Origin of the sequence: Methylotenera oryzisoli (genome assembly GCF_004661485.1) — a bacterium.
Taxonomy (GTDB): Bacteria; Pseudomonadota; Gammaproteobacteria; order Burkholderiales; family Methylophilaceae; genus Methylotenera; species Methylotenera oryzisoli.
Window position 1 is genome coordinate 57,407 of the sequence record NZ_PQVH01000010.1, and the last position, 57,671, is coordinate 115,077.

Consider the following 57,671-nt stretch of genomic DNA (forward strand, 5'->3'; position numbering starts at 1 on the left):
CACCCGCATTTAAGCCGACAATATGATGCCAGCGCGCCCAGCCACGGTAGGGCGTAACCCGGTCATGGCTATAGCGTCGATTAAAACGTATACGCTGTATGCCCAGCCATAACCCCAAGCTTGTCAGTACTACCCCGGCAAAGGCTAACCACAACACAATCTGCCGCCAAATCTCTCGCTCCATGCGTAAGGGAGTAAAGTAAATCCAGTGAATCACTGAACCTAGCCAACTCCACGCTCGCTCAGTGCCCTTTGTATCCAGCACCACCTCACCGGTATGGCTAGCAACATAAAGCTCACTCGCCTCAGCATCATCCAGCGCAACACGGTATAAGGGTCGGTGCTCATTCAAGCTAGAAGAAATAGACCATTGGTCATGATTAATCAATGTAACTGCCATTGCTTTTGCATTGCCTTGGAATTGCTCTGCAATTCTCGTAGCCTCTGCTTTTGCAGTTTCATTGGATTTATCTTTAATAGGTTTGTCTTGAACAGACTTAACCTGTATGTGCTCATTTGGACTAGCATCCGCCCACACCGAGAGCCACAGCCCATTTTGCAAGAAATAGTAAGCAGGCCTATGCTCCCGCATGGCTAACCTGACGCGTTCCGGCTCACCTTGCTTGCCCGTTAACGCCCATGCCTGCGCCACATCAAGCTTTACCTGTTGCAGTGCTAAATCATCCAAATGGCTTAACCGCTCGGCCGAGGTAAGCTGCGGATAAGCTACAAACAACATCACGAGGCCAGATAAGAACCAAAGCAATATAAACAGCCCCAGCCCAATACCTAGCCAACGATGCGTCAGATGTAAGTAACGCAGCTTCACATCACAACTTTATGGTTAATCATCATAAACCTAGTACTTAAAAAGCCAACTCAGCAGTAAGCTCAATACGTCTAGATTCGCCTAAAATAAATTGCTGCGTATCGTATGAGACCGGCGCATAGAGTTTATTTGTCAGGTTACGTAAATTGCCTCTCAGCGTAGCCTTTGGGTGAACGCGCCATGCAATACTCGCATCATAGACCGTATAGCCTTGCATGGTAGAAGTGTTGGCATTATTTGCATAACGTTTACCCACCATGCGTGCACCTACACCAGCCTCCCAGCTTGCTTGTTGGTAATAAACCCAGGCGTTGGCTATTTTTTCAGGCACGTCGGTTGGTGTTTTACCCGCACGAGAAACACTAACAGCAGGGTCACCCACAGATTCAACCAGCTCATCGTAACGCGCATCAAGCAAAGCCATATTCAAATCAGTACGCCAATGATTCACTGGGAACAAGGTTGCAGACAGCTCAACCCCGCGTGATGACTGCTTGCCGCCCTGCACTCTGAGCGTTGGGTTACTTGGGTCACGCGTGATAATGTCATCTTTTGCAATATGGTAAACCGCAAAAGTCAGTTCACCCTTACCCTCAGGTAGCGCGTGTTTAACACCAAACTCAGTTTGCTGTGCTGACGTTAGTTTAAATGCGCTGTTTCTTGGCCTTAACGTCACAATAGACGATACCGGGTCAGAACCCTGACTATACTGGCCATAGAATGCGGTGTTTGGCGTAGTTTGGTAAACCGCACCTAACCTGTAAGAAAACGGTGAGTAATCTTTATCTGTACTCGCCGTAGTCAGGCGGCTCTCATGGTCTACATTAATCCAATCCTGACGCAAACCAGCACTTAATTTGAGCTGATTGGTAACATCAAAGGCATCCTCTACAAATAAAGACTGCTGTACGGTTTTAGACACAAAGTCCAGCGCAGTAGGGTCTATGGTCTGGAAGTAACCAGGGGTAAAGTTCTTGATGGCAACGTTACTGCTAGGGTCGTTGTCATGATAGAAATTGTCAAAATATTTAAAATCTACACGCGCGACTTCATAGCCTGCAGACCAACGGTTTTTATGGCCAAAAGCATCTGCAATTGAAGTCAACGCAAAGCGGTTACCAATTTGTTTCTGCTGATGCTTAATCTCAGTGTAGCCAGAGCGGTCAACCGTATTGCTGGCGTTATCAATTGAGAAGTACTCAACATTGCGCCAATGGCGATGCGCATTAAACCAGTAGCTCACATTACTTAATTTAAGCGCGTCAGATAATTCCCACTCAACTTTTGCACGTAAACGGTCTTCAGTGAAGCTTTGTTTATCATCGCTAATGTTGTAGTTTTCCTTACGTAATGATGAGTCTATGCGCCCATTACGTAATGGAATACCGGTATAGCGGGTCGGTGATTCATCTGAGTGATCAAAGGTAACGTTAATGCGCAGCTTATCTGTGGGGCTAAGTAGCAAGTTGGTCATGATTTTCTGACTATCATGTTCACCACGGTCTACATAGCCATTGCCTCCGGTAATCGAGGCATCTGCCCTAAATGCACCAATTTCACCCACAGCCCCGGTGCCACCCACTGCGGCCCTATATTCACCGCGTGAGCCAGTGCCAACCAGTGCCTGCAGTGAGCTGTCGCGACTAGGCGCTTTACGTATGCTGTTAACAATACCTCCCACCGTGCCATCGCCAAACATAACAGAAGCCGGCCCGCGTAGTACTTCAACACGTTGGTAGCCCCAAGTATCAGATGGGTAAGTAAGGGTGCCTGCAGCGGTAAGCAAACGGATACCATCTTCAGCCTGCCCTACAGAATCGTTACCAGTAAAGCCACGTGCAGAGTAAGCCACGCCAGAGCCAAGGTTGCTGATATCAGAAATACCTGTGGTACGAGAAACCGCCTCATGGATATTAATATCTCCACGCATGCGGATGGTTTCTATCTCTAGTGTTTCCACGCTGGCTGGCACTTCAATCGCTTTCAGGCCTAACCTGCTCGCCGTGCTATTGGGCTGTTTAAGGTTAAGTGCATTTCCACGATCCAAAGTAGACTCAACGCTCACCTCCATGAGCTCTACTGCCGCTTCATCAGCCAGAGCCAGATGCGGCAACGCAGCCATAACAGCCGCAGTGATTAATTGATTGCTTTTAAGCATTATTTTTATACTCCCTGATACGCATTCAAATCAACATGACCAACCGTCATGTACGTTTTGCAGTAGTATTTGAATAGGAGCAGGACAGTAACTATAGACAGACTAAGCGATATCTAAGCCGACGATCATATGCACATGCATGCTGATTCATGCATAAGCGCATAGCCACATTTGCTGGTGAGGCAAATCAACCAAGGACTCTTTGATAACCACTGGGATACTCTGTGAATATATTAATGTGTAAGCGAAATAATTATTTCGCCATTTTACTCAGGACGCCCCGCCCTAATTCAAACATTACGACTACATCAAGGCAGGTCTCCTGACTCTCGGGTTGCGGCCTGATTCGCTGCCTTCCCAAATCTAACGACTCAGTGGCTAAGGGTGCGAACAAACTATCCGATTACAGTTGCGGGGGCAGTACTGGAATAAGCACAAAGACTTTCACGTCAAATGCGCCGCACCAGATTCCCTATTAATCAACCAGAGTGAAACTCTAGCTAAACCTTAATCGCCGCAGTTTAGATTTTTAGGGGGTTAAAGTCAAGTTTTGATAAAAATATCAATAAGATGCAAGTTGCCTGATGCCATCTGTTTGCAGAGATAGCGGAGATATTAAGATAAGCGACAAAAAAAGTACTCAGTAAGTACTTTCTCTATAGCCACATTCTGCTTACAGTCACAAAGGCCGTTGTAAAGCCTCACAATGACATTAAAAGGCTAAGCTGGCAGGCTTGGAAATTGTTAATCCTATCGCATTCCAATCCAAATGCTGCTCTACACAATCAGCTAAGCGATTCAGCTCGTCGTTTTTAAATTGCTCATAATCAAAGTGCAGGTCTGCATGCAGGCCTGCCCATGCCAGCCAAGCTGCGCATGCTTCTTTGTGGTCAAATAAGCCGTGCAAATAGGTACCGGCAATTTGCTGGTCAGGCGACATTGCTCCCTCTGGACGGTTTTCAAGATAAAGTGCTGGCGTGTTAAGTGCTGCGCCAGTTGTCACGCCCATATGAATTTCGTAGCCAGCGACCTGCGCATCCGTAAACGCCAAATGTCCGGATATTTGTTTTAATTGCTTGGTTCGCTCCAAAGTAGTTTCCATGTCTAGCCAGCCCAAGCCAAGGCTAGAACCAGCATTTCCTTCTATGGCATAAGGGTCATGGATATCTCTTCCCAGCATCTGGAAACCGCCACAAATGCCTAAGACCTTGCCGCCATAGCGCAAATGGCGAGTGAGCGCTTGCTCCCAACCGTTGGCACGTAAAAACTCAAGGTCTCCTCGTACGTTCTTGCTACCGGGCAATATCATCAGGTCAGCAGATGGAATCTCTTCGTTAATTTTAACAAACTGGAAATCTACCTGAGGGTGCAAACGCAGTGCATCAAAATCGGTGTGATTACTGATGTGGGGAATCACTGGCACCACTACTTTGAGGCGTCCACGCTTAGCTCCTGCCGTTACCTGCTGGCTAACAGGCACAGAATCTTCTGCCTCGATATGCAAGCCATGCAAATACGGCAATACGCCTAATACCGGTTTACCAGTTTCCTGAGTCAGCCAATCCAGCCCAGGTTGCAATAAGGCAATATCGCCACGAAAGCGGTTAATTACAAAGCCAATCACACGTGCCCGCTCGCTATTTGACAGCAAAGCCATAGTACCTACAATGTGGGCAAATACACCACCGCGGTCAATATCTGCAATTAAAATCACAGGACAATCGACTGCCTCAGCAAAGCCCATGTTGGCAATATCACGGTCTCGCAGATTAATCTCAGCCGGACTACCTGCGCCCTCTACCACCACACACTCGTATTGCGACTTTAATCGCTCCCAAGATTCCAGCACGGCACGCATGGCCGTTGGCTTATAAGCGTGGTAGCTCATGGCCTCCAAGTTGCACGCGACCTTGCCATGCACGATCACCTGACAGCCAGTATCCGAGTTGGGCTTAAGCAGTACCGGGTTCATATCGGTATGCGGTGCTAACCCACAAGCTTGCGCCTGCACGGCCTGCGCACGCCCTATCTCGCCACCATCCACCGTCACCGCTGAGTTTAACGCCATATTTTGCGGCTTGAATGGGGCTACTTTAACGCCTCTGCGATACAATACACGGCATATCGCTGCAACCAGCGTACTTTTGCCGGCATCTGATGTCGTTCCCTGAACCATAAGTGATTTAAATGTCATTTGATTATTATCCCATTATCAGCATCTATAGCACAGCCCTAGCGGTGATTACTGCGGTTTTGTTAGATGCGCTACTAGGCGAGCCTAAGCGCTGGCACCCGCTCGTCGGTTTTGGCTGGATGGCAAACAAAATAGAACATGCGCTCAATCGCAACATGTGGCCATGCCTTGCCCGTTTGGCAGGGCTGAGCGCATGGCTTTTATTATTACTGCCGTTTACCGCGGTCAGCTACCTTGCTCAACATACCCCGTTTGCATGGCTGGCCGATGTTACTTTGCTTTATTTGGCCATCGGTGCACAAAGCCTCAGCCAGCATGCACTACAAGTACACGCCCCGCTGTCAGAGGGCGACCTGCCGCAGGCTAGGCATGCCATTAGCATGATTGTGAGCCGTGACACTTCGCAATTAAACGAAACTGAAATTGCCACCGCCACGGTAGAATCAGTACTGGAAAATGGTAATGACGCCATATTTGGCGCGATTCTCTGGTTTGTATTATTTGGCGGCGCGGGCGCTGTGCTGTTCAGGTTAGCCAACACATTAGACGCCATGTGGGGCTACAGAACCCCGCGTTTTTTATATTTTGGCTGGGCTGCCGCGCGTTTAGATGATATTTTAAACTTAATCCCAGCGCGCCTCACCGCGCTAAGTTACGCCTTATGCGGCCATACCCAAAGTGCATTAAAATGCTGGATGGCACAATCCAGCACTTGGTACAGCCCCAATGCAGGGCCGGTCATGTCGGCAGGCGCAGGCGCGCTACAGGTGCAGCTCGGTGGTAATGCCGTGTATCATGGCACAACCAAGCAGCGGCCTACGCTAGGCATGGGCGCATCAGCCAATACGCAACATATTTTAAGCGCGACCAAGCTAGTCAAACGCAGTATCGCGCTATGGTGTTTAGTGATTATTGCGGTATCTATCTTGATGCATATTAAAGGAAGCCTGACCCTTGCTTGAACATGGTGGCAACTTAAGCGCCGCTGTGGCGCAGTATAAAATCCCGCTGGAGAACTGGCTGGATTTATCAACAGGCATCAACCCCTGCCATTATCCTATCCCCGAGATTCCAGCACATTTATGGCACAACCTGCCGAATGATGACGATGGGTTGATTTTAGCCGCTGTGCAATATTATGGTTGCCAAGCGCTGCTCCCGACCAGCGGCTCTCAAGCAGCACTGCAAACCTTGCCAAAACTGAGGTCTGCTTGCAAAGTTGCCATGCTTAACCCCATGTACCAAGAGCACGCACACGCTTGGCAGCGCTATGGTCATCAAGTAGTACGCTTCAGTGATTTAAATGATGCAGATGTAATCAATAGCGCCGACGTAGTATTGGTTTGCAACCCCAACAATCCCACGGGGAAACAATTTGCACCACAAAACTTACTGCAGCTACATGCAACACTAGCCAAACGCGGTGGATGGCTGATTGTGGATGAGGCATTTATGGATGCAACACCAGAATACAGCATTGCCAAGCACACTCATGTAGACGGCTTATTTGTACTGCGCTCCTTAGGCAAGTTTTTTGGGTTAGCCGGCGCCAGAGTTGGCTTTCTGCTTGCAGCGCCCGCACAGCTACAACAGATAAAAGAGGAACTAGGCCCATGGACAATTGCAGGCGCCAGCCGCCACATTGCCATGCGAGCACTACAAGACTGCACATGGCAGCAAAATACCAGAGTAACGTTAGCAAACAATAGTCAGCGCTTGGCAAGCCTGCTAACGCAATATGGCTTAAAGCCAGCCGGCGGGACTGCACTATTTCAATATATTGCGACTGAGGCTGCCAACCACATACACAGCCAACTGGCACAACAAGGGGTTTGGGTTAGAAAATTTACTGAGCAGCCAGCATTAAGATTTGGCTTACCAGACGACAATCGTTGGCAACAACTGGAACAGGCTCTACAGAATCTCTAATCATTAAAGTCTTGCAGACAGCGGTTAGCTACTGAACTTACTTGCCAAAACTACGATTGTACTCACTACGAGTTGCTTATATTCACAGCCTTAGCGATTAACAAACTGTATCCTCGGCACGCTGTCACTGAGGGTGATTTGTGTCACGCTAGCGTGGTCAATCACCAAACGGAATAAGCCTTTTAACGGTATATTCAGGGCGTCTGCCAACATTGCACGTATCACCCCGCCATGCGTCACAACCGCGACGTTCTTTCCATGTAAGCGACTACTCACTTCTTCTGTAAACGTTTTAGTACGGTGATACAGCTGGGTGAAACTCTCGCCATTAGGTGGCGACAGATGTGCATAATCGTGCGCCCAAACATCAAATATATCACGCGGTATGCTATCCCATGGTTGCATTTCCCAGTCACCAAAATGCAATTCTTTTAACCGCGCATCCTCTTGTACTTGCCCCAAATTAAGCGCTTGCGCTAACTTGGTACAACGCTGCAACGGGCTAGCATAGACCGCATCAAACTGTATGCCATCTAACTTTGCGCTTAACGCACTGCACTCTACTGCAAAATTAGCGGAAACATCCACATCACTCTGTCCATAACAAACACCAGATGGAATATCCAAGGAAGTATGTCGAATCAAATGTAAATTCATCATTGCTGCGCCCACACAAGCAAGCCCAAGTAAAAAGCTAACTCAGTCATTTGTTGCATCGCGCCCAAACAATCGCCAGTATAGCCACCAAGCCAGCGTTTGATTTTGTTGCGCCACCAAACCCAAACAAACACCACCGGCGTTAAGCAACAAGCTGCTAGCCACAACCAATCGGTAGCACTCAACAACACAGGTGAAAAGTTCAAATACAATAGCGGAATCGGCGCCAAGCCAAAAAACACAGCAACCAGCAAGCCCGGCGCTTTAATTTTAGTTGCCAGCGGCTTTGACTTACCGCTCTCACGCACATAATCTAAATCGGTCATGATCAATAACGCACATAAGCGGCTAAACGCATGGCCAATCACTAACACAAATGGTAAAAAGTAAGCGGGCAATGCATTAAGTAGCTGATATTTCGTCAATAGCGCAAAAAACAGAGCAATGGCTCCATAAGTCCCCAGCCTAGAGTCTTGCATAATGGCCAATATGCGCTCGGTGTCCCAACCACCACCTAAACCATCTGCACTGTCGGCAAGCCCATCCTCATGAAATGCACCGGTGATATAAATCGTCATCGCCATGCTCACCAGCACAGCAAGGCTCTGTGGCAAGACCTTGCTTGCAAAGGCAAATGCGCCTGCGCCAATCAAGCCGACAAGAATCCCCACCAATGGGAAATATTTGGCTGCTCGATTCAGATCATCAGGATGAAAGTCGCCAAACACCGGAACAGGAATCCGCGTAAAGAAACCAACCGCTAACAACATATAGCGTCGCTCGTTACGCAGAAAATTGATCACGCAACGTCCCCAACAGCCGCCTCAGCAGTGCTCACACCAGCACTTTCAAATGAGGCCATCTCGTTCATAAAGTTAACCGCAGCCTGCACCAAAGGATAAGCCAAGGCCGCACCTGTACCTTCACCAAGACGCAATCCAATATCTAGCAGCGGCTTGGCATCTAAGTATGCTAACAAGCGACGATGTCCAGCCTCTCCCGAGCAATGCGTAAATACACAATACTGCAAAATATTGGGCTGCAACTGCGCAGCCACCAACAAGGCCGCGGTTGCAATAAAGCCATCAATTAACAATACTGCGTTCTGCTCAGCAGCACCTAGCATTGCACCAGCCATCATTGCAATTTCATAGCCACCGAAAGTCGCCAGCACATCCAGCGCACTATCAGCGCTCAGGTCATGAAAATCTACTGCCTGCTTCAGAATAGATCGTTTCTGCGCCAATCCGGCGTCATCTAAACCTGTGCCGCGCCCCACGCATTCCTCAATCGGGATACCGCATAACACACTCATCAAACAGCTGGCTGAAGACGTATTGCCTATACCCATCTCGCCAAAACCAAATACATTACAGCCGGCGGCAGTTTCTTGTTTTGCCAGCGACGCCCCAGTTGCCAGCGCTTGCTGACATTGTGCTGCAGTCATAGCAGCCTCTTGCAAGAAGTTGGCTGTACCCGCCGCCACTTTGGCATGAATCAAATCTGTGTTCGCGTCAAAATCATGATTAACACCAGCATCAATCACCCGCAAACGCATATTATGCTGACGCGCAAACACGTTAATTGCCGCGCCCCCCTGCAGGAAATTCATCACCATCTGCGCAGTAACGGCTTGCGGATAAGGGCTAACCCCGGAATTCACCACCCCGTGATCACCTGCAAATACCATCAATGTGGGGTTAGATAGCTGAGGCGTCAGGGTTTGTTGTATCAAACCCAACTGCAAAGCCACCGCCTCCAGTTGCCCCAAAGCACCTAACGGTTTAGTTTTATGATTAATTTTATCAACAAGCGCCGCCTGTAACGACTGACTCAATGACCCGATTTTTGGTAAATTTGTGTTTAAATTCATAGGGAAAGATTTTACATGAGAGCCACCTAGATATCACGCAAAGCAGATACAAACTTCAGTATTAAAAATAAATATACGAAAATCTTAAAATATCTTTGTCAGATTACAATTTAGTTTGCTATAATGCGCGCCTTGCAGCGATTAAACCGAACGCTGTAGCAGTAAAGAAAGGCCGGGTAGCTCAGTCGGTAGAGCAGCGGATTGAAAATCCGCGTGTCGCCAGTTCGATTCTGGCCCCGGCCACCAGAATTTAAAAGGGTTTAGCTTTTGCTAAGCCCTTTTTTCTTACTGGCCAGCAACAAGCTCATGAATGTGATCAAGCACATTCCAAGTGCCAATTTTCTCGACAAGGCCAGCTCGTTTTAACTTTTCCAACACGTTAGGTCTTGCCTCGCATAGCACCAGTCTGGTCTTATGTCGGCTACATGTACCCATCAAATCCCACAAAGACTGAAGCCCAGTTGCATCAATAAATGGCACTCTGCCTAAACGCATGACAAGAATATCTGCGTGACCATGAACGGATTCCAATGCACTCTCCAGCCTTTCAGCAGCGCCAAAGAAAAACGGCCCATCCATTGCAACCACCACAGTTTGGGGGGGCAATATGAAGTTCCTATCTTCTATCTCCTCCTTTAAAACTTCATTGCTCTGTAATTCAATACTGACAGTTTCTGACATGCGCTTCATAAATAACAATGCAGCCAGCATAACGCCTATGTTGACGGCAATGACCAAATCAGCAAAAACAGTAAGCAGAAATGTAATAAGCAATACTGCCACATCTGGCTTGGGTGCCGTTCTTACCATATGCGTGAAGCGGTGGAGTTCGCTCATATTGTAGGCCACAACAAACAAAATGGCAGAGAGTGCGCTTAACGGGATATGTGAGGCCAGTGGGGCAAATAAAAGCACAATGCCCAAAAGCGTTAATACATGCACAATACCCGCTAAAGGACTTGTAGCACCATTACGAATATTAGTAGCAGTGCGGGCAATGGCTCCTGTGGAAGCGAACCCACCAAACAGCGGTGAAAAAATGTTGGCGATGCCTTGACCTACCAGCTCTTGATTGGAATCGTGCTTGGTACCAGCCATGCTGTCAGCAACAACTGCGGATAGCAAAGACTCAATCGCCCCTAATAAAGCAATTGTAAAGGCTGGTCCAATAAGTTGTAGCACTTCAGAAAATGTTAATGAGGGCACTTCAAACTGCGGTAGACTTTGTGGAACTCCCCCAAAAGTGCTTCCGATAGTGGCTACATTCTCGAACTGAAATAACCATTGCACAATGCTTGCTGCCACCATTGCCACTAATGGTGATGGTATACGTTTAATTACAGATGGAGAAACGAGCAAAACTACCAGAGTCAACAGCCCAAGCGCTGTAGTTGCCAAGTGAATACTAGGAAATGCCTGAATCAGGTGCCAGAACTTTTCGTGGAAATGTATTGCTCCCGTTTCTGGAGATAATCCAAAAAAGTCTTTCCATTGACCAACCCATATAATCACGCCGATACCACTGGTAAAACCGACAATGACTGGATCGGGAATGTATTTAATAACCCCACCTAGCCGCGCCAACCCCATCAGCATGAGCATCACTCCTGCCATTAAAGTTGCTACCTGCAAACCTTCAATGCCGTACTTTGCGGTGATTCCCGATAGAATAACGATAAAGGCGCCTGTCGGCCCTGCAATCTGCAAACGACTACCACCAAATAGAGAAGTAAGACCACCTGCCACAATTGCTGTATAAATGCCTTGCTCCGGTTTTGCGCCAGATGCAATTGCAAAAGCCATGGCTAATGGTAACGCTACTATCCCGACAATCACTCCAGCTAAGATATTGTTAAGCCAATACTCTTTGGATAACAAACCTGCACGTTTTGCTTCGAGTATTGCAATCATGTTAGGTGGTTCAAACTGAGATGAAGTGAGAATTATATTAACATGACCTAAACTTTTATCGGAATATGCTTAAATAAAGCGTTTTGACTAGATGTTTCAACTTGACCTAATTCATACAGAATTATAAACGTGAAAACTTCGACAATTCTTGGCGAGCGTAGACGAGTGAGGGCGAGCATAAAACACTATATAAATAATGATTTTTACAGTTGAAGATCCGCGTGTCGCCAGTTCGATTCTGGCTCCGGCCATCAGAATTTAGAAAGCTCACAGAAATGTGGGCTTTTTTTATGTCTATATCAGTCACTCATGAGACTAGCGTTTGCGCTTAGCATCAAGCCCCGTCGCATCTTCCATCACGTAATAAATATAACTTTGCTCTTGTATGCCATGAAACAATTGCGCGTTAGGGCCACCAGCAAAGATTGCCACATCTTCCCCCGCATGTGTTTCAGACGCTAGCGGCACCATCACCTCCTGATGAAAATCCGGGTCTTCGGTATCCACGGCACTCATATCCTCAATACGACCTGCTCGCGGCGTTTGGGTATGCACATTTTCACCTGCAGAATAGCCTGCGCCATTGGCGAAACTGATGGTTGTATAGGGGCGACCATCCAATGCCTGCTCTGGCGCACTACTCCCGGGGAATACAACCTTACCTAATATGGGATTACCGCGTTTAGCATAACCGCCGATAGTCAGCGTGTGGCTATGGTCTGCCGTCACAATGATGAGCGTGTCTTTCATATCAACTTTGCGCATAGCCAATCTAACCGCATCCGACAATGCCACGGTTTCACTTAACGTGCGGTAAGCGTTATTCGCATGGGATGCGTGGTCGATGCGCCCAGCCTCTACCATTAAGAAGTAGCCATTTTTATTTTGCTTTAATATATCAATCGCTTTATCAGTCATTTCGGCAAGGGATGGCTCACCCGCAGCATCCGCTGGGCGGTCATGATCGTATTGCATATGTGATGGCTCGAACAAACCCAATAGCCGCTGCCCGCTGGCCGGATTAAAAGCATCAAACTGTGCTTTGTTCCATACATAGTGCGCATTGAATTTAGTTTGAAACTCCTGCGTTAGATCACGTCCATCATTACGCTTACCTTTGATGCTAGGGTATTCAGGGTCCGCCTGTGTTTTAGGTAATAAATATACCCGGCCACCACCTAACACCACCTCTATACCATCGCCAATCTGACGCTCCCCGAAACGATCAATCAATTGTGCGGCGATATCTTTTACATCAGACCCTGCTGGAGTATTGCTGTCAGCCTCCCAATCTCGATTGCTTGTGTGTGCATAAGTGGCCGCAGGTGTCGCGTGGGTAATGCGAGCGGTTGATACAATGCCGGTTGAGCGGCCGCTCAACTCTGCTTTTTCTAAAATGGTGGTTAATTTATTCGCTTGTATCACGGCATTACTGGGCTCTGACCGCGCAACAGATTGATTCACCGACAAACCGCCATCATTCGTTTTTACGCCGGTCACCATCGCGGTCATGGTTGGTGCAGAATCTGAGGTTTGCTGATTGGCAGAATAGGTTTTAGAAAGCGCTAAATAGGGTAAAGACTCAAATGCCAGCTGATTGCGCTCGCCATCCAAGCCTTTACGCTGCCCTTCAAAAATACGTGAGGCAGTGATGGTTGCTATACCCATACCATCTCCTACAAATAATATTACGTTTTTAGCTCGACCCAGCTCGGGTTGTAGCCGCTTTGCCGCCGCTAAAGCCGCCTCGCCGTCTTTAATCCAAGTTTCTGCATTTTCAGCCATAGCCGGCACGGTGCCGATTGTACATGTCACTATAAGCATAATTAAACTTAATCTATTCATCGTTGCCATTCTCAACCTACACTTAACAAAATAATTTCAATAATATCTGTGTTTAAACACAAGGACTAAAGCATAGGCTCAACGCCTATAGCCATCATATGGGTAAATTATGACAACCATATGGACTGCCAGCTAGTGATGGCTGCTGATCACAGATCAACCGACCACTCTGCACTGAGGCACATCCACAATTTATGTGGATAACTTTGTGGGTGCGATGGGGATAGCGTTGCTAAGTTACTGCCGCATATAGTAAACGGCTAATCGTAGAGATTTTGAACACAAAAATACCAAGATTGTTAAGTGATGTCATATGGTACGCAGTGCTTGCCAGTGATTGCGGACGACGAGCACAGCACCGATACCATCAACACTACATTAAGTCCGACTGCGCCGTAGAGGAATTTCTTTAAGATTTATATTAGGAATATTAACGCTTTATATTCAAGAAGCTATATTTTGTATTACCATATGGGAATCATCATCCATCATCTGCAAGCCGCGTATTGGCGATGCTGCTTGCGAGTCAACCTAAACAAATTACTCCGTAGCTTGTCTATCGTTGAGAATGATCAAAACTTGCATAAGCCCAATGCATTTTATTTTTATTGAATGCAGGCATAAAAATACGGGTTCTTAGCCACTTAATTTATTAGTTAATTCAGGTTTATTTAATGAGCACTTACAATGAAATTGACGCACATGACTTATCGGTCATGCTCAACACAAAATCACTTCTACTCGTAGATGTACGCAATGATGACGAGGTAGCGCGTGGCGTGATTGAACACGCAGTGCATATTCCATTAGCCATGCTCCCGGTTCAATATGAGTCACTCAACAAGGCGGAAACCATCGTGTTCTACTGCCATAGCGGTGTGCGCTCAGCGCATGCGGCAGCGTTTGCTGCCAGTAAGGGCTGTAAGCACGTCTATAATCTAGCGGGCGGCGTATTGGCTTGGGCAAGGGCGGGCTATCCGTTTGTACAAATCAACGCTCAATCTAAATAACCACCCCGCTTTAAGTAACACAGGAAAACCATTATGGATTTTGACAAAGTAGTCGATGCCACCGGCCTAAACTGCCCATTACCAATTTTGCGCTGCAAAAAAGGCCTCAGCGACATGGCACCTACGCAAGTGCTAAAAATCATCTCAACCGACCCAGGCTCGGTCAAAGACTTTAATGCCTTTTGCGTACAAACCGGGCATGAGCTTTTATTATTAGAAGAAGACGAAACGGCTTTTACGTTTTACATTAAAAAACGTGTGAGCTAACAATCTACGCTGCTAGTGATTAGCTTTTAAACCCTGACTCAACAGTCCTTAGCAACATAAAAAACGCCGCACTTGCTACCGAATGAATCGGCGCATCATGCGGCGCTACATACAAGACAGCGCTACTTAAGCTTAGCTAACTGGCTTAACAGTTTATCCAAGCTGGCACTAAAATCGGCCACACGTGCTTTTTCCTGCTCTACCACTGCTGCTGGCGCTCTTGCCACAAAACTCTCGTTATTAAGTTTTGCATTGGCTTTATTGATTTCACCTTCCAGACGCGCGATTTCTTTACCTAAGCGCTCTTTTTCTGCCGCAACATCGATTTCAACTTTTAGCATCAGTTTAAAATCATTCACTAGCATCACCGGCGCATCCGCTTCTGGCAACTCAGCAACAATCGCCACATCCTCCAGCTTAGCCAATGCTTTCAGGTAAGGTGCGTAGGCAGCCAATGCCTCGGCATCACCCGCAGCAAATAATGGCACACGTGCCGCTGGGGAAATACCCATTTCACCACGCAAGCTACGGCATGCATCCACAGCTTGTTTTAACTGCGCCACCCAAGCCTCAGAGGCCTCGTCCAATTTGTCTGGCTGCGCTTTAGGATAAGTTTCCAACATAATGCTGGCGCCATGCTTTTCCGTCATTGGCGCGATTGTTTGCCAAATTTCTTCGGTAATAAATGGCATGATAGGGTGCGCTAAGCGCAAGATGGTTTCCAGCACGCGCAGTAAAGTACGGCGTGTGCCGATTTTTTCTGCCTCACTGCCATTTTGCATTTGTACTTTAGCTAGCTCTAAGTACCAGTCGCAGTACTCATCCCACACAAACTCGTAAATCGCTTTTGCAGCTAAGTCAAAGCGGTAGTCTTCAAACGCGCGCTCAACCTCAGCTTCCGTGCGCTGCAGGATGCTCACAATCCAGCGGTCAGCGGCTGAGAACACACGGCCACCTTCTACGCAACTGCCAAGGCCAAAACCATTGTCCTGGCCTTCGGTATTCATTAGTACGAAGCGCGTTGCATTCCACAATTTATTGCAGAAATTACGGTAGCCATCACAGCGCTGTAAATCAAACTTAATGTCACGGCCAGGTGAAGCTAATGCTGCAAACGTAAAGCGTAGCGCATCGGTACCATAGGCGTTAATCCCCTCCGGAAACTCTTTACGTGTACGTTTCTCGATTTTTTCCGCATCTTTCGGGTTCATCAAACCTGTGGTGCGTTTTTTAATCAGTTCATCCAGACCAATGCCGTCAATCAAGTCGATCGGGTCTAGCACGTTGCCTTTAGATTTACTCATCTTCTGGCCTTCGGCATCGCGAATCAAGCCGTGTACATACACGTGCTTAAACGGAATTTTGCCAGTGATATGCGTGGTCATCATCACCATACGCGCCACCCAGAAGAAAATAATATCAAAGCCTGTGACTAATACAGAAGATGGCAAGTACTGCTGTAGGGCAATATTCGCAGCATCCTTCTCTGCATCACCGGTCCAGTCCAAGGTAGAGAACGGCCATAGGGCAGATGAATACCATGTATCCAGCACATCATCGTCACGTTTCAATTGACCGGCATAGCCGTCTTTAGCCGCCTGAGCCTTGGCCTCAGCCTCATCATGCGCCACATAGACTTTGCCGTCATCAGAGTACCAAGCAGGGATTTGGTGCCCCCACCATAACTGACGGGAAATACACCAGTCTTGAATGTTATTGAGCCATTGGTTGTAAGTGTTTACCCAGTTCTCAGGGTAGAACTTGATTTCGCCGCTCTCCACTACGTCCAATGCTTTTTGCGTGATCGATTTACCGTCAGCCGCAGGCTTGCTCATGGCAACGAACCATTGATCGGTCAGCATAGGCTCAATCACTACATTAGTACGGTCACCGCGCGGCACTTTGAGTTTATGTTTTTCTGCCTTAACCAAATAGCCTTGTGCCTCTAGGTCTGCCACCACTTGTTTACGTGCAGCAAAGCGCTCCAAGCCAATCAGATTTGCTGGCATCTGGATGGATGGCTTACTAGCACCATCCGCCGCCCAAACTTCTGCTGCGGCAGGCACAAACCCTTGCAGATTGAGGATAACGATTTTATCCAAACCTTGACGTTGGCCGACCATATTGTCGTTAAAGTCATGCGCTGGCGTCACTTTCACTACACCGGTACCGAACTCCAAATCGACATAATCATCAGCAATGATAGGAATCTCACGGTTGCACAACGGCAACTGCACAGTTTTACCAATCAGGTGTTTATAACGCGCATCTTCCGGATGCACCATCACTGCCACGTCACCCAGCATAGTCTCTGGACGTGTTGTCGCTACCGTTAAATGACCAGAACCATCTGCCAGTGGATAGTTGATGTGCCACATGAAGCCGTCTTCTTCTTCCTGCACCACTTCTAAATCAGACACCGCTGTGCCTAGCTTCACATCCCAGTTCACCAAACGCTTGCCACGATAAATCAGGCCTTCGTTATAGAGTTGCACAAAGGTCTTGGTCACTGTTTTGTTGAGGCCTTCATCCATGGTGAAGCGCTCGCGGCTCCAATCCGGCGAGGTACCTAAACGACGCATTTGTTTAGTGATGGTACCGCCTGAGTACTCTTTCCACTCCCATACTTTTTCTAAGAACTTTTCACGGCCTAAATCATGACGTGACACGCCTTGTGCATCAAGCTGACGCTCCACCACGATTTGGGTAGCAATACCGGCATGGTCGGTACCTGGCTGCCACAAAGTGTTGTCGCCACGCATACGGTGGTAGCGTGTTAATGCATCCATTAAGGTCTGATTAAAACCGTGCCCCATATGGAGCGTGCCGGTCACGTTAGGCGGGGGAAGTAAAATACAGAAATTATCTTGCTTGGCGGTATCTAAGCCAGCGCCATAATAGCCTTGCCCCTCCCAGAATTCATACCATTTACTTTCAATGGTTTTAGGGTCGAATGATTTGGCTAGCTCTTTGTTTTCTTGCATATTCTGTGTCGAATGGTCAGTTGTCATAACCTAGCATTTTATCACAGGGCAAACCTGCTGTTATATCGCGAGGTAACTCGCTACAAAAGAAAACAGACCCGCTCCGAAAAATACTAAAAAATGCACAACCGCCCAATAACGATAGCGCTGCCTCAGCGCTTGCGGAGTAATGCCTGATATCACAAATAGACGATTGTTTTGGGGCTTAGCAATCAAATGCTGCTCACTTTTAAGCAATAGGCTTTGCTGACGCTTGATATCGGTATAGGCCTGTTCGCGTGCTTGCTCCCACTCCAGCATATCAATTTCACCATCCCGGTTCAGGTCAAACCGCTGCAACAGTCTGGATTTAGATTGCTTCCATTGTGTGAGCAGCTTGCCAACCTCATGGTGGATTTCAGCCTCGGTATGGGCTTGCGTGCCGGCATCTAAATCACCCAGCACGTAAATAGATTTATCCGCAAACAGTACATCCTCAATATAGCGGTGCCCATTTTGCGTAATTACATGCCGTTTTGCAGCATAAATATCCGCGCCTTTAGGGTCTACCAAGCACACACCGGTATCATCATGCAGCTCAAACACTTGCTCGCTGACTTGGTAATCTTGCAAGCGCCACATGTAGTTACTATCGCGGGCGTACACCCACAACCTGAACCAAACGCAATCTGCACCTTGGATTGGGCTGCGCATGGGCAAGCGCTGTCTGGACTTGCCAAACAATTCCACATAGCCTTGAGCCGCCGACGCAATGGTTGAAATTGGCACCTCGGATATTGCCAGCAATCTTTTGTAGTTAAATGCCCAGGCAAATATGGCAACCAAGGCACTCACAGCGAACAGCATCGGCAGTTGGTGCGCTTGCCCGTCCTGGTAATCTATGTACACGCCTGCCAACACCAGCCCAAGGCAGACACACAGGGCGAGCGGGTTTAAATAGTAACTACGCAAGCGCACAACACTGCCTACAGCTTGGCATTAAAGCGCTGACTTACGTCAACATCGGCAAGCTCTTCACTGGAAAATTTAAGTAATGACTCTTTGGCAAAACCAAACAGCCTTGCCACGATTAGATCCGGAAACTGTTGCACGCGCACATTGTTAATGTACACACTGTCGTTATAAAACTCGCGGCGGTCTGCAATTTGATTTTCAAGCCCGGTGATGCGGGTCTGCAGCATTAAGAAATTCTGGTTAGACTTAAGCTCTGGATAGCTTTCCGCCACGGCGAACAGACCACCTAAGCCTACACGCAGTGCGCTTTCGGCCTGCCCTAGCGCAGTAACATCATGCTGGTCGCGCGCTTCATTCACTTGTGTGCGCGCTTGAATCACTTTTTCTAGCGTAGCCTGCTCATGCTGCATATACTGCCGGCAAGTATCTATCAGTTTAGGCAGCTCCTCATGACGCTGCTTTAACAGCACATTGATATTAGACCATGCCTTTTCAACGTTATTTTTAACACTGACCAAACTATTGTATGTGATGACAAAATACAGCACAACGACGGCTACCACTATCCACACTAACATCATATCCCCTTATTTTTATTGATGATATCGGCCTGCGAACTCGCGTAATACTTGAGTCGCTATGGATAGTAGCATTTACTAGTTAAAGATTAAACATCCGCCATCAACACTGGGCCTACTTTCTCCCAGTAGCGAGAAAAACGCTTTAAGCGCCGCTCACTCAGCCGTACATTCGCTAGCCTTGGCGCGTGCTCCCAGCTCGGGGAAAATGGTGCCAATATTTCTTTAAGCTTAAAGTTAGGCGTGTCCTGCGTAAAAATCTGCCCTACGCCTTTTTGCAGCAACACAGCGTGCGTATCGCCCATCCACACCTCAACATTCATCATTTCATGCAGACAGTCTGCCACAAACTGCAATCTGTTTAGTGACCAATGACCACACAACACAGGGTCAAACACAAAGATTTTAGGATAAGGCTTACTAAGCAAAGGGTTCTGTGCAGACAGCATTTCATCATGCACCAGCACCGCAACCGCTTTAAATGTATGCGCGCCCTTCATCGGCAATGACTTAATAGGATATTGCTTTGGGCTGGCGGTGAGTGATGGCGAAAATAAACGCCCATTCAACACCTCATAGCTCGCATCAAACGGGCATTGCGCTGTGCATGTGGCGCAATATTTACCCCCCGTATAACGCTCCAGATTCTCTTTGTTAAAGTAATAAGGTTTAGAGCTAAACGTCGACGCAACCCATTGCCATGACAAGTGATTACTTGCCAAATCGCCATCTAGCAAGTGGGCTTCAAACCAATCAGCCGTCTCACGCCAGTCGATTTTAAGATGATGGACCACATAGCTCGCAAACCACATGCGGGCATGGTTATGCATATAGCCAGTATCCAGCAACTCTTTAATAAAGCCATCCATACAGGGTAAACCAGTGTTGGCCTGCTTAACCGCATCGCTCAGCGGCTGATAATCAAGATTAACCTTAGGTGGCTCCATTTCGCTAAAGATAGCATTCCCTTCATAAAACCAGACTTGCCGCCAAAAATCGCGCCAAGCTAGCTCCATCAGCAGGCTCTCGCCTTGTAAGCCAAACTTCTGTTTCACAAAAGTAAAAGTCTCATTTAAGCTCAGACAGCCGTGGCGTAGGTATGGAGATAAATGTGTGACTGCACCATTAATAAAATTACGGTTACGTCCGTACTGCACAGCATCTACTGCATGCAACTTTCGTAACGCGCTGGTCCTGCCGCCAGACCATTCTTCCGCAAGATCAGGGCCCTTTGCTTGTGCAAACATGCGCTTGACGTAATGCAATCGTTCTAGCCGGTCACTCGGAAGATTAAGTTTCTGTGCGGGGCCCATAGGAGTATTTCCTACAATGTTAATGGAACATGATATACCACCCAAAAGGGTACACCTTTTTTGCAGAATTTTATATTAAAAAATATTGAAATATCGTGCAATAATAATTACCGATGTTTAGGCTTAACACTTATCAATCTTTGTATCAGGATATCAAATGATAGAAGCAACTTGGGTTTGGGCTGTATTAGGTATCGTTTTAATCGCAGTAGAAATATTAGCCATAGGTACTTTATATATATTATGGTTTGGCATCGCTGCCATTTGTTTAGCGATTGCCACTTGGCTGTTTCCAAACATTCCACACGCGATACAATTCATCGCGTTTGCCATCCTCTCTATCGGGTCTTTGGCAATATGGCGACGTTATTACAAAAAAACGGATAGCAGCTCAGTTGTGGGTCAATCACAAGGCGAAGAAATTGGCCGCATCGGCACTGTGCTGCAGACAACCAGCCCTGCACAGAACGGCTTAATTCGCTTTACGCAAGGCCTAATGGGTAGCCGCGAATGGGTAGCAGTGTCGGACGAGGTGATAGAAGCCGAAAGTCAGGCAAAAGTGATTGCTGTTGAAGGCAATACACTACGCATTACAAAAGTTAGTTAACGCTTTTTAATCTTCTCACTTAAGGAAATTTCCAAATGACAGAGTTTAGTTTAGTACTCATATTTTTAGTAATTGTCGCCATCATTAAAGGCGTGCGCATTGTGCCGCAAGGTGAAGAGTGGGTGGTGGAGCGTTTAGGTAAATTTGCTGGCGTACTCACACCAGGGCTGCATGTTATCAACCCGATTTTTACCAGAGTAAGCTACAAAGTTACCACCAAAGACATTATTCTGGATGTGCCGGAGCAAGAAGTCATCACCCGCGATAACGCAGTAATTCTAGCCAATGCGGTTGCATTTATTAAAGTGACGAAGATTGACCGTGCCGTATACGGCATTGAGAATTTCCGTGAAGCCATGCGCAATATGGTGCAAACCAGTTTACGCTCTATCATTGGCGGTATGGATCTCAACCAAGCCCTTACCTCACGTGACCGCATCAAGTCTGAACTCAAACTTGCGATTGCAGATGAAGCGCTAGACTGGGGTTTAACCGTTAAATCGGTTGAGATTCAAGATATCAAACCATCGCCTAATATGCAGGATGCCATGGAGCGCCAAGCTGCGGCAGAGCGTGAAAGAGTTGCGGTAGTGACCGAGGCTGAAGGTGCAAAACAATCTCTTATTTTAAATGCGGAAGCACGCTTAGAAGCTGCACGTAAAGATGCCGAAGCACAGATGGTGGCGGCGAAAGCCTCTGCAGAATCAATTAAATTTATTACAGAGGCCGTACAAGAAAACAACGCATCAGCGATGTTCTTGTTAGGTGACCGCTACATTACCGCATTACAAAAAATGTCGACATCTGAGAACAGCAAGGTTGTGGTCATGCCAGGCGACTTAGTCGGTGCGGTAAAGAGCTTAATAGGCGGCAAGTAATCTAGCCAATTGCTATGCTGAGCATAGCACGCATGGCAAATTAAGCACACACGGTACAAGCTGGGTCTTTACTCAGCTTGATCGTACGCCACTCCATAGAGAGTGCATCGAGCAACAAGAGCCTGCCCTGCAAACTATCACCGATAGCCATCAGTATTTTTAGCGCTTCTGCCGCTTGGCAAGTGCCTATCATGCCCACTAGCGGAGCAAACACACCATTCGTTGCACAGCGCAAATCACTGTCTTCACCATTATCGGGGAACAGGCAGTGATAACATGGGCTGTTGTCTGAGCGCATGTCATACACCGTGACCTGCCCCTCAAAACCAATGGCCGCCCCAGACACCAGCGGCTTTTTCAACTGCACACAAAGGCGATTCAACAGATAGCGTGTAGCAAAATTATCACTACAATCAATCACCACATCAGCTTGTGTAATCAGTTTCTCAAAATCTGCGGCAGATGATTTTTCACAAACCGTATTCACCGTGATTTCTGGATTTATTGCCTGCAGGGTGGCTTGTGCAGATACGGCTTTATTTACACCGACAGCGCTTGTGGTGTGCACAATTTGGCGCTGTAAATTGGTTAAATCCACCACATCAAAATCACAGATAGTGAGGGTGCCTACACCCGCTGCCGCTAAATACAACGCAACTGGCGAGCCTAAACCGCCAGCACCCACGATTAACGCGTGGCTATTGACTAGTTTATCTTGTCCCTCATATTCAATCTGCGGTAATAAAATATGGCGGCTATAGCGTAGAAGTTGTTGGTCGTTCATAAGTTAATGCAATTGTCCTGCTTCGATCATGGCATTATAGAGAACATAAGGAGAAATCCAAGTCACGATGTGATCAAACTCACCATTGGCGTCAGCAGCACTTCTAGGTTCATGGCTTACGAACACGCCATCATCCACAATGCCGTTAGCATCCGCATCATTCAAGTTAGCAGTTTCATCTGCGCCGCCAATGGCTTGGTTCCCCGTAGCACCTATAGAGTAGATAACAGCCACGGCGTTATTAATCAGATAATTTGTTTCTGGCACGGCGGCGGAACACACCGCGGCAGTTATGCCTACAGAGCTAGCACAAACCCGTAAATCTGGCAGTAAGTTAGACATACCAACCACATTCATACCATCTGCCTCGTTCACTAGTGGCGTCGCAGCATTATCTGCAATATTGGTTGTAAAGTCCGGAGTTGCGGCGCCGCCTGCGCTAGACTGGGTAACGGCATAGCGGATACGATTATCCCAGCCATCTAATGCATACCCTTGCGCATCAGCTGGCTGCATGCCCAAGGTTGCCGCCGGCAGAAAACCTACCGCTTGCGTGCAAGTAGCCGCACCACCTATCGGTTGCTCTATACCATTGCTAACCGCTGTTGCTGGGCAAGGCAAGCGGCCATGCGCCTGCGCGTAACCTAGCAACGCCCTCTTGGCAATCGCTAGCGTATTTTCCGTTTGTAATTGAGCTTGTTGTTGTCGCTGCACTTGCATAGGCATCAGCAGCGCACCAAGGACGAATCCAAGGATAACGATGACAATGGCCATTTCTACCAGTGTAAACCCACCAACACAACGATGTGAAAATGATTTTTTTATCATGGTGCTACGATATATGTATGGTCATTGTAATTTGGGGTTCTTGTTATATTTTGTCTATCAAATATTTGATCTGCATTAGCATTTTCAGCACTATCCAGATAATCATTAATCGCACATGACGGCCTTGATTGCGCACTACCTTTCGAGGGTACGCTAAATGGTGCAACAATTGAACGGCCTGTACCAATTAACAAACTATCTACGTTTGTTTTGTTGCCGCCCGTTAACTTAATGCCAGTCCTAGATGAAGCATAGTAAAAATAATCGTACCATCGATTCGTCATAATCCATGTAGGAAGTTGCGACCCACCAGTATTAAAAACCGGGTCTACGCACGAAGTTCTGGTAGCGCTACCCGCACCAGCTCCCGAACACGCAACATCTGTACAGCTCAAACTGCAACGTGAGTTAGCAGAGGTGAACTCCCCTCCCTTAAAAGTAACCGTGCCGTTGAAGTTAGCGTTGCAGCTACCCAGTGCATTACAACTAAAAGTTTGCCCACCTCTTGAGCACGAGCCCGCACCGGCGCAGGTGCAATCTCGCCCTGAGTAAGAGCAAGCGCCAGAAAAGCTCGTAAAATTATTATTTTTCCGCATTACAATTGCACTGATATTCGTAAAGCCAGTACTGCAACTTGCACTGGTCAACCCGCCGCCACGACTATAGTTACAAGTAAAATCAGCAGGCGCAACGCTGCTTATCGGCAAGACGCCAACTACGTTTGATGCTACACAGGCATAATCTTTACTACTGCCTAAACTCGCTGCGTAGGGGAAGTAGCCAACCCCTCTTCCATTTGGCCGATCACCCGAAGCTGGCTCGTAATAGTTTAAAAGAGCATTCTTTAGTTCGTTTGCAGCCCGCGCCTCTAGCGCGGTTAGCAGTTCGTCCGCAGTGATGTATACCAGCTTATCATTAAAATAGTATGGCTTTTGAAAGACAGTATCATTAGCACCTACTCTTCTAATATCCTCACCCATGATAAATTGGTTAACTTCCAGAGGAGGAAGAGCATAGTTTTTAAACGGCACGCCATCTGAGCTCCTAACGATTCTATCCAAATACTCTCGTGCATCAGGTGCGGCAGATGACCTATCCTGCCCACCAACAGATGTCCCTGGGGCAATAATTACAGCCGCTACACGATTGGATATGACATTTCCATTTCGGTCCACGACCTCTATCCAATCTGTTGCTACATTCGCAACGCCTGGATTGATGATTGGGTTAGCGCCTGTGCCGTTGTAATCATGTACTAAGTTCTTAGATACTGCATACCATAATGGCTCACCAGTCGCATCGCGGAAATCTGCCCCTAATGCTGCGGTTACTGTAATTCCATGGTTATTGCAATTTGGATCTAAACCATGAATTGGCAACCTACCAAGTAAAAAGCTATATGAGAAACTTACGTTAGTGGCAAAGCAGTCACTGTACCCATCGTAATTGCCATCTCCATTCCGGTCAGGATAAGGCATCTGACCCGGATGATTGGGATGGCTCACTGCCCATGCAATCAATGCTGATTTAGCCTCACCTAAGACGCGCATAGTCTTCTCATCCTGCTCAACTTGCAAACTTGATGCATTGAACATTTTGAACATGAACGCTGCGGCACCTAAGCCAATAATAAATGCGATGAGAATAAGCACCATTCCTCGCTGGCCGCTATGCCCAAGTGGACGACTACTCATCACCACCAATCACTCCAGCCTCTTCTAATCTTAGTCGCCTGGCTTTCTCCACCACTTGCAGCTCTTTAATTTGGCTGGTCTCAGGCTCGTACACTTGGCCAGCTTTAAGGCGAATCTTTTTACCGCTAGCTTGTACATCAACCCCTTCTGTACTTGCGGCCTTAGTTGAAAACCCTCGGCGGTTGATTCGCCCAACTTGTACATTATCGACAGCATCACCCTCTTGCACGGCTTGATTATTAATCCAAAGTGTACCCTTCACCCCATCACTGCGCTTCACGTAACCCTGCATGGCAATAGGGGTGGATGTATCTACAGCTAAAGGCTCCGTATCGCTTTCGGGCGATTCTTCATGGGGCGTGGCCACCTTTAACTGCTGGCTTTGTCTAAGCTTGTCTAGCTTCTCACGTTCGGCAGGCTTACTGAATAGGCGCCCAAAGTCATCATTAGGCGCAGCCTGGATGACAGAGAAACCAACACTCATCAAGCTAAAAACTAGTACATGAAACAGTAACTTCAGCATGACTATGGCCCCGCTACGGTTTGGATTGCTGCCGGCTCACGCAGGGTAAGCCAGTCCAGCTCGCACTGTGCATGTAAGTTGGCAGTCAACTGACTGCTCAAAGCGCCGCTCTCGTTCAATCTGGTCATTTCGCAGTCCCTTAAAATCAGCTCAGCCACACCGGCTTTACTTAAAGACTCCGTTAGCTGCAATAAATCTCCTTCATGCAGCATATCAAGCTCAAACTGCATCACCGAGCGGTTTAATGTAAAACCGCCTAGATTAGGTGCAAATGCAGGCGTATATTTTTCCTGCTGTTTAATACTGTATTTAATCCCAAATAACTTATGGTTTTTATGTTGATCTCGCAAGCTCTCCACCCACTCTATGCGACGCTCCTCGCCCACAAAACCTTTATTAATTAAGGTTTGATATTGAGGTAGATATGCGGTAATGACTTCTTTCTCCAAACCGGAAGACTGATAGCGCTGGCGGGCTGCATTGAGCTGATTCTGCTGATTGAGTAATGCCAGTTCCTGTTCAGTTTTATACTGTTGTGCAAGCACGATACACGCCACTACTACGACAATCACCACACCTAACACCACCAAGGGGATTTGCAGCTTTTTCCAGTCATTTGGCTCTAGCTTCATAATGGCTGCACCCCACTTGCGTTAGTCACATCTGAGGCTGGCTTCAACACTATTTTTAATTTAAAGAACGCCGGTTGCTTTTGTGTAGACTGCTCGTCCGTGGTGCTGCCCTGCAAGCTAACAAATGAGCTCACGTTCACCGGCTCTTGCAGCACAACCACTTCGGCAACTCTCGCATCCGCCTTAATGTTAGCCACAAACTGGTTCAGGCTATTCAATGCACGCCGATAATCTCCAGTAAACCCAGAAATTTGTGCTGTGAGAAAGCCCACTTCGATTAACTTAGTCGGGTCGGCAGGCGGCACAGCGTTGGCGGGCGTCTGCACACCACCCGCAGCCGCAGGCAATGGCGTAAATTTATCCTGATCATTAACGTTGCTGTCATTGGTCAGCACCCAATGCAACCGATCAATCTGTACTTCATCCAACGCGCCTTGCGGGGTAGGCGCTAGCGCTGCACTAACCACCTGCATCATCAGTCTTGGTGATTTTGGAAATGCGGCGATGGCTTTATCTAACTCCACTGCAACTTTTAAATCATTCGCGCTAATCTGCGTCACGGGAAAATCTTTTGCGGCCTCGTCATACCGATGCTGCTGAATCTGCGTATCTTGCTGCGCTTGCTCAAAAGCGGACTTATGATCCCAGCCCTCTTTAAACATCCAAGCCGCAGCGACCATGCCAAAGAAACCCACTAAAGCTGTCCCTATCACCAAACCTTGCTTTAATTTATTAAACTGAAAGTATTTAGTGAGCCAGTCTGGTGCTAAGTTATCAACAAAATGGCCATTTGCCAGCAATTGCATATGCATCAACTCTGGCTTTTCTTGCAACAAGGCCACTGGCAAACCTAGTGTTTTGGCTAAGCTGCTCAAGTTGACATCGGAACAATTCAAGCCCTGCTCCTGGCTGATGCCTTGACTAATCTGCTGGGTAGAGCCATTGGCACTCACTAGTGCCAAATTTAAGGGTGTGTCGCGCGAGATATAGCGCTGGCTCATCAAATAAAGACGTGTTTTCTCAATTTCTACCAGATAAAAATAACCCAACTGCCCTGACCCGTCAGGCACATTCGGTACCAAGCGACTCATGCGCAAACAACCATGATGGAAATACGTTTGGCGTAACCCAGAGGAGAGCTTTTCGCAAAGTAACAAGTGTGGCACTGTTAGCTTAAGCTGCCGCATCAATACCTGGCTTAACATAGGCAGCAAGTAAACGCCCACTAACTGCGACTCATGCGCCTTGATAATGGCAACCCAGGCTTGCAGGAAATCATCTTTACTAATCGCTACAAACAAAAAGTTATCATCTTTTCGCTTGTCTTTATCACGGTCAATAAAATGAGCCGTGCGGTAATCCAAACCTCGGTAGTGCTGATTCAACTTACGGGTAATCAGCTCATGCTTCGCACTGCCTGTCGTGTGCGGCAAACTCTCAAGCCTGAAATCTTCCTCTACAGCATCTGCAATCAGATAAACCGGGCTGGATGAGTATTGTTGCAAAAATGCTGCAAATGCCTGATGCCCGGCTTCGTTATTATCAAAAGTCTGGTTGCCTTGCAGCTTACCCGCATACCAAACGCCAACCAGCAACTGGTTGGCCGTAGCACATAACACGAGTTTTTTTGGATTAGCGAATATCATGCTTTGTTATATTGAATCACTTAAATTTTAAGCTTACTAAATGAGTCGTACACCGGACCAAGTACCGAGAACATAATGAACGCAAGTATGCCGCCCAATAGCACCGTGAGCGCAGGCTCTATCATTTTGAGCATTTTCTGCATAGCATCATTCACATCACGGTCATAAAAATAGCTGATATTGAGTAACGACTTATCTAGCGCACCAGTGCTTTCGCCGACCTTAATCATGCGTACCACCAGCTGCGGAAACAATCCGGCATTACGAAAGCTTTCACTCATGGCATCGCCCGCGTTAATCTGCGTGTGCACGCGCGTCAGCGCATCTGCCACCACCCGATTACCGACGATGTTTTCACAAATTTTAATCGCATCCAAAATAGGGATGCCGGTTTGATACATCAATGCAAAATAACGGGCAAACCGCGCCATGATGATTTTATGCAAGATAGGCCCGGTAACGGGGATATTTAATTTAAATAAATCAAACCGGTAACGCGCTGCAGGGTTAGTGCGAATCGTTGCTGCCAGCAAGGCGACGCCAGCCAGGGGCAAACCAAGAATTAACCACCAATAATCCACAAAGGCATTCGACATCGCAATCAAAATCTTGGTATTAAGCGGAAGCTCTTGTCCCATATTGCGCAAAAAAGACACCATCTGTGGCACAACATAAATCATTAAAAAGACAACCGCAAGCGATACCACCACCGCAACAAACGCAGGGTAAGCCAATAGTTTTTTAGTTTGCGACATCAGCTCATCTTGCCAGCGGATGGTATTAAACAGGTTATTCAACACGACTGAGAGCTGACCTGTGCGCTCACCTGCATCAATCAAGCTCACAAATACATCACTAAATACAGCAGGATGCTCAGCCAATGCCTGTGACAGCATTTTGCCACCTTCGACCTCGGCACTAATGGCGCCCAGTACTTTTTGGAAATATGGGTTGTTAGTGCTCTCGCGCAAGTCGACCAAGCACTCCAGTAGCGGCACGCCGGCACTGGATAGTTGTTCCAGTTGAAAGCAAAACATGACTAAGTCTTGATTGGTGACTTTATTGCGATTAAACAGGCTGGTAGATCTAGTCGCTAAGCGAAAGGTAATTAAATCCAAACCCATGCGCTCAAGCCGCATTTCCAAATCGACCTCATTGAGTGCATCCACCTGCCCCATGGCAATGCGGCCTAATTTATCAACGGCTTTATAGCTAAAAGATGGCATAGCTTACGTACTGATCCTGCTGGTTAAATCAATCACCCGCATCACTTCTGTCACACTGGTGTATCCCTCTAAAATCCGCCGCACGCCATCCTCAGCTAAAGTGACAAATCCTTTATCCAATGCCACTTTCTTCAGCTCATCCAAATGGGCACGTCGCGAAATCAATGCATCCATATCCGAGTCTATGCGTAGCAGCTCAATAATCGCCATACGCCCTCTATAACCGGTTTGATTACAATGCTTACATCCTTTTGGCTTGTAAATCGGTGTTTGATCGTTTGGTTTAAGCCGCAAAATCTTGCGCTCAATATCATCCGGCTTGTGTTTTTCTTTGCAATGCGGGCACAGCACGCGCACTAAGCGCTGGGCTACCACGCCAATAATATTGCCGGCCATAATGTCAGGCAGAATACCGATATCGGTTAAACGCGGAAAAGCACCCAATGCTGAGTTGGTATGTAAAGTACTGAATACCTGATGTCCGGTCATCGCCGCGCGGAACGCCATCATGGCAGTATCTGCATCGCGGATTTCACCCACTAAAATGATATCGGGGTCTTGCCGCATAATAGAGCGGATACCATTGGCAAAATCTACCTTATTCACCTCAGCCACCGATGTCTGGCGCATCATGGTCACCGGATACTCCACTGGGTCTTCCAGTGTCATGATATTGACCGCTTCTGTGTTCTGATGGGTTAGCAATGAATAAAGAGTCGTAGTTTTACCGCTACCGGTAGGCCCCGTGACAATCAAAATCCCCTCGGGACGCGTCATCATCAATTGCAGTTCGTCTAGCGTTTCTGGACGCAGCCCCATGCGCTCCATCGGGATAATAGATTTCTCACGATCAAGCACACGCAATACGATATTTTCACCATGGATGGTGGGGTGTGTAGACACCCTGAAGTCGATAGGACGTCCGCATAAGTTCATATTCAGGCGGCCATCTTGTGGCGCACGCGTTTCCGCAATATCCAGCCCACTAACCACTTTCAAGCGAACGGCTAAACCACCCCAATAGCTTTTATGCAAACTTCTAATCTGCTGCAATACGCCGTCGATTCTATAACGTATGCGTAAAAAAGCCTGCTCTGGCTCAAAGTGAATATCCGAGGCGCCGCGCTTCACTGCATCCATCAACAAAGCACCGACCAAGCGCACTACCGGTTGTGTATATTCATTATCATCTGCACTTAAACTCTGATAATCAATTTCACCGGTTTCAATCTCGCGCAAAATGCCGTCAACAGATAATTCATAGCCATAAAACTGGTCAATCACCTCTTCCAGCTGCGCTTCGGCCGCCAATACCGGTTTTAACTGAATCTGCCCGCCCAGCATGGCACGTAACTGATCCAATGCCACCACATTGAACAAATCCGCCATGGCCACCACCATGGTTCTGGTTAGCGCGTCGTACGCCACTGGTAACAAGTGGTATCGGCGTGAGAAATCTTGCGGTACCATTTGCAACGCTTCAAAATCAGCCACTACGGTGGTTAAATCAACACTATCTGTACCGATAGTATGCGCAACGGTGTCGCGCACCATTGCCTCAGTCACAAAGCCTAAGCGCACCAATTGACGCCCTAACGGCAAGTCATTATGCTCTTGCTCAATCAGCGCAATGCGCAGCTGATCCTGGCTAATTAAGCCCTGCTGCACCATCAACTCGCCTAAGCGAATTTTACGCCGCTGTTCAGCCATTTAATTTAGCCTGTTTATATAAGTTCATTATTGTTTTTTTCATTTACCTAATCAGCACTACGACTATCTTGAATAATTATGTAGAGGCCTCACTACTGCAACGCGCGGACCCTTGCCTCTACCTGAGCACGGTCTGGGCTGGCAGCACCCGTCATATTCAGCAAATCAAGCGCACGCTGATATTGCACCAATGCTAATTTTGGCTTGCCTAAATGCTCTAAACTAATCGCCAAGTTAAATGCATAATCGGCACTAATCGGTGCAAACTGGCTAGCGCTAAAATAAGCAGCCTGTGCAGAAGCCCACTGATTTTGTGTAGCATATAAATTACCTAAAGCCGCATGCAAGTTAGCCGCTTCGGGCTGGCGTGCCAGCATGCTTTTAATCTTACTCTCGGCCCCTACCGCATCTGTATTCGCCTCTAAATCCGCCATCGCCGATTGAGCAATACTATTTCTAGGCTCAATTTCCGTGACCTTACGATACCATCCGAGAGCATCCATATTGCGGGTTTGGCGCTGTGCAATTGCCGCCATGCCCAGCAGGGCATCCACATTTCTGACATCCTTTTGCAATACTTGGCGATACTTCTGCTGTGCAGAAACATCATCACCGCGGTTAAATGCCTCATACGCAGCAAGCAATGTAGGGTCAACTCCCGATGCCTGCGCTTTACTCACGAGCCTTAGCGGCTCTTTTGGCTCAGTCGCTGCAGGTTCGCGTCGCACAGCCTCATCCACTTTTGTCAATTTGCGCGCGGTTGCTGAAACTGGTGGCTGAAAGGTTGAAATCGCCTCTCCAGCAGCAGGCTCACCTGCTGACATTGGCTCATCTACCTTAGCTGCTTGCTTAAGCTTTTCTGACGCAGGCTTCACCATCGCACCACTATCCTGCACCGGATTTGCAGCCACCCCATCAGCACTTACATTATCCATTGTGCTTTGTACCTCAGCCGGCTGGCTAGCTGCGGCATCCTCAAGCGCAGAACTCACTTCACTTTCCACAACTGCAACATTAGCCGCTGGCGGCGCTGGTGTTACAACCACGACCTCACTGACGCCCAGCGCCTTAATATATTTATATCCTTGTAAGCCCAACAAAATCATCAAAGCGCCAGCAACACCCAGCAACAGCAAAGCAATTCGTGAGCTGGCAGTTTTAACTGCGTGATTTGCCACAAATACACTGGCAGCTGCCTTTTGATTACCCTTAGCAGCATCAGCCTGCGCTTTCAGGTTAGCAACACTTGCCATTGCCGCCTCATTAAACGCATCAGCCTTACTTTTTGTTTTAGTGGACGCAGGCTGGGCAAGATGTTTAGTTGGGACATCCTCTTTGGATTTGACATCAGCGCCAATCAAGCCCGCCTCTTCAGCCAGAGATAAATCCATACTCCTGAACGCACTTTTATCTTGCGCTAAGGCAAAAGATTCGGCATGTTTGTCCACAGCACTTTCATCAGCGTTTGTAATAGCCTTTGCATTATCTGGCTCAAGTTCTAGCGGCGAGAGTGACAACGCGTCAGAAGGTAAAATATCCGTGCGTCCGGATTTCTCAGCCTTCTGTTTATCTTTTTCGGCTGTCGCCAGTGCTTTGATTAGCAAACTCATTTGCTAATTACCTTTCGCTCTCAGCATCTAATGTATTTTCCAGTTGCTGTGAAGGAAGATACTGCTTGTAGGCAGAAAGCTCATCGCTTTCTAAACTCGCGCTAATAATCACTGTAGGTCGTAGGAAAATAACCAGCTCAGTTTTACGATTTGCGTCATTTTGTCCAGTAAATACTTTTCCTACACCAGGCACTTTTGACAAGCCTGGCACTTTATCGGTGTTCGTCAGCACATCGTCCTGCATTAAACCTCCAAGTACAGCTGTATTCCCGCTTAAAATCTGTAACATCGACTCCATTTCGCGCACTTGAATTTCAGGCACTAAACTTTCAACTGTTAAATTAGGATTGGGGTCTTTTTTGAACCCCAGCACCCTCGAAACCGTTGGTCGTATATTGATATTCACGTTACTCAAATCATTGATTTGCGGGGTAACACTCATCACAACGCCAACAGGCACTGTATTCGGTGTAGTTGTCACGGTAGACAATATACCTCCGCCTACAGAGCCCTGTGATTGCTGTGACTGCACTGTAAAATACACCAAATTATCTACAACTTTTAGCACTGCAGTTTGGTTATTAAGCACCATCAACTTAGGGCTGGACAGCACTTTAGTTGAGCCAAACTGCTCAAGTAAATTAATAGATGCCGCAATATTACCTATTTTGCTTACCGGGTTAAGGTATCCAGCCACAAACCCAGCATTAGTAGCCGTGCCAAATGCATTCGCGGTAGTAGTGAAAGTGTTCCCTGTTGCATTAATACTGTTAGTTTGCGCACCTAACTGCTGCCTAAACTGAAAACCACTATTAGTCGCGCTATTATTTAATCGGCTCCAATCAATCCCTGCCTGAAAGCTATCACTAAGCCTCACTTCAACAATGGTCGCTTCAATTAACACCTGACGTTTAGCACTCGCGAGCACTTTATCCAAAAACTCCTGAACTCGCTCATGCTGCTTGTTTGTGCCACGAACACTGATTACGCCAGCCTCACGATTAGAAATCACATTGGCTGCAAACAAGGTTTTGTATTCAGTAAAGGCCTTCTGGGTATCTGCTCTTAGGTTAGGCTCAGCTTTTTGTGCATTCCCAGCAACACCTGCGGATCCCTCTTTAGCGCTTTGAGTATCTGCGCTAGCTGACTGTTTATCTGCCTCTAATCTGCCAATAATGATTTCTTTATCGCTCTCGGCTAACAATGCTGTGATATTTTTTTCCAAGGTGTCCCAAAAACGGTTATTGGACTCACTTCTAACCATGGTACGAGAACTATTATTCGCACCCGTACCTGACGTGTTACTTGTTGTGCCACCGCTAGCACTAGAACTCTGGCCAGTGCTAGAAATTTGACCATCCACACCGATAAAACCAACCGCATCTCGTGACATGTTCACATAGTCAACCTTATACGTCCTCAACACTGGTTGGTCTGGCGTTATTGTCAGCACCTTACCCTTAACGTTATAAGTTAAATCCACCTGTTTAGATAAGCGCTCCAAAATCGCCGGCAAGGTTTGGTCTACGGCATTTAAAGTCACTCGTCCTTGAATGGCAGGGTGGATATCAATATTGAGCTTGCTGTCTCTGGCTATTGCAAACAGCACTTCTTTCACGGGAGTGTCGTAAACAACAATACTGTAAACAGGCTCTTTTGCTTTAGGTGTAGGTGGCGGCAAATACTGACTGTTAGTGACCGGCTTAGGAATAGCAGCAGATGCTGCAGGCGTTGCTGGTTTTGAGGTCAGGGATGGGGAGGATGTATTTTGGCCATCAATATGTCCTGTTGATGGCTTCACTTTGGATTGATGTGAGCACGCCGACATCCCCAAAACCAAGGTCATGCATAGCAGTGTTGATACTGTTTTATTCTTTATCACGGCTTGGTTACCCCTACATTCTGTAACTTTATCTGTACACTTTTTAATCATTTTCCATGATACCGCAAAAAATGCAAGAAAATACAAATAGCAACAACAAGTTACAGGAGTAAATCAAGGTTATTAATGAGGTGGAACACCAAACTTCACAGCGAACTCATGCGTAATTAAATTCTATGCCCGCGCAGCATCGCCAATCTAAACACGCACAATCATTAAAAACAGATAAATATCACGACATATCCACTACAAAATTTAATTAAGCGGCACGATATCTTTATTAATTCCAGCCAAGGTTCTTAAATAAGGCCGGTTGTTTTTAATAGATGGGGGCAAGCTTTTGAGTGCATCCAGTGCATCAGCCCGCTGCGCGTAAGCGCCATACAACACTACGGTATATAAGCCATCAGCTTTGCGCATACGGTAAAGATAAATATTATCCACCTCCACTTGCCGACTTAAACTCTCAAGCTCTGCAACCAGTTGCACATCTTCAACCTTCTCATCTGTCGACACTGCATTGGGCACCGATTTAATTTGCAGCAATACGGTTTCTGGCTTTGCACTCTTTAATAGTTTACTCATCGCATCCAAACGCTGACGCACCAACCCTTCTGCGCCTTCTAGAGTAGGCTTATCAACAGCCACAGCGACATCTTTCAATGTCACGGGTACATTAGCATTAGTCAGTGCAGAAAAGTCATTGACCTTCACTTGCGTATTTGTCACGGCAACAGCGGATTGTTTAGCTGCATGAGGCAGGCTAGAGTTGACGGTGGCAGGGGCAACCTTCACCGACTGGATTGGTTTCGCCGTCACTTTTGCAGCACTTTGCTGAACAGATGGGCGCTGCCACATCATCGCCGCGACTAGCATCCCACTTAAAATCACTAGTAAACACAGGAACCACACCGCAATTTGTTTATAACTGCTAAACTTTTGTCCATACAAACTTTCAGCAAACTCACTATCTTGGATAGCTGCTTTTACATGCTTAGGCGTTACTTGATAGACATTGTCAGCAAATGCCGCCAACAAAGCTTTATCGGCCAGGATATTCACACGTCTCACCAAGCCCTGCGCTGCATGAGACAACTTTTTAATTGACGCTTCGGTAAACAAATGGGGGCCATGATAGCCCGCTGCGCGCAATCTAAAAATCAGATATTCACCAACATCCTTCGTGTGTAAGGGGCCTAAATTAAAACGATGCGTGATGCGCTCTCGCAACTGGCGAATTTGCTCTTGGTTTAAATTCTCATCCAACTCGGGCTGTCCAAACAGCACAATCTGCAACAGTTTGTCTTGCTTGGTTTCCAGATTGGAAAGCAGGCGAATTTCCTCCAGCGTTGCCAGCGGCATGCCTTGCGCCTCCTCAACAAAAATCACGACTTGGCGGCCTTCTGCGTGCCGATTTAGCAAATGCGCCTGCAAAGCCTGCATCACCGTCAATCGATCCGCATCTTTAGGCAAATCTAACTGCAGCTCAAAAGCAATCGCATGCAACACATCTTCAGGCGCTACGCTGGGGTTTGCAAGATAAATACTCTCGATTCTTTCGGGGAGTATAGTTTGCAACATTCTGCACAGCATGGTTTTGCCACTACCCACCTCACCAACTACTTTGACAATACCCTCGCCGTTACCAATGGCATACACTAAGGCATCAAGGACTGCGCCGCGATTACCACCAGAAAAGAAAAAGTCTGTATTGGGGGTAATCTTAAACGGGGGTTGCTGCAAACCAAAGTGTGGATAATACAAGTGATTTCCTAGTGACGATTAGTCTTCTTGTGTGTTCATACGGCTATACAGCGTTGTTCGATTCACATTTAACAATTTAGCTGCCTGACTTAAATTACCATGCGTCATTTTCATTGCTGCGTCGATATAAGCACGCTCCCAAGACTTAAGCACAGCATCTAAACTCACATTCACTTGGCGCTGCAAATGTTTTTGCGCTTGCGCGGTCATGCTCGCATCATCGTTAAAATTAAAGGCGTCTGCACTCGATGCCGGCTCACTTAAGTCAAACTCAGCAAGCAACTCATTTTCTTTAACGGTCTTGCCAGAATATTTGGCAATTAACCGTATCACGATATTTCTTAGCTCGCGGACATTGCCTGGGAAGTCATAATCCAGCCAACGTACTTCTGCTTTTGCATCTAGCCTAAAAGGTGCCTTATCAATTTGCTTGGTATAAAACTCAATAAAATGATCACGCAACAGATGCTTATCATCTGCCAACTCGCGTAACGGTGGCACATGTACCGTAAATACACTTAAACGGTGATATAAGTCGGACCTGAACTTACCAGCACGCACCTCGGCTCTTAAATCGCGATTGGTTGCTGCAACAATCCGTGCTCGGCTTTTACGGGTTTGCGTTTCACCGATACGCTGATACTCGCCATTCTCCAACACACGTAACAGCTTGGCCTGCAACTCTAAAGGCAACTCACCAATTTCGTCTAAGAATAAAGTGCCCTCACCGGCATCCTCAAAGTAACCAGCGTGCGCAGTCACCGCGCCTGTAAATGCACCTTTTGCGTGGCCAAACAGGATAGATTCAGCCAGCAACGGGGAAACCGCAGCACAATTAACCGATAAATAAGGATAAAGTAAGCGCTGACTTGCAAAATGAAAGCTGCTCGCCACTAACTCTTTTCCACTACCAGATTCACCTTCAATCAAAACTGGGAAAGGAGAGTCCGCAAACTGCCGAATTTGCATACGTAACGCTTGGATAGGTAAGCTATTGCCAAGCAAGCCACCATGCTCTTGCTCCACCCGCATCTCGTTAAGCTCAACATCCTGCACTTTGAGCGCATTCAACAACATGTCTTTAAGCTTTTCTACATCACAAGGCTTGGCAATAAAATCCACAGCCCCCAATGCAAGCGCATGCTTCACGTTCACATCATCACTCTGACCTGAAAGTACATGAATTTTAATCGTTGGCGAGTGTGTCAGCAGCGCGCTAATGACTTTGAAGCCCTCTTCGGGGGTGTGGGGCGTTGGCGGCAGGCCCAAGTCGACTAAAGCCAGAGCGGGAGGAGAATCTAACTGTTGCAGCAAACTTTTCAATTGCGTGTACGACTCTGCCACACACACTTCAAAATATTTACTCAACACAAAATGTAAGGTATCAGTGATTAGCGGGTCATCATCAATAATCATCAATACAGGACGTAGTGCCGCCATTAACAAACCCTTTTTTTAAATTAGATAATAACTATAACCAACGCCACTATAGCCTGATTAGTTTGATGTATCAATACTTTCGCCACCCATGCAGTATGATGAAAACCGAGATAAAAACCATAATTAAACACCTAGCCAATTCAGCAGTAAAACGGCCAAAAAACCCTAGTGTTTTTGACGCGCCACCAATAGCGACTCACAAGCTGTACTTTGCAATGACTCTACAGCCATCACAGGTAGATTATCACCCCAAAATTGACTGAAAAGTGTAGGCAATGTGCTTCTAGATAAGCTAAGGCCTCAATACCACCGGCTTTGTGGGCTTTTGATTTACCTCTTCACACTTACTTGGGAAACAAAAGACTGAGGCACACTTCCCAACAACACTCAAACCATCATGCGCAACACCCTGCATGATGCACGCAACGAACAGCGCAATAGCCATATATCTTAACCAGGGCAAAGATACCCTCTTGACTATGCAATTGATACTAATTTAACGCTAGTGATACCCATGCAGCATCAGCGCCTTGATATCTGTTCAAAAAAAAGCCCTGCTATCATGCAGGGCTTTAAAACAGAGAGTTAGCCAACAAAGCACCAACCCACACCAACAAAAGTCACAGCTTCAAGCTCACACTAAGTAATACATAGTGATTACGAACTCTAAGTGCGGCTTGAGCAATGACACATCATTATTACTTATCTACCTAGGCACTAATCTGCTGACGGTGCGTACGCTGACTTCTTGCCACCAAACTCATAACGCACACCGATCCATGCAGAGCGTGGTGCACCCGGTGCTAAGAATGTTTCACCCACGGTCATAGAGCGGCGGTTATTTGAACCACCGATCATGTAGTTACCGCTTGCTGGGCTGAACGGACTTGCGCCGAGTTGCCCAGCCGTTGCGTACTCTTTGTCCAACACATTATTCACACGTGCAAACAGGTTCCATTCATTATTAATCTGGAATGCTGCCGATAGATTAATCGTACTATAACCAGCAATTTTGCCGCCACCAAGGAAAGTGCCGCCTGATTCATGCTTGTTATTCTCATTACCACGTGCATAAGAGCCAGCAATTGCAAGCAGATCACCGCCAACGCTAAACCTGTCGGTTACACGGTAATTAGAATAGAACTTGAACACATTTCTTGGCACCAATGGGATGCGGTTACCTTTTTTAACATTGACATTACCATCATCCGCCGACGAGTTAGCTTCAGCCATAAAAGTTTCGTTACTTTGATAGGTAGCATCCAAGAAAGTATAGTTTGCGCCAAACCCTAAATTACCAACTACCGCATTTAGGCCACCCTCAACCCCACGACGGCGCGTTTCGCCAAAGTTCTTAAAGTAACCTTCACCAGAAGTTGGGCTGCTAATGAACTGGATATCATCGTAGTTGGTTGCAGTAAACACGCCTGCATTCCAAGATACGGCACTATTCAGCTTACCACGTAAACCAGCTTCCCATGTTTTAGTCACAACCTGATCGAGCGGCGGGTCACCGGCCATGGCATTAGGTAAACGGCAACCATTGTCAGGATTAGCACAGCCAAGCTCAATACTGGTTGGCGCACGGCTGCCCTCATTGTAGCCAGCATAAGCATTCAAGGCACCGCTTACTGCATAAGTTAAACCTAGTGCTGGATTAACGCGACTAAAGGTATGATTGCCACTTAGTGAGTCATCAGCATCTCGGTAAATATCACCATCCAAACGGTCGCTATTTTTCACGCGGATATGGTTATAGCGTGCAGCAGCAGTCACATGTAGCTTATCAGTAACAGCTAGAGTGTCTGTCGCAAAAACACTCCAAGTGTAATTCTTACCGCGTAAATTAACGCGTGCATCATCCAACTCATTATCCGCATTAAAGTCCATGCCGTTAGTTGGGTCAAGGAAGAAACCTGTGCCGCGAATACCGCGATCACTAGTCACACTACCATATTCAGAAGATGCCTTATAAGTGCTACGGCTAAAATCGAAACCACTGCCAATACTATAGCTGTTAGCGCGTCCCCAAAGCTGATTACTTACGTTTACCTGGCCAAAAATCCCCATATTTTCTTGGTTAACTTCGCTACGGTTAATTAAGCCAGTACATTTTTCTAAAGGCTCACCGCCCACGCTCGCAAGTTGCGCAGGGCAAGCAGAGACAAAGCCAGCAGTCAAAATGTTTTGTCCCTGACCACCCACCTCTTCTGGCAACGCACCATCATTCAGGTCACCGTTATAGCTACGGGTCTTAATCTTACGGTAATAGGTGTTACCAGTTAGTGATACATTATCAGTAAAGTAATGTGCCAATTGCAGGTTTAAAAAGTTGGATTTATTTTGTGTATTATCAGGCCATGTAAATACACTGTCGTAATTACGGCGCAGCATACTTTGCGGAGTCATGCCATTCCCATTCAGATCGGTATCTGCCCAAGCGTAAGTCAGGTTTAGATCTGTTTTTTCGCCATGCCAGCCCAATTTACCGAATAACTGCTTAGAGTTAGATTCAGAATGATCACGCCAGCCGTTTTCATCAAAGAAAGTACCGGCAACAAAGTAATCAATATTATCAGCTACTCCGCCATACTCCATATTGGTAACATTACGACCCCAACTACCAAACAAGGTCTGCAGCGCGCCACCTGGGTTATCACGGCCGTTTTTAGTTTGTATCGACAATGCACCACCCAGCGTATTCAATCCAAACATCGGGTTTGAGCCCGGCATCAACTGCATGCCTTTGATCGCATTTTTAGGAATCAAATCCCAGCTAACCACATCACCAAATGGCTGGTTCATACGCACACCATCCATATAAATAGAAAGACCTTGTGGTGTTCCCAATAAAGGTGATGCAGTAAATCCACGATAATTGACGTCTGGCTGCAATGGGTTATTCTGAACTTCGTTCACATAAACACTACCCATATGGCGCTTCATATACTCACTGATATCCAAAGATTGGGTACGATCCAAATCTTCAGCATCTACTGTTTGCACATTGGAAGGAATTTGACTGACTGGCACACCGACAGATGGTAGCGGTGTTGTACTCACCACCTCAACCTTGTCAATTGTAATCTTTTCCCCAGCTTGCACCGCCTGCGGTACCGAATAGGCGGCTAATATGGCCAGCAAGATCAGCTTTGGTTTCATTGTGTTTTGCATACATCTCCCTGTCGTTATTTTAAATACGGGGATCTTGTACGCAAAAGACATACCAACATTAAGCATCAATAATAATCAAACTAAATCATGGAGTTAAGCATTAAAACACCAAAAACATACATGAAGGCACCAGAAAGCTGGCTTTAATCAACCACCAAAATGGCTAAAAGCAACCACAAACCAATACGTGCAGGGCTAGCATTAGTACAGCAATTGATGGGCATAATTGCCCTTGACATCAATCATGCACCGCATGGAGAGATCTCTGCAAGAAGTCTATTTATGACTACAGAGAGAAGCATCTTGACCTAGTATCAACAAAACCGTTTAGATGTGCAGTGAATTGTACTTTATGCACATCGGCAAGACCGAGCACAAATAAAACAGTGAGTGCTTATGTGAAGAATTGCACTGAAATTGCCACTAATGACAATGGTATGGCACAGACTTGTTGTGACAGCCGTACTTATCTAAGCCGCCGCCATGAGATGGCGCACCATGCGTCCCTTCTGCATCATGGGCATGACCACCAAAGAATGTTACGGGCTGCCTTGGATTTAGCATATCAGCATTAACAACGCTCACGCCAATAACGATCAGAGCTAACATTGCTAAAGCCATCACTTTTGCCTTTTTCATACATTACCCCAAGCTTAGAGCGTGATTAATAGTTAAAGCATCGTGCGCCCTAAGCAGACTAAAGTCAAAAAGATTAGAGACCTAACTTAAGATCAGGCCACACTAATCACACTAACAGGCAATAAAAAAGCCCCGCAGTTAGCGGGGCTTTTAATATATGGGGTGGCTGATGGGGCTCGAACCCACGACAACAGGAATCACAATCCTGGACTCTACCAACTGAGCTACAGCCACCATAGAGACTTTTTAATACATGGCCTGCCCGACAGGAATCGAACCTGTAACCCCCAGCTTAGAAGGCTGGTGCTCTATCCGGTTGAGCTACGGGCAGATTTTGGTTACAAGGCTTTATATCATCTACAACATAAAGCACTGACTTTTCGGGCTGACTTTTAATTTGGGTGTTAAAAGTAAGACTTACTTCTAACACCCAAAAAGTTTGGTCGGCGTGGAGAGATTCGAACTCCCGACATCCTGCTCCCAAAGCAGGCGCGCTACCAGGCTACGCTACACGCCGAAGAGGCAGTAATATAACCAAAACTAAGATTAAGGTCAATCGCTATATGCTAAAATAGCGCTTTATTTTACAAATTAATTGAATTTTTAGATTCTGACACCCAATGACTGCTCAAATTATCAATGGCAAAGCAATTGCCGACAATTTATTAGACTCAATCAAAGAAAGAATCAACCAACGCCTGTTAGCCAACAAACGAGCGCCAGGTCTTGCGGTTATCTTGTTAGGCGAGGATCCTGCCTCCGCCATCTATGTGCGCAACAAACGCCTAGCTTGTGAGAAAGTCGGCATTCGCTCCGTTGCCTATAATTTGCCAGCCACCACGACAGAACAAGAGCTACTTGCCTTAATCACGCAGCTTAACCAAGATAACACGATAGATGGCATTCTGGTGCAATCACCATTGCCACCGCAAATCGAAGAAGAGCACATCATTGAGTGCATTAGCCCAAACAAAGATGTGGATGGATTCCACCCATACAATATTGGTCGCTTGGCCGTGCGCCAGCCAACGCTACGCTCATGCACACCATTTGGTGTCATTAAAATGCTAGAAGCCTCAGGCATCAACCTTATGGGGCTTGATGCTGTTGTTGTAGGCGTATCTAACCACGTAGGCCGCCCGATGGGCTTAGAGTTATTGTTAGCCGGCTGTACAGTGACTAGCTGCCACCGCCACACCAAAGAGCTAGCCAAGATGGTTGCACACGCTGACCTGGTGGTTGCTGCTGCTGGCAAACCAGGCTTAATCAAAGGGGAATGGATTAAGCCAGGCGCCATTGTGATTGATATCGGTATCAACCGCCTAGAAGACGGTCGTATTTGCGGCGATGTGGATTTCAACGTTGCAAAAGAGCGTGCTGGCTGGATTACACCGGTGCCGGGCGGCGTTGGCCCAATGACGGTTGCAACGTTGATGGAGAACACATTGCTCTCATTAGAACTTAGTGAACAAGGCAGCGCAATTTAATCACATTAAATCAATTGGATAGATGCATACCAATTAGGCTTTTGCATCAAACCATTAATCAGTGTACACTCATGCGCTGATTTTAGGAGCTAACATTTTTGTTAGCTCAGTTTTCAATATTTTTAATTTTTTGTATTTGGGTAATTATTATGGCAGATGTAATTAGTAAGCAATTCACGCCTTATCAGCCGAAACCTGATGAAGAATACATGAGCAAAGCTCAACTAGAACATTTTCGTTCTATTTTAAATGACTGGAAAGCTGAGTTAAGCGAAGAACTTGATCGCACCGTGCACACCATGCAGGATGAAGTGACGATGTTTGCCGACCCAAACGATAGAGCCAGTCAAGAATCTGACATGACGCTAGAGTTACGCAACCGCGACCGCGAACGTAAGCTTATTAAGAAAATTGATGAAACCTTACGCAACATCGAACATGATGAGTACGGCTACTGCGAAGGCTGCGGCATTGAGATTGGCTTAAAACGCCTAGAAGCACGCCCGACAGCCACTTTATGTATCGACTGCAAAACATTAGACGAACTAAGAGAACGCCAAGTCGCTAAATAACCAGCGCCAAGCCAGTACCAACTTTAGCGTTTTTTCATTTAAGCTTAACTAAAAAACTTGAATGAATATTTAAAACAATAAATTAACAAAAAGCCCGCAATTGCGGGCTTTTTGTTATCTAGCAAGTGACACGATTACCGTATTACTCGTCAGCTTCTGTTTCAGCTTTAGCCTCTGCAACTGGCGGATCAATCAAAGCTTTCATGCTTAGACGTACACGACCCTTTTCATCAGCCTCAACCACTTTAACCTTCACTACGTCGCCTTCTTTCAAGAAGTCAGCCACTGCATTCACACGTTGATGTGCAATTTGTGAAATATGTAGCAAGCCATCTTTACCTGGAATCAAAGTAACGATTGCACCGAAATCAAGCAATTTGATTACAGTACCTTCATAGGTTTGACCCACTTCAACTTCAGCAGTGATTTCTGCAATGCGACGTTGCGCTTCAGCACCTTGCTCTGAGCTTGTGCATGCAATTTTCACTGTACCGTCATCTTCGATATCAATCGTTGTGCCAGTTTCTTCAGTTAACGCACGAATCACTGCACCACCCTTACCGATTACATCACGGATTTTCTCAGGATTAATCTTCATAGTGATAATACGTGGTGCAAATTGTGACATTTCTGTATTTGCGCCACTCACAGCTTGCTTCATGATACCAAGAATGTGTGCACGACCTTCTTTAGCCTGCGCTAAAGCCACTTGCATGATTTGTGCAGTGATGCCTGTGATTTTGATGTCCATTTGCAAGGCAGTGATACCATCTTCTGTACCAGCTACTTTAAAGTCCATATCACCCAAGTGATCTTCATCACCTAAGATGTCAGTCAACACAGCAACACGGTTACCTTCTTTGATCAAGCCCATTGCGATACCCGCAACATGGTTTTTCATTGGTACACCAGCATCCATTAACGCTAAGCAGCCACCGCATACAGAGGCCATTGAGCTTGAGCCGTTAGATTCTGTAATCTCAGAAACCACACGCATGGTGTAATCAAAATCTTCTTTAGCTGGCAATGCAGCAACCAAAGCACGTTTTGCTAAACGGCCATGACCGATTTCGCGGCGTTTTGGGGTACCTACGCGGCCAGTTTCTCCAGTTGCGTACGGAGGCATGTTGTAATGCAGCATAAAGCGGTCATTGTATTCACCTTGCAATGCATCAATGGTTTGCTCATCACGGCCTGTACCTAAAGTCGCTACAACCAACGCTTGTGTTTCACCACGTGTAAACAGTGCTGAACCATGCGTACGTGGCAATACACCGGTACGGATGCTGATAGGACGCACCGTGCGTGTATCACGGCCATCAATACGTGGCTCGCCATTTAAAATTTGGCTACGTACAGTTTTAGCTTCTAAATTAAAGATTTCATTTTTAATTTTATTCGCTTCTGAAGTTGAAGTTTCTTCAGTTACTAACTCAGCCAACACACGGTTGGTGATTTCTTCTAACTTAGCTGAACGCGCACCTTTGGCTTTAATCTGGAATGCAGCATTAATATCAGCAGCAGCCAAGCCAGCTACTTTTTCAATCAATGCAGTATCTGGCTCTGGGGCAACCCAGTCCCAAGCATCTTTACCAGCTTCTGCTGTTAATTCGCTAATCAATTTAATCACAGCTTGCATTTGCTCGTGACCATAAACAACCGCGCCTAACATCACTTCTTCTGAAAGCTCTTTAGCCTCTGACTCAACCATCATTACAGCGCTTTCTGTTGCCGCAACGACCAAATCAAGCTCAGTTTCTTCCAATTGTGCTTTAGTCGGGTTCAATACGTATTCGTCATTGATATAACCAACGCGAGCCGCACCTAGTGGACCGTAGTATGGAATACCTGACAATGACATCGCTGCGGATGCACCGATAATTGCAGGAATGTCTGCATCGATTTCCGGATCTGATGACAACACAGTTGCCACGACTTGCACTTCGTTATAAAACGCTTCTGGGAACAGAGGGCGTAATGGACGGTCGATCAAACGACTAGTCAGTGTTTCTTTTTCTGAAGGACGGCCTTCACGCTTGAAAAAACCACCTGGGATTTTGCCCGCAGCATAGGTTTTTTCCATGTAATCTACAGTTAACGGGAAGAAGTCTTGACCTGCTTTAACTTCACGTTTGCTGGTAACAGCTACCAACACCACCGTATCACCGTAGCTCACCATCACCGCAGCATCTGCCTGGCGTGAGATTTCACCGGTTTCAAGGGTTAGCGTGTGCGCACCGTATTGAATACTTTTAGTAACTTTATTAAACATTTATTTTCCTTTTTCAACAGACTGTTATTCACTACCCAATAACAATCTAACAATAAAAAAAGCCGATGCATATTGATGCTATCGGCTTTTTACAGCAATTATATAAGTGAAGCCAAAAAGCTAAGCACTTTTATAACTGTTACTTACGCAGACCTAAACGTTGAATCAATGTTTGATAACGGCTAGAGTCTTTACGTTTTAGGTAATCTAACAAGCTACGACGTTGGCTAACTAAAGCTAACAAACCACGACGTGAGTGGTTGTCTTTTTTGTTAGATTTGAAGTGCTCTGTTAGATAGCTGATGCGGTTTGTTAAAAGTGCTACTTGCACTTCTGGACTTGCCGTATCATTTGGTGCGCGTTGATATTCTGCAACGATTTTCGCGGTATCTTGTGCTGTAACTGCCATAACTTTTTCCTAAATTTAGAGGTTTTGCGTCAATACAAAAGTAGCCTAGTATCTTATTTGGATGCTAACCCACAATTGCATTCATTTACATGAACCGCACATTATAGTGACAAGTTAACAGCTTAACAAGTTATTTCAACAATCGGCTTAACTATATTACTTGCTGCATCAAGCGTTTAGGTGCAATTTTGCCATCACGCTGCTGCTCACCTAAGCCCAAAAACACATGCCGCTCATCGTACAAGCGCAACAAACCAGCAGGTACCTTGCCGCTTTGCCACACCGCTTGCCCTTGCATCAAATAGAAAGCGCTATCCGCACCCAACACTAGCGCCGGCAAGTCATCCACTGCCGTATCTGGCGCGGCCAGTTTTGCCAAACGCTCATCTGCACTCAGCGCTTCAAACTCAGCTAAGGTGATGGCTTGAGCAATGTCATAGCCAGCGGTATAGGTTCTGCGCAAACCAATCAAATGCGCGCCACAGCCTAAACTAGCGCCGATATCCTCCGCCAACGTACGAATATAAGTGCCTTTACTGCAAGATACCTCAATTTCTGCAACATCCCCTGCGAAGCTCAGGACCTCGATAGCATGGATAGTAACGGTACGTATCTTACGCTCAATCTCTATGCCCTCACGTGCATATTCATACAAGGCCTTGCCTTCATGCTTTAAGGCCGAGTACATAGGGGGAGTTTGATTAATGACACCGACGAACTGCAGGCAAGCCTGGCTAAATTCTGTTGCACTCACTTGCACGGGCGCTTGCTTCAGCACTTCACCTTCAGCATCACCAGTGGTAGTGGTGATACCCAATTTAATCGTAGCATGATAAGTTTTATCGGCATCAGTGAGGTAATGCGCGAACTTGGTGGCTTCGCCAAAACAAAGTGGCAATAAACCCGTAGCTAGCGGATCAAGCGTGCCGGTATGTCCGGCCTTGGCCGCTTGTAGCAGCCACTTCACCCGCTGCAAGGCTTGGTTAGAAGAAAAACCTAAAGGCTTATCTAATAACAAAATACCATTGATATTTTTTTTGACTCTCTTGAATTGCAAAGGGACGTTAACTCTAAGAAGTTAAGACTTGGTTTTATCTGAAGCAATCGCCTCATCAATCAGCTTGGACATCATCATGCCGTTATCGATGGACGCATCATACACAAAGTGCAATTGCGGTACTGTGCGTAATAACATACGCTTTGCAAGCTGCGTACGCAAAAAGCCGGCAGATTTTTCCAAACCCTGCTGCGTACTATCGCTCTGCTTTGCTGCACTATAAAAAATCTTAGCGTGCGCCATGTCACCCGTTACCTCAACTGCAGTGACGGTGACCATGCCAACACGCGGGTCTTTAATTTCAAACATCAGCAGGTCTGCGATTTCGCGCTGCATCTGTTCAGCCACACGGTGACTACGTGAAAAATCTTTTGCCATTCTAATCCTAAAAGTGTTGATACATGACCTGCTGCATATTGCCGCTTACAAGCCATACATCAAACACTGGGTAAGCGCTTATAGCGTACGCGCTACTTCAATCATCTCGTAAACTTCCAAGATATCACCAACTTCGATATCGTTGTAGCCCTTCAATGACAGACCGCACTCGAAATTGTTTTTAACTTCTTTAACGTCATCTTTAAAGCGTTTTAGTGAATCCAACTCGCCAGTATGCACGATCACGTTATTACGCAAGATACGTACTTTAGAGTTACGTTTAATCATACCGTCTTGTACATAGCAACCAGCAATCGCACCAATCTTAGAAATACGGAATACCTCACGCACTTCTACCGTACCAATCATGCTCTCTTTTTGCTCTGGTGCCAACATGCCGCCAAGTGCCGCTTTGATTTCGTCTACTGCTTCATAAATAATGTTGTAGTAACGTACATCCACACCTAACGTATCAATCAACTTACGTGCGCCTGAGTCAGCACGCACACTGAAACCAATCAACACCGCTTTAGAAGCTGCAGCCAAGTTCACATCTGACTCACTGATTGCACCCACGCCGGTGTGAATAATATTCACTTTCACTTCGCTGGTAGACAGTTTTTGCAAGCTTGTTGCCAAGGCTTCGTATGAGCCCTGCACGTCTGACTTGATAATCAAACCAAGTGTTTGCACTTCGCCTGATTCCATTTGCTCGAACATGTTTTCCAGTTTTGCCGCTTGCTGTTTAGCAAGTTTCACATCACGGTATTTGCCTTGACGGAACAATGCAATTTCACGTGCTTTGCGCTCGTCATTTAATACGATCACTTCTTCACCCGCGCTAGGCACGTCAGACAAACCTAGAATTTCCACTGGCATTGATGGGCCAGCCTCTTGAATGTCTTTACCGGTCTCATCCAACATCGCACGTACTTTACCAAAAGTAGTGCCCGCCAAAATCATATCACCACGTTTTAAAGTACCTGATTGCACTAGAATCGTAGCCACTGAACCGCGACCTTTGTCTAGACGGCCTTCAATCACCAAGCCCTTGGCTGGTGTATTTTTAGGCGCTTTCAACTCCAACACTTCAGCCTGCAGCAACACAGCCTCTAGCAAATCATCAATACCTTGACCAGTTTTAGCTGATACCGCACGGAACATCGTGTCACCACCAAAGTCTTCAGGCACCACTTCCTGACTCACCAGTTCCATTTTCACGCGCTCAGGATCTGCATCCGGCTTATCAATTTTATTGATCGCCACAACAATCGGCACACCAGCTGCTTTAGCATGGTGAATCGCTTCGATTGTTTGCGGCATCACGCCGTCATCTGCGGACACGACTAGAATCACAATATCTGTCGCCTTGGCACCACGCGCACGCATCGCTGTAAACGCTTCATGGCCTGGGGTATCTAGGAATGTCACCATACCGCTAGGCGTTTCAACATGGTAAGCACCAATATGCTGCGTAATACCGCCAGCCTCACCAGTTGCCACGCGGCTACGGCGAATGTAATCCAACAATGATGTTTTACCGTGGTCAACGTGGCCCATCACCGTCACAACAGGTGGACGTGTTTCCATGATCGCTTCAGCATGCTCAGCTTCTTCGATAAACGCATCTGGGTCATTTGGTGCTGCAGCCTGGGCCTTATGACCCATCTCTTCCACAATAATAATGGCAGTTTCTTGGTCTAGCACTTGGTTGATGGTCACCATCATGCCCATGCCCATCAGCGTTTTAATCACTTCACCTGACTTCACTGACATTTTGTGTGCCAAATCAGCCACAGTAATGGTTTCTGGTACAAGCACTTCATACACTAACGGTTCAGTTGGTGCAGTAAAGGCATGCTGCTGATCATCATCATGATGCTTACCGCCTTTGCCTTTCGGCGCACGCCAGCCAGTTTTACCGCTCGTTACGTCACCACGTGTTTTTAATCCACGTTTTTTGTTCTCGGCATCGGTCCACTCTTTATTGTTACCTTTACCTTTTTTCGCATCTTTTACACCTGGTTTTTCAGCACCTTCTTTTGCTACAGGTTTATGCAAGGTACCTTCTGAAAGCTTAGCTGCTTTAGCTTTTGCAGCTTCAGCTTCTGCTAACTTTCTCGCCTCTTCGTCTAAACGACGCTGCGCTAACTCTTCTTTTTTGCGTTTATCTTCTGCTTGCAATGCTAGTAACGTCGCATGGCGCTTAGCTTCTTGCTCACGCAACGCAATCTCTTCCGCACCAAGCAAGTCTTTGCGGCTGATAGTTTGTTGTCTAACCACAACCTTTTCAGGCTCAACCACAGCTTCAACTTGCACTTCGGCCACCACTGGTGCAGCAACTTCCGGCTCAGGCTCAACTACCGGTGCTACTGGCGCCTCAACCACAACTGGCTCAGGCTCAGCGACAGGAGCAACCGGCACTTCAACTACTGGCGCGGGCACTTCAACCGGAGTTTCTACCGCATCAACAGCAGCTTCGACCAAAGCATCTTCAACAACATCCTCTTCAGGCATGCCAGAGTCTTCGCGCTGCTCGATCACGCGTTTCTTGCGTACTTCTACTTGAATTGTGCGCGCTTTACCGCTGTTATCAGTTTTTTTAATTTCTGTGCTTGATTTGCGTGTGAGGGTAATTTTGTTTTTAGGAGCAAGCGTACCGTGCTCTTTACGCAAATGATCTAGCAATGCCGCTTTATCGTGCTCACTTAATTCATCTTCTGCGCTTGTTTTATGCACGCCAGCACTTTTAAGCTGTTCTAATAACAATGCCGTCGGCAGCTTTAATTCGCCAGCAAATTGTTCTACGGTTGTTTGTGCCATCTTGTTGCTCCAGTATTCTTCTTCCTAAGCTTTATTGCCTAGCGTTACCACTCATTATTACTGCGCTTTAGTTCGGCCAAACTGAATTGACCGATACCCATAAAGCGCTACATTTGAATATTATTATTTAAACCAAGGTGCGCGAGCTGTCATGATTAGTGTTTTTGCGCGCTCTTCGTCCATATTGGTTAATTCAACCAACTCATCAATTGCCAACTCAGCTAAATCATCCATGGTTGAGATGCCTTTTGCCGCTAATTGATGAGCAGTTGCATCATCCATACCTTCTAGCGTCAACAAGTCTTCTGCAGCCTCTTCCACTTTTTCTTCTTTGGCAATGGCTTCTGTCAACAATGCAGCACGAGCACGCTTGCGCAGCTCTTCTACCGTATCTTCATCAAAAGCCTCAATTTGGTTCATTTCTGCCAGAGGCACATAAGCGATTTCTTCTAATGTGCTAAAGCCTTCTTGTACTAGAATTTCAGCCACTTCCTCATCAACGTCTAGTTTTTCCATAAACAATTGACTAACACCAGCATACTCTTCTTGATTTTTCTGTGCCGCTTGATCAACCGTTAAGATGTTCAAGGTCCAGCCAGTTAACTCTGAAGCCAAACGCACGTTTTGACCACTACGGCCAATCGCCAATGCCAATTGCTCTTCTTCCACCACTACATCCATGCTGTGCGCATCTTCATCAACGACGATGCTAGACACTTCAGCTGGAGACATTGCGTTAATCACAAACTGCGCCGGCTCCATGCTCCATAACACGATATCCACACGCTCACCAGCCAACTCACCGGTTACCGCCTGCACACGTGAACCACGCATACCCACACATGTACCCACTGGGTCTAGGCGCTGATCATTGCTCTTAACTGCAATTTTTGAACGCAAGCCAGGGTCACGCGCGGCAGAACGAATCTCTAACAAACCCTCTTCAATCTCAGGCACTTCCAATTCAAACAAACGCACCAAGAACTCAGGGATAATTCTAGATAGAATTAATTGAGGACCTCGGCCACTGCGCTCGATACGCAACAAGTAAGCACGCACACGGTCACCCACACGCAAGTTCTCTTTTGGAATCATTTGCTCACGTGGCAATAGTGATTCGATACGACCCACTTCAATGATGGCATTACCTTTTTCCATGCGCTTAATAACGCCGGTCACTAACTTTTCATCACGTGCCAAGAAGTCTTGCAAGATTTGCTCGCGCTCAGCCTCACGCACTTTTTGTAAAATCACCTGCTTAGCAGCTTGCGCGCCAATACGGCCGAACTCAAGGTTTTCTAATGGCTCTTCGTAATAGTCACCGATCGTTAAACCTTTAGAACGCTCATCTTCCTCATCGATTTGATAAGCTGAGTTTTCCAACAAGTCGTAGTCCACATATTGCCAACGTCTAAATGTTTGGTACTCGCCAGTTTCACGATCAATAGCAACACGCACATCGGCGTCATCGTGATGTTTTTTCTTTGTAGCCGAAGCCAAAGCAAGCTCTAGCGCGGTAAATATAACGCTTTTATCAACGTTTTTTTCATGCGCCAAGGCATCTACCAACAGTAAAATTTCACGACTCATTTTCAATCTCCGACTATATATTGCAGCTTAACTGCCTTATTTATTAAATTCTTACAATACACACACTTGCATTTAAAACACCGGGTTTAGCCGGGCTTTATCAATATTACTGAGCGCCATTTTGTAAGTGATGCCTTCAAAATCCAGCATCAAATGCCCGTCTTCTAAGCCCTTAATCAAGCCTAAAAAAGTTTTTCTCGGCAAGGTTGTTTCTGTAGCGTTAGGGCCTTCATCTTTGATACCAACTCGCAACTTGATAGATACGCGCTCACCTATGAATCTTAGATAGTCCGACTCTTTCTTCAATACACGATCCATCCCTGGAGATGAAACCTCCAAGCGGTCATAATCAATTTCATGCTCAACCGCCAGCAAATTACCCAACTGATTACTTACCAGTACGCAATCATCAATATTCACGCTGTCTTTACTATCAGCAGGATTTTGCTTATCAATAAACACTCGCAACAATTTGCCTCGATTAGAAATCTCTAAATCCACAAGCTCATAGCCTAGCTGGCTTACTGATTTTTCTATTAACGTTTGCAAATCCTGCATAAATCGACCCTTCACTTTCACTGCACAATCTGCGCGCGCATACCTCATGCATGCGCAGATTGCAGAAACAAAAAATGGGCACAAAGCCCATCAAAAAATTCATCCGCATTATACCAATCAATTCAATGAATTGGAAACACTACAGTTAATAAAGTGCGCTTTTTATGCTTTTTATATGAATTACCCTCTTATATTCTTTTTAGTTATAAATTTATCACAATTAATTATTTTTAATTATTAACTGGTTTATTTATAGTGCGTACTTTCTTACTTATTAAGTAGTTATAGCGCAGATGCCAAGCAACCAGACAACCAAAACTGTTACACAAGAAATCTTACGTGTAGTGCAAGAGCTCAGTAGCGGTACTGGATTTGGATCGATAGAGATCACCGTACACGGAGGGCGTGTGACGTTTATCGAAAAGCGCGAGAGATTAAGATTTAATCACACTTCAATCTCAGGAAACATTAGCAAACTTTCGTAACTGCACCAGCAGCGCAATAAAACTATTAATTAAAACCATTAATTTAGATTAGCTGACCAGTTAACTGGAAGTTTGACTCAGGAGATTTAGCATGCAATTCCAATATTCAAAATTTGCCGTCGCACTATTATCAGCAGGCATCTTATCATCACCAGCCATTGCTAACGCAAATGATAGCAATGAGCTTGAAGAGCTACGCGCTTTAGTTCAAGAGCTTAGCCAAAAAGTAAAAATCATTGAGCGCAAAGATGAGATCAATGAAGAGGCTGCTGTCGCAGCTAAAAAAGAATCCCCTGTTGTAAAAGCGAGCGCTAATGGATTTGGCCTAGAGTCAGCAGATGGTAAAAACTCCATTAAATTTAGTGGCTTGCTACAAGCGGATTACCGCTCATACCAAGATGGCGCCAATGATGTACGTAACAGAACCAACACTCGTGCAGGGAGTTTAGATGCGAATGGCTTCCATGACGCAAACGATACCGCGCTGTTACGTCGTATTCGCCCAACAATCCAGGGTACATTATTTGGCAAATATGATTTCCGCTTCACGCCTGAGTTTGCTGGCGGCAGTGCTTCTGCAGTAGACGCATACATTGACGCACGATTAGATCCTGCTTTTAAAATTCGTGCGGGTAAATATAAACCGTTTGTCGGCCTAGAACGCTTACAAGGTGGTAGTGATATTAAATTCGTTGAGCGTAGTTACGTAACTAACGCTATTTTGCCAAACCGTGATGTCGGCGTTTCAGTTTACGGTGATGTATTTGGCGATAAACTTAGCTATGCAGTTGGTGTTAATAATGGTGTAGTCGATGGGGGAAACGCGACCACTGGTAACGAATTTGACGGTTCAAAAGAAGTAACAGCAAGACTCTTTGCAACACCATTTAAAGATGATGCTAACGCATTATCTGGCTTAGGTTTTGGTATCGCAGGTACATATACCAATATTGATGGTGAGAGAAACCTGGACTTCACGAACACTTCGGCAGCCGATGCAACCAGAAATGGCTTACCAAGCTACTTAACAGATGGCCAACAAACATTTTTCCGCTATGGCTCAGCCTCTGTTGCAGATGGCAAACGCAGCCGTATTACGCCACAAGCTAGTTACTACTATGGCCCATTAGGCTTAATTACTGAGTATGCAAGAGTCAATCAGGATGTCAGCTTACTAACTAACACGACAAGCAATGCGCCGAGTGTCATTGCTGCAAACTCCAGTAAAACACTTAGCCACGATGCATGGCAAGTGGCTGTTTCATACTTATTGACCGGTGAGGATGCCTCCTTCAGAGGCGTAAAACCAAAAAATAACTTTGATATTGATAAAGGTGGCTGGGGTGCTTGGGAGTTAGTAGCGCGTTACAGCGAAATCAATCTGGATAGCGATACCTTTAAAAACAAAAACACTGGTTCATTTTCAACAGGTACATATGCAAATCTATCAGAAAGTGCAAAGTCTGCTAAATCATGGACAGCTGGTGTGAACTGGTACTTGAATCAAAATGCCAAGGTGCAACTGAACTACTCACATACCTCATTTGATGGCGGTGCCGGTATTGGGATTACTGCAGTAAACGCCGCTGGTACCAATATACGTGACCGTCAAAGTGAAAATGCATTGCTAGCTCGCTTCCAGGTCGCGTTCTAAGCCTAGATTACCCCAGCTTGGATTAGTCTAAATTAAAACAAGAGCCGCCCTTGTTAACGAGGGTGGCTGATTTAAGAAGTAAAGGATATAAAAATGCCTTGTTGTTCACCAATAGAAGATACCTAAACAAATCACTTAATTATTAATAAGGATGTAAACCATGAAAAAATCATTACTCGCAATTGCAGTATTAGCAGCAGCCCTTAGCTTTGCAGCACCGATTACGGCGTCTGCCAAAGACATCACATTACTCAACGTTTCTTACGACCCAACACGCGAACTCTACCAAGACTTCAATGCTGCATTTAGCAAATACTGGCTAGCCAAAACTGGCGACAAAGTAACCGTGAAAGCGTCACATGGTGGCTCAGGCAAACAAGCACGCGCCATTATTGATGGTTTAGACGCAGACGTTGCAACGCTTGCGCTTGCGTACGACGTGGACCAGCTACATGAAAAAGGTAAGTTAATCCCTAAAGATTGGCAAAAACGCTTATCGCACAATAGCTCGCCTTACACCTCAACCATTGTCCTGTTAGTGCGTAAAGGCAACCCTAAAGGCATTAAAGATTGGGACGACCTTGTAAAACCTGGCATTTCAGTCATTACGCCTAACCCTAAAACTTCAGGTGGCGCACGCTGGAACTACTTAGCGGCATGGGCATTTGCACAGAAAAAATTCGGCGGCGATGAAGCAAAAACTAAAGAGTTCGTTGGTAAATTGCTGAAAAACGTGCCGGTATTAGACACTGGCGCGCGCGGCTCAACCACAACATTTGTTGAGCGTGGCATTGGTGATGTGTTGCTTGCATGGGAAAACGAAGCATTTTTAGCACAAAAAGAATTAGGCGTTGGCAAGTTTGAAATCATCGTGCCATCACTCTCAATTCTGGCTGAACCTCCAGTGACGGTAGTCGACAAATTTGCGAAGAAACACGGTACCGAAGCTGTAGCTAAAGCCTACTTGGACTACTTGTACACTGAAGAAGGCCAAGAAATTGCAGCTAAGAATTACTACCGCCCAACTTTAGAATCAGTTGCCAAGAAATATGAAAGTCAATTTCCAAAAGTCAATTTAATCAAAATTGATGATGCATTTGGCGGTTGGCAAAAAGCACAAAAAACGCACTTCTCTGACGGCGGTACTTTTGATCAGATCTATCAAAAGTAACTATTAATTCGCCTGCACTAAATGATATAAAGGATACAAAAATGACAGTACCAACCAACGCAACTTCACCAATTGAGCAACTAAGATTGCAACTGAAGGAGTCACTATTTTTAGATTTAGATGATTACGGCTTAGTTGAACAATCAACCGGTGAATTTAACAGTACGTTCTTAGGCGTTCAATTAAATACTGCATTTCAACCTATTTATGACATACAGGCAGGCGATTTAATTGGTCACGAAGCATTATTACGACCATCGCTTGGAGGCGAACTGACTAGCACACCAGAGTTCGCCTTCACCTATGCCGAACAAACCGGCAAGCTAGTACAGTTTGATCGTGTAGCCAGAACCCTGCACGTATTAAACTTCAAACAAATTTATGCAGAAAACGGGCTGCTGTTTCTTAATGTGCATCCCAAGTTACTCGTTTCTGTGAATACGCATGGCAAAGTGTTCGAGCGCATACTGCATGCAAACTCAGTTCCAACGCATCGCGTCGTCATCGAAATTAAAGAAAGTGAAATAGAACAAGACAAACAACTGTCTGAAGCCATCGACAACTATCGTGACAGAGCCTATAAAATCTCTATTGATGGCTTTGGCGGCAAAAAGTCACATATCGACCGCTTGTGGAAACTCTCACCAGATTACGTCAAACTGGATTTAGGCATTATTCAGCAAGCCGAAGGCAATCATCGTGTGCAAAAAATATTGCCAGGCCTCATTAATTTAATTAATGACAGTGGCGCACAAACCATCATCACTGGCATTGAAACACAAGCTCAGCTGGATATCGCCATCGAGTCTGGCGGATTGTTTGTTCAAGGCTACTTCTTGGCAAAACCAGTGCACGCCAAAGCCTTACAACCTTCGTCTGCGCTTAACAAATTATCTTCACTACATAAAGCAGCTTAATCAAGCTCTTCGCCAACTGCACCGCCATACAAATAACAATTAGATATATAGAAATGCTTAAATATTATTTAATTGTTATTTAACTATCGGTTAAATTAACACGCATTCACAACACAGACTAAAACTATGGCAAAGCAAAAAAACATTCTCCCTGGCTTTAACTTATCACTAGGTTTTACGATATTTTACTTAAGCTTAATTGTGCTCATCCCCTTGTCTGCTGCCTTTATTAAGACCACAGAGCTAAGCATGCCAGAGTTTTGGGAAGTCATCACTGCACCACGTGTTGTTGCATCATATAAACTTACCTTTGGCGCATCGCTGGTAGGCGCATTGATTAATGCCGTTTTCGGTCTACTCACCGCATGGGTGCTAGTTCGCTATAAGTTTCCGGGCAAAAAGCTGATTGATGCCATCGTAGACTTACCATTTGCGTTACCAACAGCGGTTGCAGGCATTGCCCTCACCGCTGTTTATTCAGCCAATGGTTGGATTGGCGCATGGTTAGAGCCGCTAGGCATCAAAGTTGCATTCACACCAATCGGTGTGATTGTTGCGCTTACTTTTATTGGGTTACCTTTTGTGGTGCGTACAGTGCAGCCAGTGTTAGAAGACCTAGAGGCAGAAACCGAAGAAGCGGCAGCTAGCTTGGGGGCTAATCGTTGGCAGACCTTTGTCAAAATTATTTTCCCTGCTATTGGCCCAGCACTGCTCACGGGCTTTGCCCTAGCATTTGCACGTGCGATTGGTGAATACGGC

General features: G+C 46.3%; 46 protein-coding genes, 4 tRNA genes and 1 riboswitch (2 of these 51 running past the window's edge). Of the genes, 14 read left to right on the plus strand and 36 right to left on the minus strand.

What is annotated here, in order from left to right; translation table 11 throughout:
* From C3Y98_RS08450 to C3Y98_RS08460, 3 genes are all read right to left on the minus strand, one after another.
* Positions 1-829, minus strand: partial view of a PepSY domain-containing protein gene (locus tag C3Y98_RS08450; protein ID WP_135278123.1) — the 5' portion only. 668 nt of this gene lie to the left of the window's left edge; 829 of the gene's 1,497 nt are visible here — the first part of the coding sequence; it begins with the start codon at positions 827-829; the stop codon falls past the left edge of the window.
* Between the two features lie 37 nt (positions 830-866).
* Positions 867-2,987, minus strand: coding sequence for a TonB-dependent receptor (locus C3Y98_RS08455; protein WP_135278125.1), 2,121 nt, complete (start codon positions 2,985-2,987; stop codon positions 867-869).
* Between the two features lie 293 nt (positions 2,988-3,280).
* Positions 3,281-3,512, minus strand: a riboswitch (cobalamin riboswitch).
* Positions 3,513-3,699: 187 nt separating this feature from the next.
* Positions 3,700-5,163 carry a cobyric acid synthase gene (locus C3Y98_RS08460; RefSeq protein ID WP_135278214.1) on the minus strand — a complete coding sequence of 488 codons (1,464 nt, stop codon included), beginning with the start codon at positions 5,161-5,163 and terminating at the stop codon, positions 3,700-3,702.
* Between the two features lie 11 nt (positions 5,164-5,174).
* Here C3Y98_RS08460 and cbiB point away from each other — a divergent pair, with 11 nt between their 5' ends.
* Together cbiB and cobD are read left to right on the plus strand one after the other, a co-directional pair.
* Positions 5,175-6,143 carry an adenosylcobinamide-phosphate synthase CbiB gene (gene cbiB / locus C3Y98_RS08465; protein WP_135278127.1) on the plus strand — a complete coding sequence of 323 codons (969 nt, stop codon included), beginning with the start codon at positions 5,175-5,177 and terminating at the stop codon, positions 6,141-6,143.
* Positions 6,136-7,110 (plus strand): threonine-phosphate decarboxylase CobD, encoded by a 975-nt coding sequence (cobD, locus tag C3Y98_RS08470; protein ID WP_135278129.1) that lies wholly within the window; start codon positions 6,136-6,138, stop codon positions 7,108-7,110. Before cbiB ends, cobD begins: the two co-directional genes overlap by 8 nt.
* A gap of 90 nt (positions 7,111-7,200) precedes the next feature.
* Here the strand turns inward: cobD and cobC are convergent, their stop codons facing one another.
* Genes cobC through cobT form a run of 3 tightly spaced genes read right to left on the minus strand, consistent with a single transcriptional unit; the run spans position 7,201 to position 9,640 of the window.
* A complete protein-coding gene (gene cobC, locus C3Y98_RS08475) occupies positions 7,201-7,767 on the minus strand; it encodes an alpha-ribazole phosphatase (RefSeq protein WP_135278215.1) in 567 nt (188 codons plus the stop codon).
* Entirely contained in the window at positions 7,767-8,570 is an 804-nt protein-coding gene (locus C3Y98_RS08480) for an adenosylcobinamide-GDP ribazoletransferase (RefSeq protein WP_209308772.1), read from the minus strand. The genes cobC and C3Y98_RS08480 overlap by 1 nt, the downstream gene beginning before the upstream one ends.
* Positions 8,567-9,640 (minus strand): nicotinate-nucleotide--dimethylbenzimidazole phosphoribosyltransferase, encoded by a 1,074-nt coding sequence (gene cobT, locus C3Y98_RS08485; protein ID WP_135278131.1) that lies wholly within the window; start codon positions 9,638-9,640, stop codon positions 8,567-8,569. Before cobT ends, C3Y98_RS08480 begins: the two co-directional genes overlap by 4 nt.
* Before the next feature lie 170 nt (positions 9,641-9,810).
* On the opposite strand from cobT, the gene C3Y98_RS08490 reads away from it, so the two are divergent.
* A tRNA-Phe gene (locus C3Y98_RS08490) sits at positions 9,811-9,886 on the plus strand.
* A 39-nt stretch (positions 9,887-9,925) separates the two neighbouring features.
* Here the strand turns inward: C3Y98_RS08490 and C3Y98_RS08495 are convergent.
* Positions 9,926-11,551 carry a SulP family inorganic anion transporter gene (locus C3Y98_RS08495; protein WP_135278133.1) on the minus strand — a complete coding sequence of 542 codons (1,626 nt, stop codon included), beginning with the start codon at positions 11,549-11,551 and terminating at the stop codon, positions 9,926-9,928.
* A 315-nt stretch (positions 11,552-11,866) separates the two neighbouring features.
* Complete coding sequence (locus C3Y98_RS08500; RefSeq protein WP_245234346.1) at positions 11,867-13,375, minus strand: alkaline phosphatase; 1,509 nt, start codon at positions 13,373-13,375, stop codon at positions 11,867-11,869.
* Positions 13,376-14,070: 695 nt separating this feature from the next.
* Here C3Y98_RS08500 and C3Y98_RS08505 point away from each other — a divergent pair.
* Positions 14,071-14,406, plus strand: coding sequence for a rhodanese-like domain-containing protein (locus C3Y98_RS08505; protein WP_135278137.1), 336 nt, complete (start codon positions 14,071-14,073; stop codon positions 14,404-14,406).
* Between the two features lie 33 nt (positions 14,407-14,439).
* Positions 14,440-14,673 (plus strand): sulfurtransferase TusA family protein, encoded by a 234-nt coding sequence (locus C3Y98_RS08510; protein WP_135278139.1) that lies wholly within the window; start codon positions 14,440-14,442, stop codon positions 14,671-14,673.
* Positions 14,674-14,795: 122 nt separating this feature from the next.
* Here C3Y98_RS08510 and C3Y98_RS08515 read toward each other — a convergent pair whose 3' ends face one another.
* From C3Y98_RS08515 to C3Y98_RS08530, 4 genes are all read right to left on the minus strand, one after another.
* Positions 14,796-17,684, minus strand: coding sequence for a valine--tRNA ligase (locus C3Y98_RS08515; RefSeq protein ID WP_135278141.1), 2,889 nt, complete (start codon positions 17,682-17,684; stop codon positions 14,796-14,798).
* 33 nt (positions 17,685-17,717) lie between these two features.
* Positions 17,718-18,614, minus strand: coding sequence for a hypothetical protein (locus tag C3Y98_RS08520; RefSeq protein WP_135278143.1), 897 nt, complete (start codon positions 18,612-18,614; stop codon positions 17,718-17,720).
* An 8-nt stretch (positions 18,615-18,622) separates the two neighbouring features.
* The gene (locus tag C3Y98_RS08525; protein ID WP_209308773.1) at positions 18,623-19,189 is read right to left on the minus strand and encodes a LemA family protein; all 567 of its coding nucleotides are present in this window, start codon (positions 19,187-19,189) and stop codon (positions 18,623-18,625) included.
* An 89-nt stretch (positions 19,190-19,278) separates the two neighbouring features.
* Positions 19,279-20,502: an FAD-binding domain-containing protein gene (locus C3Y98_RS08530; protein WP_135278147.1), complete on the minus strand. Its 1,224-nt coding sequence runs from the start codon at positions 20,500-20,502 to the stop codon at positions 19,279-19,281.
* Positions 20,503-20,659: 157 nt separating this feature from the next.
* Between C3Y98_RS08530 and C3Y98_RS08535 the strand changes: the two genes are divergently transcribed.
* Both C3Y98_RS08535 and C3Y98_RS08540 read left to right on the plus strand, forming a co-directional pair.
* On the plus strand, positions 20,660-21,109 hold the full coding sequence (locus tag C3Y98_RS08535; RefSeq protein WP_135278149.1) for an NfeD family protein: 450 nt from the start codon (positions 20,660-20,662) through the stop codon (positions 21,107-21,109).
* Between the two features lie 35 nt (positions 21,110-21,144).
* A complete protein-coding gene (locus C3Y98_RS08540) occupies positions 21,145-21,987 on the plus strand; it encodes an SPFH domain-containing protein (RefSeq protein ID WP_135278151.1) in 843 nt (280 codons plus the stop codon).
* 40 nt (positions 21,988-22,027) lie between these two features.
* On the opposite strand, the gene C3Y98_RS08545 is transcribed toward C3Y98_RS08540, so the two are convergent.
* The 17 genes from C3Y98_RS08545 to C3Y98_RS08625 all read right to left on the minus strand — a co-directional run bounded on the left by C3Y98_RS08545 (position 22,028) and on the right by C3Y98_RS08625 (position 42,056).
* On the minus strand, positions 22,028-22,771 hold the full coding sequence (locus tag C3Y98_RS08545; RefSeq protein ID WP_135278153.1) for a HesA/MoeB/ThiF family protein: 744 nt from the start codon (positions 22,769-22,771) through the stop codon (positions 22,028-22,030).
* A 3-nt stretch (positions 22,772-22,774) separates the two neighbouring features.
* Positions 22,775-23,599: a type II secretion system protein gene (locus tag C3Y98_RS08550; RefSeq protein ID WP_135278155.1), complete on the minus strand. Its 825-nt coding sequence runs from the start codon at positions 23,597-23,599 to the stop codon at positions 22,775-22,777.
* Positions 23,596-25,293 carry a hypothetical protein gene (locus C3Y98_RS08555; RefSeq protein WP_245234347.1) on the minus strand — a complete coding sequence of 566 codons (1,698 nt, stop codon included), beginning with the start codon at positions 25,291-25,293 and terminating at the stop codon, positions 23,596-23,598. The genes C3Y98_RS08550 and C3Y98_RS08555 overlap by 4 nt, the downstream gene beginning before the upstream one ends.
* Positions 25,286-25,816 carry a hypothetical protein gene (locus tag C3Y98_RS08560; RefSeq protein WP_135278157.1) on the minus strand — a complete coding sequence of 177 codons (531 nt, stop codon included), beginning with the start codon at positions 25,814-25,816 and terminating at the stop codon, positions 25,286-25,288. The genes C3Y98_RS08555 and C3Y98_RS08560 overlap by 8 nt, the downstream gene beginning before the upstream one ends.
* Before the next feature lie 2 nt (positions 25,817-25,818).
* The gene (locus tag C3Y98_RS08565; protein ID WP_135278159.1) at positions 25,819-26,448 is read right to left on the minus strand and encodes a hypothetical protein; all 630 of its coding nucleotides are present in this window, start codon (positions 26,446-26,448) and stop codon (positions 25,819-25,821) included.
* A complete protein-coding gene (locus C3Y98_RS08570) occupies positions 26,445-28,094 on the minus strand; it encodes a hypothetical protein (protein ID WP_135278161.1) in 1,650 nt (549 codons plus the stop codon). Before C3Y98_RS08570 ends, C3Y98_RS08565 begins: the two co-directional genes overlap by 4 nt.
* Before the next feature lie 20 nt (positions 28,095-28,114).
* Positions 28,115-29,320, minus strand: coding sequence for a type II secretion system F family protein (locus tag C3Y98_RS08575; protein ID WP_135278163.1), 1,206 nt, complete (start codon positions 29,318-29,320; stop codon positions 28,115-28,117).
* Positions 29,321-29,323: 3 nt separating this feature from the next.
* Positions 29,324-31,030 (minus strand): GspE/PulE family protein, encoded by a 1,707-nt coding sequence (locus C3Y98_RS08580; RefSeq protein ID WP_135278165.1) that lies wholly within the window; start codon positions 31,028-31,030, stop codon positions 29,324-29,326.
* Between the two features lie 92 nt (positions 31,031-31,122).
* A complete protein-coding gene (locus C3Y98_RS08585; protein ID WP_135278167.1) occupies positions 31,123-32,640 on the minus strand; it encodes a tetratricopeptide repeat protein in 1,518 nt (505 codons plus the stop codon).
* A 7-nt stretch (positions 32,641-32,647) separates the two neighbouring features.
* A complete protein-coding gene (gene mshL / locus C3Y98_RS08590; RefSeq protein ID WP_425339466.1) occupies positions 32,648-34,522 on the minus strand; it encodes a pilus (MSHA type) biogenesis protein MshL in 1,875 nt (624 codons plus the stop codon).
* Between the two features lie 255 nt (positions 34,523-34,777).
* Entirely contained in the window at positions 34,778-36,286 is a 1,509-nt protein-coding gene (locus tag C3Y98_RS08595) for an ExeA family protein (protein ID WP_135278169.1), read from the minus strand.
* Positions 36,287-36,304: 18 nt separating this feature from the next.
* Complete coding sequence (locus C3Y98_RS08600) at positions 36,305-37,726, minus strand: sigma-54-dependent transcriptional regulator (RefSeq protein ID WP_135278171.1); 1,422 nt, start codon at positions 37,724-37,726, stop codon at positions 36,305-36,307.
* Between the two features lie 717 nt (positions 37,727-38,443).
* Positions 38,444-40,900: a TonB-dependent receptor gene (locus C3Y98_RS08605; RefSeq protein ID WP_135278173.1), complete on the minus strand. Its 2,457-nt coding sequence runs from the start codon at positions 40,898-40,900 to the stop codon at positions 38,444-38,446.
* A gap of 423 nt (positions 40,901-41,323) precedes the next feature.
* A complete protein-coding gene (locus C3Y98_RS08610) occupies positions 41,324-41,539 on the minus strand; it encodes a hypothetical protein (protein WP_135278175.1) in 216 nt (71 codons plus the stop codon).
* A 158-nt stretch (positions 41,540-41,697) separates the two neighbouring features.
* Positions 41,698-41,773 (minus strand) — tRNA-His (locus tag C3Y98_RS08615).
* Between the two features lie 20 nt (positions 41,774-41,793).
* Positions 41,794-41,870, minus strand: a tRNA-Arg gene (locus C3Y98_RS08620).
* Between the two features lie 109 nt (positions 41,871-41,979).
* A tRNA-Pro gene (locus tag C3Y98_RS08625) sits at positions 41,980-42,056 on the minus strand.
* A 103-nt stretch (positions 42,057-42,159) separates the two neighbouring features.
* Between C3Y98_RS08625 and folD the strand changes: the two genes are divergently transcribed.
* Both folD and dksA read left to right on the plus strand, forming a co-directional pair.
* Complete coding sequence (folD, locus tag C3Y98_RS08630; RefSeq protein ID WP_135278177.1) at positions 42,160-43,026, plus strand: bifunctional methylenetetrahydrofolate dehydrogenase/methenyltetrahydrofolate cyclohydrolase FolD; 867 nt, start codon at positions 42,160-42,162, stop codon at positions 43,024-43,026.
* 149 nt (positions 43,027-43,175) lie between these two features.
* Positions 43,176-43,598 carry an RNA polymerase-binding protein DksA gene (dksA, locus tag C3Y98_RS08635; RefSeq protein ID WP_135278179.1) on the plus strand — a complete coding sequence of 141 codons (423 nt, stop codon included), beginning with the start codon at positions 43,176-43,178 and terminating at the stop codon, positions 43,596-43,598.
* A 142-nt stretch (positions 43,599-43,740) separates the two neighbouring features.
* Here dksA and pnp read toward each other — a convergent pair whose 3' ends face one another.
* The 7 genes from pnp to rimP form a co-directional block, all read right to left on the minus strand.
* The gene (gene pnp / locus C3Y98_RS08640; RefSeq protein ID WP_135278181.1) at positions 43,741-45,870 is read right to left on the minus strand and encodes a polyribonucleotide nucleotidyltransferase; all 2,130 of its coding nucleotides are present in this window, start codon (positions 45,868-45,870) and stop codon (positions 43,741-43,743) included.
* A 139-nt stretch (positions 45,871-46,009) separates the two neighbouring features.
* Positions 46,010-46,279 carry a 30S ribosomal protein S15 gene (rpsO, locus tag C3Y98_RS08645; protein ID WP_135278183.1) on the minus strand — a complete coding sequence of 90 codons (270 nt, stop codon included), beginning with the start codon at positions 46,277-46,279 and terminating at the stop codon, positions 46,010-46,012.
* 151 nt (positions 46,280-46,430) lie between these two features.
* Positions 46,431-47,336 (minus strand): tRNA pseudouridine(55) synthase TruB, encoded by a 906-nt coding sequence (gene truB / locus C3Y98_RS08650; RefSeq protein WP_135278185.1) that lies wholly within the window; start codon positions 47,334-47,336, stop codon positions 46,431-46,433.
* A gap of 21 nt (positions 47,337-47,357) precedes the next feature.
* On the minus strand, positions 47,358-47,714 hold the full coding sequence (gene rbfA, locus C3Y98_RS08655) for a 30S ribosome-binding factor RbfA (RefSeq protein ID WP_135278187.1): 357 nt from the start codon (positions 47,712-47,714) through the stop codon (positions 47,358-47,360).
* Positions 47,715-47,792: 78 nt separating this feature from the next.
* Positions 47,793-50,537, minus strand: a complete 2,745-nt coding sequence (gene infB, locus C3Y98_RS08660) for a translation initiation factor IF-2 (RefSeq protein ID WP_135278189.1) — start codon at positions 50,535-50,537, stop codon at positions 47,793-47,795.
* A 123-nt stretch (positions 50,538-50,660) separates the two neighbouring features.
* A complete protein-coding gene (gene nusA / locus C3Y98_RS08665; protein WP_135278191.1) occupies positions 50,661-52,127 on the minus strand; it encodes a transcription termination factor NusA in 1,467 nt (488 codons plus the stop codon).
* 72 nt (positions 52,128-52,199) lie between these two features.
* The gene (gene rimP, locus C3Y98_RS08670) at positions 52,200-52,685 is read right to left on the minus strand and encodes a ribosome maturation factor RimP (RefSeq protein ID WP_135278193.1); all 486 of its coding nucleotides are present in this window, start codon (positions 52,683-52,685) and stop codon (positions 52,200-52,202) included.
* A 293-nt stretch (positions 52,686-52,978) separates the two neighbouring features.
* On the opposite strand from rimP, the gene C3Y98_RS08675 reads away from it, so the two are divergent.
* From C3Y98_RS08675 to cysT, 5 genes are all read left to right on the plus strand, one after another.
* Positions 52,979-53,170, plus strand: coding sequence for a YezD family protein (locus C3Y98_RS08675; protein WP_135278195.1), 192 nt, complete (start codon positions 52,979-52,981; stop codon positions 53,168-53,170).
* A gap of 91 nt (positions 53,171-53,261) precedes the next feature.
* Positions 53,262-54,824: an OprO/OprP family phosphate-selective porin gene (locus C3Y98_RS08680; RefSeq protein ID WP_135278197.1), complete on the plus strand. Its 1,563-nt coding sequence runs from the start codon at positions 53,262-53,264 to the stop codon at positions 54,822-54,824.
* A gap of 160 nt (positions 54,825-54,984) precedes the next feature.
* A complete protein-coding gene (locus tag C3Y98_RS08685) occupies positions 54,985-55,995 on the plus strand; it encodes a sulfate ABC transporter substrate-binding protein (RefSeq protein ID WP_135278199.1) in 1,011 nt (336 codons plus the stop codon).
* A gap of 41 nt (positions 55,996-56,036) precedes the next feature.
* Positions 56,037-56,912: an EAL domain-containing protein gene (locus tag C3Y98_RS08690; RefSeq protein ID WP_135278201.1), complete on the plus strand. Its 876-nt coding sequence runs from the start codon at positions 56,037-56,039 to the stop codon at positions 56,910-56,912.
* A gap of 126 nt (positions 56,913-57,038) precedes the next feature.
* Positions 57,039-57,671, plus strand: the 5' portion of a protein-coding gene (gene cysT / locus C3Y98_RS08695; RefSeq protein WP_135278203.1) for a sulfate ABC transporter permease subunit CysT. The gene runs 198 nt beyond the window's last position; only the first 633 of its 831 coding nucleotides appear in the window; it begins with the start codon at positions 57,039-57,041; its stop codon lies off the right edge, out of view.

What these genes read in the sequence shown, in the direction of transcription:
- C3Y98_RS08455 (WP_135278125.1), bottom strand. Translation starts at nt 2,987, where the DNA reads ATGCTTAAAAGCAATCAATTAATCACTGCGGCTGTTATGGCTGCGTTG.
- C3Y98_RS08460 (WP_135278214.1), bottom strand. Translation starts at nt 5,163, where the DNA reads ATGGTTCAGGGAACGACATCAGATGCCGGCAAAAGTACGCTGGTTGCA.
- cbiB (WP_135278127.1), top strand. Translation starts at nt 5,175, where the DNA reads ATGTCATTTGATTATTATCCCATTATCAGCATCTATAGCACAGCCCTA.
- cobC (WP_135278215.1), bottom strand. Translation starts at nt 7,767, where the DNA reads ATGAATTTACATTTGATTCGACATACTTCCTTGGATATTCCATCTGGT.
- cobT (WP_135278131.1), bottom strand. Translation starts at nt 9,640, where the DNA reads ATGAATTTAAACACAAATTTACCAAAAATCGGGTCATTGAGTCAGTCG.
- C3Y98_RS08495 (WP_135278133.1), bottom strand. Translation starts at nt 11,551, where the DNA reads ATGATTGCAATACTCGAAGCAAAACGTGCAGGTTTGTTATCCAAAGAG.
- C3Y98_RS08500 (WP_245234346.1), bottom strand. Translation starts at nt 13,375, where the DNA reads ATGCTTATAGTGACATGTACAATCGGCACCGTGCCGGCTATGGCTGAA.
- C3Y98_RS08505 (WP_135278137.1), top strand. Translation starts at nt 14,071, where the DNA reads ATGAGCACTTACAATGAAATTGACGCACATGACTTATCGGTCATGCTC.
- C3Y98_RS08510 (WP_135278139.1), top strand. Translation starts at nt 14,440, where the DNA reads ATGGATTTTGACAAAGTAGTCGATGCCACCGGCCTAAACTGCCCATTA.
- C3Y98_RS08515 (WP_135278141.1), bottom strand. Translation starts at nt 17,684, where the DNA reads ATGACAACTGACCATTCGACACAGAATATGCAAGAAAACAAAGAGCTA.
- C3Y98_RS08525 (WP_209308773.1), bottom strand. Translation starts at nt 19,189, where the DNA reads ATGTTAGTGTGGATAGTGGTAGCCGTCGTTGTGCTGTATTTTGTCATC.
- C3Y98_RS08530 (WP_135278147.1), bottom strand. Translation starts at nt 20,502, where the DNA reads ATGGGCCCCGCACAGAAACTTAATCTTCCGAGTGACCGGCTAGAACGA.
- C3Y98_RS08535 (WP_135278149.1), top strand. Translation starts at nt 20,660, where the DNA reads ATGATAGAAGCAACTTGGGTTTGGGCTGTATTAGGTATCGTTTTAATC.
- C3Y98_RS08540 (WP_135278151.1), top strand. Translation starts at nt 21,145, where the DNA reads ATGACAGAGTTTAGTTTAGTACTCATATTTTTAGTAATTGTCGCCATC.
- C3Y98_RS08545 (WP_135278153.1), bottom strand. Translation starts at nt 22,771, where the DNA reads ATGAACGACCAACAACTTCTACGCTATAGCCGCCATATTTTATTACCG.
- C3Y98_RS08550 (WP_135278155.1), bottom strand. Translation starts at nt 23,599, where the DNA reads ATGATAAAAAAATCATTTTCACATCGTTGTGTTGGTGGGTTTACACTG.
- C3Y98_RS08555 (WP_245234347.1), bottom strand. Translation starts at nt 25,293, where the DNA reads ATGAGTAGTCGTCCACTTGGGCATAGCGGCCAGCGAGGAATGGTGCTT.
- C3Y98_RS08560 (WP_135278157.1), bottom strand. Translation starts at nt 25,816, where the DNA reads ATGCTGAAGTTACTGTTTCATGTACTAGTTTTTAGCTTGATGAGTGTT.
- C3Y98_RS08565 (WP_135278159.1), bottom strand. Translation starts at nt 26,448, where the DNA reads ATGAAGCTAGAGCCAAATGACTGGAAAAAGCTGCAAATCCCCTTGGTG.
- C3Y98_RS08570 (WP_135278161.1), bottom strand. Translation starts at nt 28,094, where the DNA reads ATGATATTCGCTAATCCAAAAAAACTCGTGTTATGTGCTACGGCCAAC.
- C3Y98_RS08575 (WP_135278163.1), bottom strand. Translation starts at nt 29,320, where the DNA reads ATGCCATCTTTTAGCTATAAAGCCGTTGATAAATTAGGCCGCATTGCC.
- C3Y98_RS08580 (WP_135278165.1), bottom strand. Translation starts at nt 31,030, where the DNA reads ATGGCTGAACAGCGGCGTAAAATTCGCTTAGGCGAGTTGATGGTGCAG.
- C3Y98_RS08585 (WP_135278167.1), bottom strand. Translation starts at nt 32,640, where the DNA reads ATGAGTTTGCTAATCAAAGCACTGGCGACAGCCGAAAAAGATAAACAG.
- C3Y98_RS08600 (WP_135278171.1), bottom strand. Translation starts at nt 37,726, where the DNA reads ATGGCGGCACTACGTCCTGTATTGATGATTATTGATGATGACCCGCTA.
- C3Y98_RS08605 (WP_135278173.1), bottom strand. Translation starts at nt 40,900, where the DNA reads ATGCAAAACACAATGAAACCAAAGCTGATCTTGCTGGCCATATTAGCC.
- C3Y98_RS08610 (WP_135278175.1), bottom strand. Translation starts at nt 41,539, where the DNA reads ATGAAAAAGGCAAAAGTGATGGCTTTAGCAATGTTAGCTCTGATCGTT.
- folD (WP_135278177.1), top strand. Translation starts at nt 42,160, where the DNA reads ATGACTGCTCAAATTATCAATGGCAAAGCAATTGCCGACAATTTATTA.
- dksA (WP_135278179.1), top strand. Translation starts at nt 43,176, where the DNA reads ATGGCAGATGTAATTAGTAAGCAATTCACGCCTTATCAGCCGAAACCT.
- pnp (WP_135278181.1), bottom strand. Translation starts at nt 45,870, where the DNA reads ATGTTTAATAAAGTTACTAAAAGTATTCAATACGGTGCGCACACGCTA.
- rpsO (WP_135278183.1), bottom strand. Translation starts at nt 46,279, where the DNA reads ATGGCAGTTACAGCACAAGATACCGCGAAAATCGTTGCAGAATATCAA.
- rbfA (WP_135278187.1), bottom strand. Translation starts at nt 47,714, where the DNA reads ATGGCAAAAGATTTTTCACGTAGTCACCGTGTGGCTGAACAGATGCAG.
- infB (WP_135278189.1), bottom strand. Translation starts at nt 50,537, where the DNA reads ATGGCACAAACAACCGTAGAACAATTTGCTGGCGAATTAAAGCTGCCG.
- nusA (WP_135278191.1), bottom strand. Translation starts at nt 52,127, where the DNA reads ATGAGTCGTGAAATTTTACTGTTGGTAGATGCCTTGGCGCATGAAAAA.
- rimP (WP_135278193.1), bottom strand. Translation starts at nt 52,685, where the DNA reads ATGCAGGATTTGCAAACGTTAATAGAAAAATCAGTAAGCCAGCTAGGC.
- C3Y98_RS08675 (WP_135278195.1), top strand. Translation starts at nt 52,979, where the DNA reads ATGCCAAGCAACCAGACAACCAAAACTGTTACACAAGAAATCTTACGT.
- C3Y98_RS08680 (WP_135278197.1), top strand. Translation starts at nt 53,262, where the DNA reads ATGCAATTCCAATATTCAAAATTTGCCGTCGCACTATTATCAGCAGGC.
- C3Y98_RS08685 (WP_135278199.1), top strand. Translation starts at nt 54,985, where the DNA reads ATGAAAAAATCATTACTCGCAATTGCAGTATTAGCAGCAGCCCTTAGC.
- C3Y98_RS08690 (WP_135278201.1), top strand. Translation starts at nt 56,037, where the DNA reads ATGACAGTACCAACCAACGCAACTTCACCAATTGAGCAACTAAGATTG.